At 37.1% G+C, this 49,676-nt stretch carries 44 protein-coding genes and 1 pseudogene; 10 read left to right on the top strand and 35 right to left on the bottom strand.

Going from position 1 to position 49,676, the window contains the following annotated elements:
• Positions 1–130 precede the first annotated feature (130 nt).
• On the bottom strand, positions 131–1,129 hold the full coding sequence (locus ABD814_RS00460) for an acrylyl-CoA reductase family protein (RefSeq protein ID WP_344909333.1): 999 nt from the start codon (positions 1,127–1,129) through the stop codon (positions 131–133).
• A 373-nt stretch (positions 1,130–1,502) separates the two neighbouring features.
• Here ABD814_RS00460 and ABD814_RS00455 point away from each other — a divergent pair, with 373 nt between their 5' ends.
• The gene (locus tag ABD814_RS00455) at positions 1,503–2,432 is read left to right on the top strand and encodes a DMT family transporter (protein ID WP_344909331.1); all 930 of its coding nucleotides are present in this window, start codon (positions 1,503–1,505) and stop codon (positions 2,430–2,432) included.
• A gap of 120 nt (positions 2,433–2,552) precedes the next feature.
• Here ABD814_RS00455 and argD read toward each other — a convergent pair whose 3' ends face one another.
• The 12 genes from argD to ABD814_RS00395 form a co-directional block, all read right to left on the bottom strand.
• Positions 2,553–3,725, bottom strand: coding sequence for an acetylornithine transaminase (gene argD / locus ABD814_RS00450; RefSeq protein ID WP_344909329.1), 1,173 nt, complete (start codon positions 3,723–3,725; stop codon positions 2,553–2,555).
• Positions 3,718–4,506 (bottom strand): acetylglutamate kinase, encoded by a 789-nt coding sequence (argB, locus tag ABD814_RS00445; protein WP_344909327.1) that lies wholly within the window; start codon positions 4,504–4,506, stop codon positions 3,718–3,720. The genes argD and argB overlap by 8 nt, the downstream gene beginning before the upstream one ends.
• A 13-nt stretch (positions 4,507–4,519) precedes the next feature.
• A complete protein-coding gene (argJ, locus tag ABD814_RS00440; protein WP_344909337.1) occupies positions 4,520–5,746 on the bottom strand; it encodes a bifunctional glutamate N-acetyltransferase/amino-acid acetyltransferase ArgJ in 1,227 nt (408 codons plus the stop codon).
• 10 nt (positions 5,747–5,756) lie between these two features.
• A complete protein-coding gene (argC, locus tag ABD814_RS00435) occupies positions 5,757–6,794 on the bottom strand; it encodes an N-acetyl-gamma-glutamyl-phosphate reductase (protein WP_344909325.1) in 1,038 nt (345 codons plus the stop codon).
• A 904-nt stretch (positions 6,795–7,698) separates the two neighbouring features.
• A complete protein-coding gene (locus ABD814_RS00430) occupies positions 7,699–8,088 on the bottom strand; it encodes an OsmC family protein (RefSeq protein WP_344909323.1) in 390 nt (129 codons plus the stop codon).
• An 82-nt stretch (positions 8,089–8,170) separates the two neighbouring features.
• Positions 8,171–8,656: a threonine/serine exporter family protein gene (locus ABD814_RS00425; protein ID WP_344909321.1), complete on the bottom strand. Its 486-nt coding sequence runs from the start codon at positions 8,654–8,656 to the stop codon at positions 8,171–8,173.
• Between the two features lie 21 nt (positions 8,657–8,677).
• Complete coding sequence (locus ABD814_RS00420) at positions 8,678–9,421, bottom strand: threonine/serine exporter family protein (RefSeq protein WP_344909319.1); 744 nt, start codon at positions 9,419–9,421, stop codon at positions 8,678–8,680.
• A gap of 34 nt (positions 9,422–9,455) precedes the next feature.
• Positions 9,456–10,616: an MFS transporter gene (locus ABD814_RS00415; protein ID WP_344909317.1), complete on the bottom strand. Its 1,161-nt coding sequence runs from the start codon at positions 10,614–10,616 to the stop codon at positions 9,456–9,458.
• A gap of 98 nt (positions 10,617–10,714) precedes the next feature.
• Positions 10,715–10,843 (bottom strand): hypothetical protein, encoded by a 129-nt coding sequence (locus ABD814_RS00410; protein WP_344909315.1) that lies wholly within the window; start codon positions 10,841–10,843, stop codon positions 10,715–10,717.
• A 122-nt stretch (positions 10,844–10,965) separates the two neighbouring features.
• The gene (locus ABD814_RS00405; RefSeq protein ID WP_344909313.1) at positions 10,966–11,598 is read right to left on the bottom strand and encodes a response regulator transcription factor; all 633 of its coding nucleotides are present in this window, start codon (positions 11,596–11,598) and stop codon (positions 10,966–10,968) included.
• 266 nt (positions 11,599–11,864) lie between these two features.
• Positions 11,865–13,004, bottom strand: a complete 1,140-nt coding sequence (locus ABD814_RS00400) for a family 43 glycosylhydrolase (protein ID WP_344909311.1) — start codon at positions 13,002–13,004, stop codon at positions 11,865–11,867.
• A gap of 203 nt (positions 13,005–13,207) precedes the next feature.
• Positions 13,208–14,878, bottom strand: a complete 1,671-nt coding sequence (locus tag ABD814_RS00395) for a formate--tetrahydrofolate ligase (RefSeq protein ID WP_344909309.1) — start codon at positions 14,876–14,878, stop codon at positions 13,208–13,210.
• A 270-nt stretch (positions 14,879–15,148) separates the two neighbouring features.
• Between ABD814_RS00395 and ABD814_RS00390 the strand changes: the two genes are divergently transcribed.
• From ABD814_RS00390 to ABD814_RS00375, 4 genes are all read left to right on the top strand, one after another.
• Positions 15,149–15,874 carry a class I SAM-dependent methyltransferase gene (locus ABD814_RS00390; RefSeq protein ID WP_344909307.1) on the top strand — a complete coding sequence of 242 codons (726 nt, stop codon included), beginning with the start codon at positions 15,149–15,151 and terminating at the stop codon, positions 15,872–15,874.
• Positions 15,861–16,655: a DUF2268 domain-containing putative Zn-dependent protease gene (locus tag ABD814_RS00385; RefSeq protein ID WP_344909305.1), complete on the top strand. Its 795-nt coding sequence runs from the start codon at positions 15,861–15,863 to the stop codon at positions 16,653–16,655. The genes ABD814_RS00390 and ABD814_RS00385 overlap by 14 nt, the downstream gene beginning before the upstream one ends.
• A 130-nt stretch (positions 16,656–16,785) precedes the next feature.
• Positions 16,786–17,061 carry a hypothetical protein gene (locus tag ABD814_RS00380; protein WP_344909303.1) on the top strand — a complete coding sequence of 92 codons (276 nt, stop codon included), beginning with the start codon at positions 16,786–16,788 and terminating at the stop codon, positions 17,059–17,061.
• 207 nt (positions 17,062–17,268) lie between these two features.
• Positions 17,269–19,824: a LamG-like jellyroll fold domain-containing protein gene (locus tag ABD814_RS00375; RefSeq protein ID WP_344909301.1), complete on the top strand. Its 2,556-nt coding sequence runs from the start codon at positions 17,269–17,271 to the stop codon at positions 19,822–19,824.
• A gap of 69 nt (positions 19,825–19,893) precedes the next feature.
• On the opposite strand, the gene ABD814_RS00370 is transcribed toward ABD814_RS00375, so the two are convergent.
• Positions 19,894–20,490 (bottom strand): DUF1836 domain-containing protein, encoded by a 597-nt coding sequence (locus ABD814_RS00370; RefSeq protein WP_344909299.1) that lies wholly within the window; start codon positions 20,488–20,490, stop codon positions 19,894–19,896.
• Between the two features lie 134 nt (positions 20,491–20,624).
• Between ABD814_RS00370 and trhA the strand changes: the two genes are divergently transcribed.
• Positions 20,625–21,272 (top strand): PAQR family membrane homeostasis protein TrhA, encoded by a 648-nt coding sequence (gene trhA, locus ABD814_RS00365; RefSeq protein ID WP_344909297.1) that lies wholly within the window; start codon positions 20,625–20,627, stop codon positions 21,270–21,272.
• Between the two features lie 45 nt (positions 21,273–21,317).
• Here the strand turns inward: trhA and ABD814_RS00360 are convergent, their stop codons facing one another.
• From ABD814_RS00360 to ABD814_RS00260, 21 genes and pseudogenes are all read right to left on the bottom strand, one after another.
• Positions 21,318–21,656: a hypothetical protein gene (locus ABD814_RS00360; protein WP_344909295.1), complete on the bottom strand. Its 339-nt coding sequence runs from the start codon at positions 21,654–21,656 to the stop codon at positions 21,318–21,320.
• Positions 21,657–21,765: 109 nt separating this feature from the next.
• A complete protein-coding gene (locus ABD814_RS00355; protein WP_344909293.1) occupies positions 21,766–22,374 on the bottom strand; it encodes a YpjP family protein in 609 nt (202 codons plus the stop codon).
• A gap of 180 nt (positions 22,375–22,554) precedes the next feature.
• The gene (locus ABD814_RS00350; RefSeq protein ID WP_344909291.1) at positions 22,555–23,325 is read right to left on the bottom strand and encodes a CPBP family intramembrane glutamic endopeptidase; all 771 of its coding nucleotides are present in this window, start codon (positions 23,323–23,325) and stop codon (positions 22,555–22,557) included.
• Between the two features lie 136 nt (positions 23,326–23,461).
• Positions 23,462–24,637 carry a TraB/GumN family protein gene (locus ABD814_RS00345; protein ID WP_344909289.1) on the bottom strand — a complete coding sequence of 392 codons (1,176 nt, stop codon included), beginning with the start codon at positions 24,635–24,637 and terminating at the stop codon, positions 23,462–23,464.
• Positions 24,638–24,791: 154 nt separating this feature from the next.
• Positions 24,792–25,643, bottom strand: coding sequence for a DegV family protein (locus tag ABD814_RS00340; RefSeq protein WP_344909287.1), 852 nt, complete (start codon positions 25,641–25,643; stop codon positions 24,792–24,794).
• 464 nt (positions 25,644–26,107) lie between these two features.
• Positions 26,108–26,548, bottom strand: a complete 441-nt coding sequence (locus ABD814_RS00335; protein WP_344909285.1) for a YtoQ family protein — start codon at positions 26,546–26,548, stop codon at positions 26,108–26,110.
• 133 nt (positions 26,549–26,681) lie between these two features.
• Positions 26,682–27,761 (bottom strand): 3-phosphoserine/phosphohydroxythreonine transaminase, encoded by a 1,080-nt coding sequence (gene serC, locus ABD814_RS00330; protein ID WP_344909283.1) that lies wholly within the window; start codon positions 27,759–27,761, stop codon positions 26,682–26,684.
• A 289-nt stretch (positions 27,762–28,050) separates the two neighbouring features.
• Positions 28,051–30,564, bottom strand: a complete 2,514-nt coding sequence (locus ABD814_RS00325) for a beta-mannosidase (RefSeq protein WP_344909280.1) — start codon at positions 30,562–30,564, stop codon at positions 28,051–28,053.
• A 26-nt stretch (positions 30,565–30,590) separates the two neighbouring features.
• Complete coding sequence (locus tag ABD814_RS00320; protein WP_344909278.1) at positions 30,591–32,384, bottom strand: ABC transporter ATP-binding protein; 1,794 nt, start codon at positions 32,382–32,384, stop codon at positions 30,591–30,593.
• Positions 32,385–32,826: 442 nt separating this feature from the next.
• A pseudogene (locus ABD814_RS00315) lies at positions 32,827–33,786 on the bottom strand (acetylxylan esterase).
• Positions 33,787–33,809: 23 nt separating this feature from the next.
• Entirely contained in the window at positions 33,810–34,823 is a 1,014-nt protein-coding gene (locus ABD814_RS00310; protein ID WP_344909276.1) for an aldo/keto reductase, read from the bottom strand.
• Positions 34,804–35,778: a glycoside hydrolase family 113 gene (locus ABD814_RS00305; RefSeq protein ID WP_344909275.1), complete on the bottom strand. Its 975-nt coding sequence runs from the start codon at positions 35,776–35,778 to the stop codon at positions 34,804–34,806. Before ABD814_RS00305 ends, ABD814_RS00310 begins: the two co-directional genes overlap by 20 nt.
• 24 nt (positions 35,779–35,802) lie before the next feature.
• On the bottom strand, positions 35,803–36,732 hold the full coding sequence (locus tag ABD814_RS00300) for a glycoside hydrolase family 113 (RefSeq protein WP_344909273.1): 930 nt from the start codon (positions 36,730–36,732) through the stop codon (positions 35,803–35,805).
• A gap of 75 nt (positions 36,733–36,807) precedes the next feature.
• Entirely contained in the window at positions 36,808–37,833 is a 1,026-nt protein-coding gene (locus tag ABD814_RS00295) for a glycoside hydrolase family 130 protein (RefSeq protein ID WP_344909271.1), read from the bottom strand.
• Positions 37,834–37,863: 30 nt separating this feature from the next.
• Positions 37,864–38,694 (bottom strand): carbohydrate ABC transporter permease, encoded by an 831-nt coding sequence (locus ABD814_RS00290; protein WP_344909269.1) that lies wholly within the window; start codon positions 38,692–38,694, stop codon positions 37,864–37,866.
• 3 nt (positions 38,695–38,697) lie between these two features.
• The gene (locus tag ABD814_RS00285) at positions 38,698–39,576 is read right to left on the bottom strand and encodes a carbohydrate ABC transporter permease (protein ID WP_344909267.1); all 879 of its coding nucleotides are present in this window, start codon (positions 39,574–39,576) and stop codon (positions 38,698–38,700) included.
• Between the two features lie 92 nt (positions 39,577–39,668).
• A complete protein-coding gene (locus ABD814_RS00280; protein ID WP_344909265.1) occupies positions 39,669–41,057 on the bottom strand; it encodes an ABC transporter substrate-binding protein in 1,389 nt (462 codons plus the stop codon).
• A gap of 396 nt (positions 41,058–41,453) precedes the next feature.
• On the bottom strand, positions 41,454–42,038 hold the full coding sequence (locus ABD814_RS00275; RefSeq protein WP_344909263.1) for a YesL family protein: 585 nt from the start codon (positions 42,036–42,038) through the stop codon (positions 41,454–41,456).
• Between the two features lie 57 nt (positions 42,039–42,095).
• Positions 42,096–43,106, bottom strand: a complete 1,011-nt coding sequence (locus tag ABD814_RS00270) for a substrate-binding domain-containing protein (RefSeq protein ID WP_425549031.1) — start codon at positions 43,104–43,106, stop codon at positions 42,096–42,098.
• A 280-nt stretch (positions 43,107–43,386) separates the two neighbouring features.
• On the bottom strand, positions 43,387–44,568 hold the full coding sequence (locus ABD814_RS00265) for a glycoside hydrolase family 130 protein (protein WP_344909262.1): 1,182 nt from the start codon (positions 44,566–44,568) through the stop codon (positions 43,387–43,389).
• Positions 44,555–45,733: an AGE family epimerase/isomerase gene (locus ABD814_RS00260; RefSeq protein WP_344909260.1), complete on the bottom strand. Its 1,179-nt coding sequence runs from the start codon at positions 45,731–45,733 to the stop codon at positions 44,555–44,557. The genes ABD814_RS00265 and ABD814_RS00260 overlap by 14 nt, the downstream gene beginning before the upstream one ends.
• Before the next feature lie 231 nt (positions 45,734–45,964).
• Between ABD814_RS00260 and ABD814_RS00255 the strand changes: the two genes are divergently transcribed.
• From ABD814_RS00255 to ABD814_RS00240, 4 genes are all read left to right on the top strand, one after another.
• Complete coding sequence (locus tag ABD814_RS00255; RefSeq protein ID WP_344909258.1) at positions 45,965–46,276, top strand: PTS sugar transporter subunit IIB; 312 nt, start codon at positions 45,965–45,967, stop codon at positions 46,274–46,276.
• A gap of 45 nt (positions 46,277–46,321) precedes the next feature.
• On the top strand, positions 46,322–47,617 hold the full coding sequence (celB, locus tag ABD814_RS00250; protein ID WP_344909256.1) for a PTS cellobiose transporter subunit IIC: 1,296 nt from the start codon (positions 46,322–46,324) through the stop codon (positions 47,615–47,617).
• Positions 47,618–47,836: 219 nt separating this feature from the next.
• A complete protein-coding gene (locus ABD814_RS00245; RefSeq protein ID WP_344909254.1) occupies positions 47,837–48,145 on the top strand; it encodes a PTS lactose/cellobiose transporter subunit IIA in 309 nt (102 codons plus the stop codon).
• A gap of 12 nt (positions 48,146–48,157) precedes the next feature.
• On the top strand, positions 48,158–49,543 hold the full coding sequence (locus ABD814_RS00240; RefSeq protein ID WP_344909252.1) for a glycoside hydrolase family 1 protein: 1,386 nt from the start codon (positions 48,158–48,160) through the stop codon (positions 49,541–49,543).
• Positions 49,544–49,676: the final 133 nt, after the last annotated feature.

The raw sequence follows: 49,676 nt of genomic DNA, 5'->3' as shown, positions 1-49,676 counted from the left end.
AAACAAACCCTCTAAACCCTTTTACATCAAGGATTTAGAGGGTTTTTCATTTAATTAAGTGTCAAACTCGGGATATTAATACAATTCGTACGTACATTCAATAAGAAAACATTGAAATATTAAGAGAAAATTAAATTTGAACAATTATTCGACCTAATGATTGTTCGGATAAGAGTTTAGGTAACGTTTCTTCTAATTGCTCTAAACGAATGACCTGATTGGTAATGTGATCGAATTGTTGATCAGTTAGCTTTAGGTCAGTTGCCATCCGATCCCAGATTGCTTGTCTTTTTTCCATTGGGCAATAGACGGAGTCAATCCCAATTAACCGAACACCACGTAAAATAAATGGATATACGGACGTCGGCACTTTAATTCCACCTGTTAAACCACTCACTGCGACTACCCCGTTATAGTTTAATTTACTAAGAATCGCGGCTAAGGTGTCTCCACCAACTGGATCGACGGCACCCGCCCAAGTTTGTTTATCAATCACTTTAATTTTTTCACCAGTAACTGTCGTTCGATCAATGATCGACTTAGCACCAAGTTGCTTTAAAAATGGATGGGCTGATTGTTTTCCTGTACTCACTTCGACTTGATAGCCGAGGTTAGCAAGCATTGCAGTCGTAATACTCCCAACACCACCAGAAGCACCCGTTACTAAAACAGTCCCACTCTCAGGCAAAACTTGTTGAGCTTGCAATTGGTCAATTGAAAGTGCTGCCGTTAAACCGGCTGTTCCGTAAATCATCGCTTGCTTTAAAGTCATTCCTTCTGGTAGTGGTATAACCCATTCCGCTTTAACGCGTGCATATTCACTATAGCCACCGTCATGACTGACACCGAGATCATAGCTAGTCACAATCACTGGATCTCCTTCAGTAAAACGATCATCTGCTGATTCAACTACTTGTCCGGCGAGATCAATTCCCGGAGTTGCTGGATAGTTTTTAATAATTGGACTATCCGACATATTAGCCATTGCATCTTTATAATTCACACTAGAATAGCGAACACGAATTAACACTTCACCCTCTGGTAAATCAAGTTCAGTCAGTTGTCGGACACCACGCACCAGTTCTCCGTTATTGTTTTCTAATCGATAAGCTTTAAATGTCTCATTCATTGTTAACACTCCTCGTATTGTAATCTTTAAAATTAAATGTACTCATTAAAATTAATTATTCCTGAATTATTCATATGACAGGTTGTCATATGAATAATTCACTTTTTAAGTGAGTGCGTACATATAAATAGAACTAATCTAGTAAAGCATTGCCACTTACTTTGCGATAAAATACGAATCATTCAAATTGATTATTGTTTTTTAACTTTCATTTAGGTGTTGCGTGATGTATTTGATTAAATTGTATCAAAACTTACTCCTACTTTACACCTTTCACGTGATCAAGATTTAAACGATCAAAACTTGACAGTACTACACCAATGTCTATACACTACTAGCAGATTCAATATACATAAGACTGGGTGTGGCAATAATGAAAGGAAAATCAATTTATTATCTTGGACTTATTTTTGTTTCAATTGTATGGGGCGTGAATTTTGGCGTCTCACGACTAGGGATGGACATATTCCCTGCGGAGATTTTCGTCTTGATCCGTTTCGGGCTAGCAGTACCAATCTTATTTCTCGTGTTAAAATTCAAAGAAGGTAGCGTTAAAGTTGATAAAAAAGATTTACTTATGCTAGCAATTATCGGCTTATTCGGGATAACAATTTTAGAAATTGTCGTGATGTACTCGATTAAGTTTACGACACTTGCTAATGCATCATTGTTAAATGTTGCACCATGGCCAATCTTTGTTGCCTTGTTTGCACCATTATTTACTCGTGAAAAAATGACGATGAGACTTGTTATTGGTGGTGGAATTGCTTTTATCGGGGTGACATTAATCATTCTAGGTGGGGAAGATAGCTTTAGTTTAAGTTCCGATTATATGATTGGAAATATTCTCGCCTTTTCAATCAGTATTCTCGGTGCTTTATTTAACTTATCTTATATGCCTCTGATGAAAAAATACTCTCCATTGAGAGTAACAACTTGGTATATCTTATTTGGATCAATCTTTATGATTCCATTTACAGTTAACAAATGGGATGCTGTACTCTGGTCCAATATCAATGGCGTCACATGGTTAATCATCTTTTATAATGTTGTCGTTTGTTCAGTATTAGCTTTTATTATTTGGAATCTTTCAATGAAACAAGTTGGTGCGACGAAATCAAACTTCTTCCGTTATTTTGTACCAGCTGCAGCATCAATTGCTGGTGTGTTTTTATTTAATGAAATGATTTCAATTGCTCAAATAACGGGTGGGGTCATTATTGTCTTTGGTTTAGCATGGATTGTTTCTGAGGACAAACGAAAGCCATTGGCAAAACCACCTGTTCATGAACAAACTAGTTAATGACTTATTTAAATTGAGCTCAATCCAAGTGCAACGATCACTCAGCCCATCAATTTAACAAAAAATAAATTATTAATAAAAAAGCAGCGATCCTTTTCATAAAGGAAGCTGCCTTTTTTGTTAATCTGCTAATACTTTTTCAAGTCGGATAATAAATTGAGCGATTTCTTGTTTTGTTGTTGTTAGGGGTGGTAGTAGTCGGACGACTTGTGGGCCGGCGACGAGGATTAATAGTTGTTGTTCCTCTCTTGCTCGATTAACATAATCGATCGCTTGTCCTTCAAGCTCAATCCCAATTAAATAGCCTTTACCACGCAACCCTTTAACTTGATTCATTTGACCGCATAGCGTCTGTAACTTCCCCCATAAATAATCACTATTCTCTTTTACCATTGGTAAAAATTCAGCTGAGGTCATTTGCTCGATCGTTGCTAAACCGGCAGCTGTCGCCAAAGGATTACCGCCAAATGTTGATCCATGTGCACCCGCAGTAAAAGCTCGAGCAACTTCTTTTTTAGCTAAAACTGCACCGACAGGAAATCCAGAACCTAAACCTTTGGCAAGTGTAATCACATCTGGCTCAATCCCGTATTGCTGATAGGCAAAAAGTGTGCCGGTACGACCCATTCCTGTTTGCACCTCATCAATAATCAAGAGCAGGTCATTTGTCTTACAGAGAGAGACAAGTTGATCTAACCATACTTGGTCAGCTGGATGCACACCACCCTCACCTTGAATTAGCTCAAGCATAACGGCACATGTTTCTGGGCGCACCAGTTGTTCCAATGCTGCTAAATCATTATAAGGTAAGTAGCGAAAGCCTGGCATTTTCGGCTCAAATCCAGCTTGAATTTTAGCCTGACCCGTTGCAGCTAGAGTCGCAAGCGTACGCCCGTGAAACGATTGCTTAAAAGTGACAATTTCATATTGATCGGTCTGTTTTACCTTCTGTGCATAACGCCGTGCTAATTTAATTGCTGCTTCATTTGCTTCAGCACCACTGTTACTGAAAAAGACTTGATCAAAAACACTATGCTTCACGAGTTGTTCAGCAAGTAGTTCTTGATTTGGAATTGTATATAAATTAGAACAATGCCACAGCTCACCTAACTGCCGTGCTAAAGCAATTTCTACTGACTTCGGTCGGTGCCCCAAGTTACACGTACCAATTCCAGCCGTGTAATCTAAAAATTTTACTCCGTCTTGATCCCAAACATAGCTCCCATCACCTTTCGTTAGTGTGATTGGAAACCGATTATATGTCGGCATAACTGCACTAAAATCCTTAAGCATAACTAATCTCCTTCAATTGAATTCGCGTGCCAATTTTCTCGCCTTGAATAAAATCAAACAGTGCATGCTCATCCATTCCGTTCACAATTGACACTTCTGAAGCACCAGCAGTTAAGGCGTCAAGAGCAGCTTGAACTTTTGGAATCATGCCACCATTGATCGTCTGATCCTCAATTAATTGCTCAATCTTTACTTGGTCTGCATAATGAAGCACTTCATCATTGACGAGGACACCAGGAATATCACTAATAAAACAAAGTGGTGCCTGTAATGATGAGGCAATTGCTGAGGCCGCTACATCGGCATTAATATTGTAATGTTGATGATCTTGCCCAATCGCAATCGGAGAGATGACTGGAATATAATCTTGATCAAGTAACGAATCAATGAGTTCTAGATTCACCTTTTTGATTTGACCAACAAAACCATACTTAGCCACATCTTGAATCGGCGTTGCTTCGAGCAATTGACCATCTATCCCACTCATCCCAATTGCTTTAGCATCTTGGTCAATCATACGGCGGACAATTTTTTTATTCACTGATCCACTTAAAACCATTTCAACAACATCCAAAACTTCTTTCGTCGTTACACGCAAACCATTAACAAAAGTTGTTTTTACATTCATTAGTTTCAATTGGCTCGTAATCATCGGACCACCGCCATGGACTATAATTGGCTTGATTTTCTTCGTTTCTTGAAGATTCACTAAATCTTGAAAAAACGATTCTGGAAGCTGATCAACAATACTTCCCCCACATTTAATAACTAAATATGACATCTCTACACCTCATTTATGTTCGATATAAAGCATTGATTCTAATATATTCATATGATAAATCACAACCCCAACCTCGGGCGATTTGATTCGATGAGCCAACCTTAACGAATATTTTTACTTCATCTTGCTCTAAGTCATGTTTTAGCTCAGCTTCGTCAAATCTTTTTGGTAATCCATTTTCAACTACCGTCTTGTCACCAATTTTGACAATGACCTGATCGGGATCAAACTGGACACCGCTATAGCCAATTGCAGTAATAATTCGACCCCAATTCGCATCAGCACCGTGAATGGCTGTTTTAACTAAGTTTGAGCTAATTACCGCTTTAGCCATTTTACGCGCATCCGCTTCAGTTTCAGTTCCTTCAACTTCAACTTCAACCAACTTTGTCGCACCTTCACCATCACGGGCAATTTCTTTTGCTAAAAATTGAAAAACCTCGCTTAGCGCTTCAGTGAAAATCAGCCATTCTGGATGATCTCGATTGAGCAATTGGTTATTTGCTAGACCATTAGCCATGACAACAACCGTATCATTCGTTGATGTATCACCATCGACTGTGATCATATTAAAACTCTGATTTGTTTGATCCTTCAACTCTTGCTCAAGCACAATTGGGTCAATAACGGCATCAGTTGTAATGAAACCCAACATTGTTGCCATGTTCGGATGAATCATTCCTGATCCTTTGGCAGCACCACCAATTGTAACAACTTGATCATCGATCTTCATCTGCAAGGCAATCTTTTTCTCTCTCGTATCTGTCGTTAAAATTGCCGATTCAAATGATTCAGGAGACTGTTGATCGAAATTGATTGCTTTGATTCCTTTCGTTACCTTATCCATAGGTAAAAACTCACCAATTAAGCCTGTAGAGGCAACCGCTATATAGTGACTTTCTGTTGTAAGCTTTTCTGCCATCTGCTCCCTCATTTGATAGGCATCATTTAAGCCACGATCACCAGTACAAGCATTGGCAATCCCTGAGTTAACGATGATTCCACGTAGTTTTTGCTTAACCGCAAGACTCGCTTGGGTCACTTTTAACGGAGCAGCTTGAAAAAGATTTTTCGTATAAACAGCAAATGCATCTGCTGGTGTTTCAGAAATAAGCCAGCCTAGATCGAGTTTTTCTTTTCGAATCCCACAACGAAGCCCACCTGACTGATAGCCGATTGGCGCCGACACGCCACCTGCGACTTTTTTTATCTTCACTTTATCTATTGTTGTACGCATTATAATTACCCCCCTATGGATAAATTGGGATTTGGTGTAAGCCTGTTCGTTGATCCCAACCAGCCATTATATTTAAGTTTTGAATCGCTTGACCAGAAGCCCCTTTTACTAAGTTATCGATCACAGACACGACGATTAATTTATTTGTTCTTGAGTCAACTTGAAATCCGATATCACAATAATTACTCCCATAAACTTCTTTTGTACTTGGAATTTGACCATTTTCTCTAATTCGGACAAAAGGTTGGTCTTGGTAATATGACTGATAAAGTTCAGTAATTTGCTCATTTGTTTGTTCAATCATTAAATTCGTATAACTCGTCATTAAGATCCCACGAGTCATCGGTATAATATGAGGTGTGAAATTCACCATGATTGAATCATTTGATTTTTCAGATAGTTCTTGTTCGATTTCAGGAATATGTTTATGATTGCCGAGTTGATAAGCTTTTGTATTTTCATTCATCTCAGAAAAGTGTACATTTAATGATAAGCCGCGCCCAGCACCTGATACACCTGTTTTTCCATCAATAATAATTGATTCGGTTGAAATGATCTGGTTTTCAATCAATGGGATTAAAGCAAGTAAGCCGGCTGTTGGAAAACAACCCGGATTGGCAATAAGGTTTGCTTCTGAAATCTGGTCTTGGTAAATTTCACTTAATCCATAAACAGCTTGATCTAAGTATGCTTCGGCTGTAGTTTCAAAGTTGTACCACGATTTATATAATGCTGGATCTTTCAGTCGCAAGTCACCAGAAAGGTCGATGCATTTTAAGTTTGCTTCAAGTATGTCTGAAACGAATCGGTGGCTGACGTTTGATGGTGTTGCTAAAAATACTAGGTCAATGTCGTCAGCTAGTTTTTCTAAGTTTAAGTCTTTCATTGGTTCATCAATAATTGTTGTCATTTGCGGATAAATTTCTGAAAAATTTGCTCCTGCTTGTGAATGTGAAATGATTTGAGTCAGGTTTACGTTTGGATGTTGTTGTAATAATCGTGCTAGTTCAACGCCACCATAGCCTGATCCCCCAACGATTGCTACTTTCATTTAAATCAACACTCCTTATTACCATTGTGATTAATTATTATACTCGATGATGTATTTTTATGCAATATTTATGTATAATTAATTTATATTTATTTTATTATTGAATAAATATTCATTTAATTGAATTAACTGATAAACTCTCATGACAAATAAAAAACACCTAAAAACATTGAGATTCAAGAATTTTAGGTGTTTTTTCAGTAGCGCAGCATAAAAAAGTTAAGATAAAATCAAGTGATATGATCAGTTCTAAGTGAGAGGATCACACCCGCAGCTGAGAGATGTTTCGCTTTCCTCGAAAATAAAGATCAATTTTCTTCGTGCGATGCGTTTTCGAAGAAGCTTTCCTTATCCTACGGGCAGGTGTTTATGGTGGGACGAGTAATCGCAAATGTCTTCGGTGGGACGAGTAACCGCAGTCCCAGTCCCAAGGCTTGAGCTAACTTAGCCAAGCAAAGACCGCTTGTCAAAGTGGATCTCAAGCTCTTGCTTTTCCCGTGGGAGTCTACACATCTCTCATCTGCTAAATTGTATCTTTCCTGCGTTGAATTGCAAAAGCTCTTTTTTATTCTGTAGGAAAGCAGACATGAGCGTAGGGAAAATATGAAGACACCAGCGGGAAAAGCGTGAGCCGAAGATCCACTTGGGGGAATGTTAGACTAAGATCGCCACGTCGTGTGGCAGATCTTTTGGTGGGACGAGTAACCGCAGTCCCAACGTCTAACTGACCCACATCCTGTGCGCCCGAGGCACGCCCGCGGTAAGCGAAATATTTTCCCGTAGCGGTTGTATTGATCGATCAATATCCGTTATCTCAAACCACAACGATAAAAATTGACATAGGAAAGAAAAGTTTATGCAATGCTACTGGTGTTTTTGTTTAATTTTGTAAAATTTACTTGATTTATTCTGATGTGACGTTGATTGGGACACCGTGTTCAATTGTGTTACCCATTGTACAGCCACGTTTAGCAGATTTGACGAGACGATTTCTTAACTTTTCATCAACCTCTGCATCAAAGATAACTTTAACATCGAACTTTTCCATTCGTGATGGGCGAGCTTCTTGGTCTTTCGTTCCATCAACTTCAATTGTATAACCTGGAATATCTAACCCGTCTCTTTCAATTAAGGCATCTAAAGTTAGACCCATACAAATAGCAATTGAACTATTAATGAAATCACCTGGTGTAAAAGCATCTATATCACTTCTACCTGACTTTGCAATTTGAACCGTACCACCATCATTTGTTATTCTATGTGCTTCCCCTGTTGATTTTTTCAATTTAATCATAGAGAGCCACCTCCTACATTTACATGATACCTTTATTTTAACGAACCCATTCCATTAATGCACTTATTCGGCTTAGAGCGATTTAATCTGAGTCCAAGCTGGCAACCCCTTTTCGATCATATTCGCTATGATATTTTCTCCAATTCATATTTCGAATCAGTTGATTAATGATTTCAGAAACAATCAATCCGAGTGCAATCGCACCTGATATCATCGCAACTGTCGCTCCTGCTGCGATCGCGGCATCGTACTCATTAACAACAAAAAAACGCATCGCATCATAAGACATCCCTCCAGGAACGAGCGGAATAATCCCAGCCAAATTAAAAATGATAATTGGCGTCCGGAAACGTTTTGCGAGGATTTGACTTGCGATTCCAACTACAACCGAAGCAAGTAATGTTGCGATTACAATATTCAGATCATAGATTCGTGATAATCCTATAAAGACAAACCACCCGACCATACCGACCGTGCCGGATTGCCATAATACGTTTACTGGTGCATTAAAGATAATTGCAAAGCCTACAGCAGAAAAAAAACTTACAATTAACTGTTCAAATAGCATCTAACCACCTCATCAAAATGATTAATAAAAGACTAATAAGACAACAGCAACTCCCGCTCCAATTGCAAGAGCTGTTAGAATTGCTTCCACACCTTTAGTAATCCCTGATACCAAATGCCCTGCCATTAAGTCACGAACTGCATTAGTAATTAAGAGCCCGGGAACAAGTGGCATCACTGAACCAATGATTATTTTATCAATATCTAATCCTGAGTGAATCATAATCACTAAAAACGCGGATAAAGCTAAGAAAACAGATGCTAAAAATTCAGCAAAAAAGCGAATTTTAAGGACTTCATGAAAACTGAGCATCGAATAATAACCGATCATGCCGACAATAATTGCCGGTAAAAATTCAAGCCAACTCCCTTGAAACATAATCGTAAAACAGCCACTAGCAAAACTAGCTGCAGCTATTTGCAACCACTTTGGATATGTTTCACTATTCGCTTCAACTTCGAGGAGTTTTTCACGTGCCTCTTTGACAGTTAATTTACCAGCAGAAATGTGTCTGGATATACTATTCACCTTTGATACTTTGTCTAGATCGGTCGCCCTTACATTAATTCGCACAAAATTAGTTGGTGAAGTCATGTCTTCAGCAAACATAATTGCGGTTGGCGTCGCATGAATCTGAGCATCTTCCACCCCGTATGCTTGAGCAATTCGAGTCATTGTGTCCTCAATTCGATACGTCTCGGCACCATTTTTCAACATGATTTCCCCCGCTAATAAACAAACCTTAGTGATTCTCTCCTGCTTCATATTAGCCCCCCTTAACACGATAACCGGAATTCATTCATACGACTCTTGTTGTTTTTCTAATAATTATATGATATAGCAAAATGAAGCAAGATCCAAGCAGAGCTAAAATTGCCATCACAAAATACAAAGTAGCCCCACCAAATTGTTCAAACAAGTAGCCACCACCCAGCGAAGCAACGATCCCCGATATCCCAAAGATGACTGTTGAATACAATAAATGTCCACTTGTTTGCAGTTGGACGGGGATCAATCTCGTCACATATTGAAATGACATTACAAAAAAAACACCATATGATAAACCATTTAGTACTTGAAAGATGATAATCAAGCTTGGGGTTGTAATTAAACTATACAACATCCACCTTAAAGAAAAAATTAGTCCAGAAGCAACAATAAAAATAAGTGGGTGTAATTTTTTTAACCACTTACCCGCAAATGCAATGACTAATGCCTCGCTAACGACTCCGACAAACCAGGCAATTCCAACGAGATTGTCGCCTCCACCTAACTGATTAATGAATAAGCTCATATATGAATCGTTCATTCGATGGGTTACAGCGACTAAAAATAATGCAGCCAAAAATAAAATTAACGGTGGATTTTTAAATAATTTTTGTAAGTCCTTAATTTGAATTGATGTTCTTTCAATTGTCACATCTTTTACACGTGTACTAATAAATAATGTCACAGAGGCCATCATAAAATAAGGAATAATTAAATATTGAATGCCTGTCCAGTCGACAATTTCTCCAATTAAAATTGAAAAAGTAGCAAATCCGATTGAGCCCCACGTTCGGATCGATCCAAATGGAACACCGAGTTGTTCTGCTCTTCGTTGAGCGAGACTATCGGATAAGGGAGCAATTGATGATTGAAAAAAGTAAAAAACAATCGATAATCCCAAGATGATGATTAAGTTTTTGGCTTGAAAGTAGAAAAATCCACTGATCAATAGACCTATTAAAGTCATGATCAATACTTTTCTGACCGTTTGAAATTTATCACTTATAAATCCCCAAAATGGTTGGGCAACAATTGATACTGCCGGGCCAATTGCCAGCACCCATCCAATCTCTTGACCACTTAAACCGCGGTAAGTTAATAGTAATGGCAAAAAACTAACGACCATTGTATTAGCCCCATAAAAACAAAATAATAACATCTTTAGTGGCCAAAGCGAATCTTTATTTGTCAACAAACTTTCCCCTCTCAAACTGTTATTCTATCTAAAATCATCGCTTAAAAGGGAAATAAACTCAAGTTTTAAGAGAACTCGAATCACAGCTTAGATAATTAAAACAAGTTTTGCTCTCTACCTGGAATAAATGGGCGTTTAATTTCTTCTTCGTCCAGATCCATTCCAATTGTAGTAGTAGTCACTAATAGAAATACAATTAGTGAGAGTGTAAAAAGTTTTCTCATGTTTTGTAGCTCCTCATTCAGATTTAATGCTACTTAATATGAGCGTTAATCATTTATTTATCCAAAAAAAATAGACAATCTATAATTTGAAAAGTAACTTCCTTTTCAAAAGATTGTCTATTTCACAAGTTAACCCATCGTTTGCGTAAAGCATAAAGCACTGCACCTGTTCGGTCTGGTACGTCTAACTTATGTAAAATAGAACTGACATAATTTTTTACTGTTTTGTCTGATAAAAATAATTCATTAGCAATTTTAATATTACTGTAGCCTTTAGACAATAATTGTAATACTTCCCACTCCCGTTCCGACATTAAATCTCTTGGAGGGTCAACTTGATCGGATTGTGACTGAATATAAATATCTAATAATCGATTTGATAGTTGGGAATGAAAAAACCGCTGATCAGCATAAACCTGATTAATCGCTTTTATCAATGTTTCTTCGTCAATCTCATAATAAATGTAACCGGACAAATCCATTTTAAAGATCTCTGGAAGTTGTCGATCACGTAAATCTTCAACCCAAGCAACCACTCGCTTATCTTTAACTTGAAAATGGTCAATTACTTCCTGAACATCGATATTCATTTTAATATCGATAATGATCACGTTGGCTTCTTCTCCATGTTGATAGATTTCTGTCAGATCATTTGTGTTACACAGTGTTAATTTACTATTTGGAAAATGACGTTTTAACAGCCCGAAAATTCCATCACAAACTAATGATGATTGTTTAATTAGTAGTATGTTCATTTAAAAAACCAGCACTTCCTTTTTCTTGATTTCATCTAGACTAACCGAACAAGATAGCAGACAATACTTATGTTAACTACTTACTTATGTTACTTTTTAATGAATCAGACGTCAATAGTATGCTGAAAATTGATACTTATATCACTTTTCCCCAATTCAGGAGATGCAATTGGTATTATATTGATTTAATAAGGATTATTATAACTTGACAACAATTATAAAGCAAATAAAAAAGGATCGAGTGAGCTACTCAATCCCTTTTATTGTTATAGATAATTAATTTTTGCAATGACTCGTTCGTCAGTTGGTTCAACTTGATCACCTGGTATACCAAAGTATGGTGTACCATCTTCATTCCAAAACAGTCGCTTAATCCGCGCATGACGGTTGTGGTCAAATAGTGAATTTCCTTCAATTTTCTTATAAGGTCGAGCGTGGTAAACAAGTAGATCATATCCATCTTCATCTACACTAAAACTATTATGACCTGGACCATATTCTTTTGTTTCTTCACTCGTTACGAAAACTGGTTCAGGCGTTTTATACCAAGACTTAGGATCTAGCAAGTCTGCTGTAGCATCAGCAGATAAATAGCCAACAGCATAAGTATGGTCTGTCGCATTACCTGAAAATGCAATGAAAATTTTATTGTCTCGTTTAACAACTGCTGCACCCTCATTCACCGCAAAGACACTTTTCTCCCAATCATATTCAGGTGTTGATAAAAGCACTTGATTTTTAATCGTCCACGGATTTTCCATTTCACCAATATATAAATTTGAAATTGTATCATTATCGACTTTTTGTGCCCAAACTAAATACTGTTTGCCATTATTTTCGAAGGTTGTTGCATCTAACGAGAAGCTTTGGAATTCAGTGTTTACTTGTCCTTTTTCTACCCACGTACCAGTCAATGGATTGTCATCCGCACATTCTAAAACATATGGCCTAATTGCCCATACATCTTCTTTTTCCCCAGCAGCAAAATGAATATACCATTTTCCATCAATAAAGTGGATCTCTGGCGCCCAAATATGCTCAGACATAATTCCAGTTTCATGCGCCTCCCAAATAACAACTTCTTCTGCTTCTGGTAATTCCGTGATCGTTTTTGCTCGTCTTAAAACAATCCGATCATATAATGGATAAGACCCGGTAAAGTAATAATATCCGTCTGTATGTTTATATAAATAGGGATCCGCTCGTTGTTCGATAATTGGATTTGGATAAGTTGTTACTCTAAGCTTCCCATGAACTTCAGTCGATTCAGGAGTGATATTTTCCCATTCAACAGGAAACTTCGCTTTTAAGCCATTTTCTAGCCCTACTTCAACCTCGTTAGGTAATTCTGGGTTCGCTCCCTTTTTTATAGTTAATTCTAGCGTTGGTATCTCTGTAATTCTCATAACGTTCTCCCTCTCATATGTATGTTTGCACTTATTATATCAAATATGTACATATAAGCAATAGTAATTTGACTCATTTCACCAACTTATACGTATGATTATCAATCATAATGAGGATCGAGTTAAATAAAAAGAGCTGAACCCTAAATGACATCATTAACATTTTAGAATTCAGCTCTAGATTAAATTATACGATTGAAAACTTAAAATAAACCGGTAATTTCACCTGTTGCATCAATATCCATTTTTAGGGCTGCTGGTTGTTTTGGTAAACCAGGCATTGTTAACATCTCTCCAGTTAAAGCAACGATAAATCCCGCACCGATCGATGGTCTGAGTTCACGGATGGTAATTGTGAAATCTGTCGGTCGACCTAATTGATCAGGTTGATCTGATAGTGAGTACTGTGTTTTTGCCATACAGATCGGTAAGTCTCCCCAACCATGTTGACTAAATTCATTAATCTGTTGTTCGGCTAATGCAGAATATTTCACAGTAGATGCACCGTAAACACGCTTTGCAATGGTATCGATTTTTTCTTTAATCGATGCAGTTAACGGATAAAGTGGTTGGAAATTGACTTTTTGTTCGGCTATTTTCTGAATCACTTGGTTAGCCAATTCAATACCACCCTTACCTCCATCTGCCCAAACTGTTGTTAAGGCTAAAGAAATATTACGCGCTTGACACCAATCTTCAATAACTTTAATTTCTGCAGCTGTATCAGTTGTGAAATGATTAAGTGCGACAACATATGGTAAACCAAATGATTCAATTGTCTCAATATGTTTAGCTAAATTCGATAAACCTTCATTCAATGCAGCTAAATTTTCTTCAGTTAACTTATCTTGCTCAACACCACCGTGCATCTTTAAGGCACGAGTCGTCGCAACAATAACAACCGCTTTTGGATCAAGATTACCAGCTCTTGATTTAATGTTTAAAAACTTCTCGGCACCAAGGTCAGCACCGAATCCCGCTTCAGTTACTACGTAATCAGCTAATTTACCTGCCATCCTTGTTGCTAACAAACTATTACAGCCATGAGCAATATTTGCAAATGGTCCCCCATGAATAAAGGCAGGCACACCCTCAATTGTCTGGACAAGGTTCGGTTTGAGTGCGTCTCGTAGTAACATCGCCAATACACCCTCTACTCCTAAATCAGCAACAGTTACAGGACTGGAATCAACGCGATAACCAACGACAATTTTTGATAGTCGTGCTTTTAAATCTTGATAACTATTTGCTAAACATAAAATCGCCATAATTTCAGAAGCAACAGTAATATTAAAGCCATCTTCCCTAGGCACGCCTTGTTTAACACCACCAAGACCAACAACGACTTGACGTAAAGCCCGGTCATTTAGATCAACAACACGCTTCCATGTTATTTGGCGCGGATCAATTTGTGCCTGATTCCCTTGGAAAATATGGTTATCAATTAAAGCTGCTAATGCATTGTTTGTCGCTGTGATCGCATGAATATCACCAGTAAAGTGTAAGTTGATCTCCTCCATCGGAACAACTTGAGAATAACCTCCACCGGTTGCTCCGCCTTTTAACCCCATTACTGGACCAAGCGACGGCTCTCTCAATGCAATCGCTGTTTTTTTACCGAGTTGCTTTAAGGCTTGACCTAAGCCTACTGTGACTGTTGACTTACCTTCACCTGCAGGCGTTGGATTGATTGAAGTGACTAAGATCAAATTGCCATCTTTTTCATTGTTCAATCGATCTAATAATCCCAAAGATAGTTTTGCTTTGTATTTCCCATACGGCTCCCATTCCTCGTCAAGTATGTCTAGCCCATTAATAATTGACTGAATCGGTTTAAGTTTAGCCGCTGTCGCAATCTCTAAATCTGTTTTCATTTGATTATCCACTCCTTAAACACGTACATTTTCTATTTTTAAAATATAATCATTCGTATTATATCATTATTTCTTAACAAAAAATGCTCATTCAACAAATAGACCCTATTTTGTGAGGAATCGAGCATACTTAACCTCACCAATCTAACGTCAGACTATTTAGAATTATTTAATATCTTACTATACTTTGAGAAGAAGGTAAATATGTAATCGAAAAGAAATTCAATCATAGAATATACAAAGTTTAAAAGATACTGAGGAGTGGTTCATATGGAATTTAATTATACATCGATGCTCGCTCATTTAAATATTGCGAGTGCACATCCAGGTGGGCTTTCAGCAACGAAGAAGGCTTGGGAGCAATTAAAAAAATATCAACATCATTGCATTTTAGATGCAGGTTGTGGGACGGGAAAGACTTTAGAATTTTTGACTGAAGTAACGAATAGCCGTTTAATCGGAATCGATCAAGATCAAGCGATGATTAAGCTAGCTAAACAGCGATTAAAAGGCAAACCTGTTGAGCTAATCCAAGGAAAGCTTCAAAAACTCCCCTTTGAATCAGGATCAATCGATTGCATCATTTCAGAATCAGTTGTCTCATTTAATCACGTTGAGCCAATCCTTAGTGAGTATAACCGAGTGCTTCGCCCAGGTGGCATCCTTCTGTTAATTGAAATGACGGGCGATCAAACTTTAACACAGGAAATGATCAAAGAGGTTGAACAATTTTATCAAATTAAATCGATCTTATCACTTGATGAATGGATTGAATCGCTTGAAAAAGGACAATTTGACTTAATTGATTATTTCCCTTTATCCGCAACTACTGATGGCGACGCTGAGCTTAAAATTACACCTGACACAAATCAAATCTTCTTAGACTATTTAAATCATCACTATCATCGTATTGAGTCGTTCCAAAAAGAATTAATCGGTTACCAGTTCTTTTGTCAAAAGAAAATGACGGAACAAACTAACGATGACTCTATTTAAAACAGATCAATTAATTCATAACTACTTAAAAGCTGAACAGTTGAATTTAAGTACGCAACAAAAAGAATTAATTGAACCTATCCGAGCTTATTTTCCCGATTGGACTTGTCGAGATATCCAGACAACTCTACTAAAACACGGTTTATTTAATCCAGCTAATTCTACCCAGATTATCCTAAAAAAATGGTTAGATCAAGATTACCGAACAATAGTGGAATCACATTTTAATGACTTACAAAAAGAGTGGTCGGGTCCTGATCTTAGTATCTTTCTCTTTCCAATCGACGTTCTCAAGCAAAACACTCATGAATTCGATCAACATATTTCTGGTTTAGGTTTTTCTGATAAAATTTTTCTCTTCTGTGATTGGCAAACAAGCAAAAAGTGGCTGTATGCAACATTAGCCCATGAATATAGCCATTCAATTCGTCTCCAAAAACTACATGGTAATGATCCCAATATCCGCTTAAAAGATACTTTGATCTTAGAAGGGATTGCTGAATGCATCACAAGAAAGCTTTATGATATTTCACTATTACCTAAATCAGTCCAAGTAAACGACGAATTAAAAGGTGCTTTTGAAAAATGGATCAAACCTCATTTAGACATTTCGATCAATCACCCACTTCATCACCATCTTATTTATGGCATCGATCCAATTCCTAAATACTTAGGTTATTCTATTGGGGCTTATTTAGTTGGTCAATGGTTTGCTACACAGCAAATAAAAGTCAATGAGCTAATTTATATTCCAACTGATGATTTTTTCGAACAAAGTTGAAGAGTATATTTCCAATAACTAAACGAATACCCTCTACAATTACACGATTCACACATACAGTATGATAAGTGCTTTATCACTATGCATTTAAGTAACTAAACGACTTCTACAAGTAGAAAGGAGATTCTCTATGCCTAACTATTACAAGTTGTGTTGTGATAATATCGGCAAACCTGTCGCGATTCGGACAGTTGATGGCCAAGAACATCGAGGCGTAATTCGCCAAGTAACACCGACACATGTTTACATTGAACCACTAGCTAACCAAACTCAAGGCTTTGGAACACCATATTACCAATATGGCCAACCAGTTCAACCTTATGATCCATATCGACCCGGGTTCGGTCTTGGCATCGCACTTGGGGTAATCGGAACACTTGCTATTCTCCCTTGGTTCTTTATTTAATAACCTTGTTTAAGTAAATGACATGCTATAGCGCAATCGCCCTCACAAATTCAGCTTAGGGAGATTGCGCTATCTAATTAAGACTTCTGATTTAATCATCCAAACAAAAGCTTCTTAAAAACAATGGGAAAGTCATTGACAAGTAACCTCTCGATACATAGAATGTAAGTACAAGTTAATATAAACGCTTACAAAGGAGAACACTTTATGTCAAAAAAACATCTAAGTATTATAGGTATAATAATCATTGCTGTTATCGCATTTATCCTACTTATTAATCGGGATCTGACAAATAATTTATCTGAACCAGAGTCAAAAGCTCCTCAAATAAATGATGTCACACGAGAATCAAATTTAACAAAACCTAATTTTAAAAACGTGTCCGTACATGATCCTTCTATCATTAAGGTAGATGATCTCTACTATGTATTTGGGACACATATTGAAGCAGCAAAATCTGATGATTTAATCGATTGGACTTTATTCACTAATGGCTATAAAACGCCTGATAATATCTTATATGAGAATTTATCTGAAAATCTAGCACAATCATTTGAATGGGCAGGAGAAAATGATGCAGACAGCTATGGCGGTTTTTCTGTTTGGGTTCCTGAGGTTTTCTGGAATGAATATTATGTAAATGAAGATGGATCAACAGGCGCTTATATGATCTATTACAGTGCATCTTCAACTTATATTCGGTCAGCAATTGGTTTTGCGGTATCACAAAATATTGAAGGACCTTATCAACACGTGGATACACTCGTTTATTCAGGATTTACAAACTATGAAGCTTATGATAAGAACAGTGAAGTAAATAAATACTGGGAAAATACACACATTCCAAACTTGATTGAACAAGGGATCTTAACTAGCGAAAATAATAATTGGTTTGACCACAACGGTGAGTATAACAATCGGGATTTCCCAAATGCAATTGATGCAAATTTATTTTTTGATGCAGATGATCGGTTATGGATGTCATACGGGTCATGGTCAGGCGGTATTTTCCTGTTAGAGTTAGATGCAGAAACAGGAACTGCGATTTATCCTGGTGAAGATAGTGAAACTAGTGACGGGCGTATGATCGATCGCTACTTTGGAACTAAAATATCTGGCGGTTACACTAAGTCAGGAGAAGGTCCTTATATTCAATATAATCCTAATACTAATTACTTTTATTTATATGTTACTTATGGTTGGTTAGGTGCTGACGGTGGATATCATGTCAGGCAATTTCGATCAGAAAATCCTGATGGTCCCTATCTCGACGCAGATAATCAACCAGCTGTATTACCTGGTGATGTAAATCATGCACAATACGGTAATAAATTGTTTGGAAATTTTATGTTTAAACGTGAGTTAGGTGAACCTGGAATGGGGCCTGGCGTAGGTTATTTATCACCAGGTCATAATTCAGTTTTCTTAGATGAAGAAACAGGTGAGGAATTCTTAGTTTTCCATACACGCTTTCCTAATCGTGGCGAAGCTCATGAACTTCGGATCCATCAGATGTTCTTAAATAAACATGATTGGCCAGTTGTCGCTCCTAAACGTTATGCTGGCGAACAACTCGATCAAGAACTATCAATCGGTGATTTAATTGGTGATTATAAATATATTAATCACGGCAAAGATAACAGCGCAGAACTAAAAGAAACACAAATCATCCGTTTACATGAAGATGGAACAATTACAGGCGCAATCGACGGAACTTGGTCACATGATGGTTATTACGCAACAATTACGATAAATAACATTGATTATGATGGTGTTTTTGTAGAGGTATGGGATGAAGTGCAAGATGAAGCGGTTATGTCTTTTACAGCATTATCGAATAAAGGGGTAACTGTTTGGGGTGTGCAGTCAGCTGGATCGACTCTAACCGCTGAACAGATTGTTAGTAATGTTGAGCGAGACTTATCAGTAGGCAATCCAAATAATATAACAGATGATCTCAATTTAATTGAATCAGGCTTTTTAGGGACAACAATTACTTGGGAATCATCAAACACATCAGTTCTTTCAAACGATGGAAAAGTAACTAGACCAACAGGTAATGATGAAACGGTAACTTTAGTAGCAACAATTGAAAATGGTGATGTAATCGAAAGAAAAGAATTTAATTTAACAGTCTCAGGTACACGTGAGGTCTCATTAAGTGCTCATTATGCTTTCGATCGTGATTTATCTGATTCAGTTGGTCAATTTGCAGATGGAGAAGCGACTGGTGAGCGCATCGATCAACTTGACGGTGAAATCACTTTTACAGACGGTATTGTTGGTCAAGCTGCTGTATTTGATGGGTCATCAGGAATAAGATTACCTGAGCGATTAATTGAGGGGGATGCGTATTCGGTTTCATTTTGGCTCTATCCTGAAGCACTAACGCAACATACGACTACTTTCTTCGCTGCAGCTAATCAAAATGAATGGATCAGTGTCGTACCATTTGGTCATAACGGTGAGACAATCGTATGGGCGGGGAGCAATGAATGGTATGATGCTTCAACCGACATACTCATTAGTGAAGATGAATGGACTCATATCGTTTTAACCGCAGAATCTGGAAACTTGATGATTTATTTAAATGGCGAGCGCTATTTTGAAGGTAATGATTTTCCGAGATTGTTTAACAACAAAGCGTACTTTGGTTTAGGTGTCAATCATTGGGATCCACCTTTCCAAGGCCTAATCGACGAATTAATGATCTACGATGGTGTGATCTCTTCCACTGAAGTAATGGAGTTATACCTCCAATAAAGAGTTGATCCTATTAAGTCTCTCAAATCATTAATAGACAATTAAAAACTAGCTGGAATTTAGATCCGGCTAGTTTTTTTGTTGGTCATTTTCAACAACTGTTTCGGTTAATTGATCTGTCAAACGTTCAGCAAGCTTCCGGTACATATTACTTTTATGGACGAAAGAAAAGATTAAGAATAAATTTCTTAAGTAGTCTTGATCCTCAAAGTTAATTGCTTCGATAACTTGTTCAGCTTCTTGATTGATTTCCGGCAAAAATTGCGTTAAATCTTCTACTTGCTTGCCCATCAATTCAACATACTGATCATACAGCTTATCAAGATCAACCCCACCTGCTACAACTGAATCGTTTAAGTTCTGTAATGCCGTTTTGGTATCACTAATTGATAAGGACGCTTTTAATTGGTAAATAAATTGAATAAACATAATATGCTCTTTCGAATAGCGTTTATTTTTAATCGGAAACAATAAATCTCCTTTAGCATAATTGTTAATCATTGTTTTCGTTAAAATTTTTTCTTTCTCGTCACGCTTTCCTGGAGCATAAATGCCTTCGAACAATTGAGTCACTTGATCGACGTATAAATCAATTTTAGGGATTTCTTCTCGTATAATAATATCATCAAGATGGAGTGACGCGACTAATTTTTCTAGCTGATCCACTGTAACACCCTCATTTATTAGTTTTTATTTATTATAGCGTATTTTTCTCCAAAGGTAAATATTGACGACTCAACACGTATGTAGTATCATTTCATTACATAGTATTGAAAACTAGATGATGGAGGTATAGTGTTATGGAACGTTATATGAGAGAACCCATTAATGGGTTAACCCATTTGTTTGGGGCAGTTTTAGCGATTATTGGTACGATTTTTTTAATGATTAAAGGGAGTCAAACATTAAATTCTACGCTTGAGTTAAGTTCATTAGTTATTTTTGGTATTAGCATGTTTTTACTTTATAGTGCATCAGCTACTTACCATATGGTGATTGCATCAGACAATGTCATCGCTTGGTTGCGAAAACTAGATCATTCGATGATTTACCTGCTAATCGCTGGTACATACACTCCATTTTGCCTCATTACATTACAAGGGACGATTGGCATGGTTGTCCTAAGTATTATTTGGTTAGCAGCAATTAGCGGGGTTGTATTTAAATTAATTTGGTTCCATAGCCCAAGGTGGTTATCAACAGGACTGTATATTTTAATGGGCTGGCTAATCATTTTTGCCATCGTGCCACTTGCTGCTAATTTAGCTTTATCTGGGCTTATTTTATTAATTACTGGCGGAGTTATTTACACACTCGGGGGAATAATTTATGCACTTAAACCTAGATGGCTAGAGAGCAAATATTTAGGTTTTCATGAAATTTTCCATTTGTTTATTTTAGCAGGTTCATTGGCACACTTTTTCAGTATCTATCTTTATGTTATTTAAGCCAAGTCTAAAACTAAACACCCAGCAAATGCTGAGTGTTTAGTTTTAGTCAAATAGTGAGCGATCAACGTGACCGTCTAATTTTTGAATCTCGACAAGTATATCATAGAGATCATCTTGACCGATCTCAAATGAAAGTATAATGTTTCTTTGTTCTTGATCATCCTCAACATCTTGGAAGCCCATTACCTGTGAACCAACCTGCGTATTTCCAGCAGTTGTCCCTGAAGCACTATATGGCACATACGGCACAACTAATCGGCCTTGATTGTTTTCTTCCAATTGATCAAGCATGACATTACTTGTCGTAAATTTACTTAGTGTTGCTCTTAATTGCTCGGCTTCGTCTTCTGTTCGAAAATATACTTGTACATATTTAGTCATTATGTTTGTCCTCTCTTAACAGAATTTGTGTTAGTTTATTTTTCCCCAGTCAAGAAAAGATAAACATGCGCATAAAAAAACTAGATTAAGGTGTTTACCTCATCTAGTTTTAGCTCATCCATTTTGGCGGTGTATCTTTGCTCCAATAGATGTCTGCAAATTCATAATGTGTTTCGAACTGATCTTGGGCTAGGTGATAATGGAAATTGAACCAATAGCCATCTAGTGGACGATTTTCCCTACGTACGTGAAACTTAGCAATGATTTTTTCAGATTCTTCATCATATAAATCAAAGATTTTCTCCCCATAACCAGAGACTCGATTTTCAATAATTGAAAGATTAAATTGTTGATCTGAACAGTTCGTATCGATCAAGTTAGAGACGACTAATTCTAGATTAGGTAAGACTTGTTCTGATATTTCATCGCGTAGCTGTGTATGAATTTTAGGTCCTAATTTACCAATCATGTGATCCTTAGCTTCCTCAATTAGTTCTGCTGCAGGATCTTGGTCGGTTGTCTCGTAGTCATCTAGATCATCTAAGTAAATCGGAGGATCGTAAATAAATGTATTCGGATTTTCCGCAGTATTTTTATTTGACTCGGTTTCTTTACCATTTGTGTCTGCATTAATTTCTAAATCAAGAGGAGGAACATAAAAGCCCAAAGTCATGATCGCCACGATTAAGACAAACAATTTTTTAAACCATAATTTCATTTGGATGTTCCTCCTTTTAGTTAAAGTTTTATTACTTATATTTTATCATACAAATGCCCTGAATAGAGGGACAATTTCAAATTGTAACCTTATTGATATTTTTTCTTTACTTTTTACATAATTAAGTTTAAAGTCGCGCCGATTCTGACGGTGAATCGCACTGGATTGGCGCCATTCAAATCATCCACTTGAAATAACCAAGGACAATAATCCATAAGTTGCTAGGGCATTCCAAATCATATGAAAGACGATTGGAACTACGAGCGATTTTGTTCGGTAGTATAGTAGGGCAAAAACAAGTCCAATCACTGCTGTTGATAAATGATGACCCAGATGTAACATACCAAAAATAATAGCTGAAACGATCAGGGCAACTGCTAATCCCAGCTTATCTTTGATAAAACCGAAGATTAGTCCACGAAAAATGATTTCTTCTGTAATTGGTGCGATTACAACAAAGGCGATCACAAGTAAACTAATATTTATAAAGTTGAGTTCAATTTGATCCAAGCCAAACAAGCCAACCTGACTTCCTGCTTGCTCCCATTCTAAAACATAATTAAATAAGTACTGTGCATAGTAAACAACAAAATAGGCACCAATTATGAAAAGGTATGTTTGCCATTGCTTAAACACTTGAAACTGAAATTTTCCCTGTAAATAGTTACGGGCACTTTTAAAGATCAGCATCGTGATCAGAAAAGCGACTAATTCTAACAGTGAGAGATATTGGATTTGATCAAGTAAGTTGACCATATTTGTTTGAAAAATAAGATCAATCAAAGTCGCTATCACTGCTGCAACAAAAATAACCGCAATCGGGATCACAAAATACGCAACTAAAAATAAGAATAATTTCCCTGGCGTTAATTCAGCCTCAACAAGATTGATTTGCCTTCCACGCATATAATGTTGACGTTCATTTTCGTTAAAATCTTCATGTTCTTCCATCCGTTTAACCCCTCCGCTTGATCATTTTTATATAATTGTCAACCGATTCAATTATAATTGAAATCTGTTATGATTAAAACCCTTATTTTAAAAAAATAACCTTTAAATACAAGTTTGGATTTAAAGGTTAGCTTCGTTACATGATATTTTCAATAAATAAACGAGCAATATCTGTTCCTGCCACAATCGTTCCTAAAGTACTCCCTAAATTCGTGATAATAACGACAAGTAACACTCTTGTGACTTTGTTTTTCCAAAAACCTTTAATGGAATAGACATCTTCGTTAAGTTTTTCAAAATCACTTACTTGTGGTTTATTAAAATAAGCTTGGACTAATCCTGCCAATATTCCAGCAGCTATAAACGGGTTTAACGATGTGATTGGTGAAGAAATAATCGCCGTTAAAATGGCTAATGGATGGCCAAATGCGATTAAGGCACCGAGACCAGCTAATGAACCATTCCAGATTAACCAACTTTGCATTTGTTGCCAACCTGCATCTGGGTTTAAGAAAAATGTTGATAGAATTAATGAAATAACCAAAATCGGTATAATCCAACCTAATCCTTTTTTCCAATTTGTTTTTTTCGGAACAGTTGTTAATGCTTTTAAATCATGATCGTGATTCATTTCTTTGGTCACACCAGGTATATGAGCTGCACCAAGGACAGCAACAATTTTCTTGCCTGGTGCTCGTTTAATTTTTTCAGCTAAATACTGATCCCTTTCATCAACTAATGGTTTTTTCAAACTTGGGAAATATTCAGTAAACTCACTTAAAATCGCATCAATTGAATCCTTTTCCTTCAATTGCTCAAGCTCTTCCTCAGTGATTGTTTCATTTGAAAATATACCGGCAATAATTTGCGTCAGCAGCATCATCTTTCCTTTAAAGCCTACACCGCCCCAAATTCTTGCAAAAGTAACTTGGATATTCCGGTCTGCAAGCACAAGCTTTGCGCCAACCGCTTCAGCTGATTCAATCCCTTGAATCATTTCTTGTCCAGCTTCAATGCCAAACTGCTTCGCCATTCGCTTTTGAAAAGAAGAGATCGCTAAGTTCATAATCAATAATGTTGCCTTCTTCTCTTTAATGACCTTAAAAATGTCCATATCCTTCCACTTGTTGCCGTCTCTTATCGATTGATAGCGTTGTTGGTCAAGTTCAATACAAACAGCATCAGGTAGTTCTGCTTCGATCACTTGCTTAACTTGTTCAGCACTTTCCTTTGATACGTGAGCCGTACCAATTAAAATATATTCTTTACCATCTTGCTCAATTCTCGTTATATGGTTTTCTTGCTCTGACATCAAATGACCTTCTTTCACGAATTGCTTTCTTGTTATTATATCGTACTTATAGCTTAAAGAGAATCATAACGGCTAACAATATCAGTTTTTTCAAGCTCATTAAAACCCCCTTAAATCGTTAAGAGGGTTTGAGTAACTGAGATTATTAAATTTCTTAGTTTTCCATAAATAATACACCGAGAGTATTTGGCCCACAGTGTGAGGAAATTGTACAGCCCGCTCGAGTAATTAGAATTTCTTCAAAACGATAATTTTGTTCAATCAATTCTTTAACAGTATTAATGTTTTTTTGATCTGTACCAGAATGCGTAATAAAAATACGTTTCTTATTAATTGTCGCCTCGTCCTGTAGTTGATCGTCAGTATAATGTTTTAATACTCTGGGTAAGCTTCCGCGATACTTTTTCCCTACCGTCATCTTACCACTCTCATTATCAACTTTAATGCTTGGCTTTATATTTAATAGATTTGCACTAATATTCGCAAGCGCCGAGCACCTGCCACCTTCGTAGAGATAGGTGAGTTTATCGATCACAAAACTAGCCCGAACTTTATCCCTCAGCTGATTAATTTCTTGATAGATTTGCGCTGCTTCCATACCTCGTTCAATTCGCTCGGCCGCCTCAATGACAAGCAAGCCCATCCCTGTGGAAAGATTTCCAGAATCGATTACGTAGACATCTGGTAATTCTTCCGCCGCAAGTAAACTATTTTGATGTGAGGAAGATATGCCTGAACCGAGACTAATATGAACCACAGCAAAACCTTGATCTGTCCACTGTTTAAAGTGGTCAATATATTCAATTGGATTTGGTGCGGACGTTTTAGGTAGAATTCCTTTTGCTTGGTATGTTGCATAAATATCATCCGGTGAAATATCAACACCATCTCGATAATATTGCTCATCTAAATTAATATGTAGGGGCTGGATATTTACGTTATAGCGTTTAATTAAATCATCGGTCAGATCACATGTACTATCTGCACTAAGAATTACCCTTTTCAATTGATTGTGCCTCCTATTTTAAATTAAAGTAACAAAGTATTGGTGAAGTTAACTTAGCTAACTCCTTATTATAATTGTAACGTGATTTTTAATTTTTTCAATCTAAAGCGCGAGAGTTTTTAACTGATTATAGTTGATTAACTCATTGGTTAGAATTGACTTAATCTAACTAAAGTCAAACTGATCAATTGTTGTTGCTTTTCTTTTCATTAAAATTAACTGCTCTGAGTAACTAATCATCGAGGGTATTTATCGATTGATTATGATCACTTTAATTTTTATTTAATTCCTATTAATTTTATCTGAATTATATGTTATAATATAATTAAATGACGAAAAGGACTGATCGACATGAAAAATATCCCGATTATTGATCTCCGCAGTTGCCTTTTAATCGTAGCAATCATTCTCGGCATTATTTTTTTATAATAAGAAAAAGCCATGCATCAGCATAGCTTTTAACTTTACTCATAAATATAGGCAAGAACATCTAGCGCTTGCTCAATTGTTTCAACCGTCACATTCACCTTATTAGATAATTCTTTTAACGGATGAATCAGTGAGTCCGGCCGAATGATAATTGTTGGCTTGTTTAGCGTGATTGCTGTAGAAACATCCATTGCTGTATTCCACTGTTTATACTTCTCACCGAATAAACCAATCACGACATCCGCCTTGCGCATTAAAACTTCCGTTCTAAAGTTATTCACTGCTGAAGCAGCATCATCGCGATAATAATGACCAGGCTGCTCTCCTAAAATTGCTTCACCGATTTGATCAGAGCGATCGTGATCTGTCTGGGGTCCAACAAAAGTAAGTGGTAAATTCCTTTTTTGTGCTTCTACCTTTAATTCTTCACGCCAATTGTCGTGGATTTGCCCCGCTAAATAAACAGTTAATTCCATTGTATCCTCCTCGATTGAACTTTAGTTTATTAAATAAGCTTACGATGTACTCTTCCCAATCCTGAACTGACTAAAACTTAACCGACATGAAAAGAGAGTTGGAATGATGTATTCCTACTCTCTTCATTATAATTTAACGATTATTTTCTTCAAATTTTTTAATAAAGTCAACGAGCTTTTCAACGCCTGCTAACGGCATCGCATTGTAAATACTTGCACGCATTCCACCTACTGAACGGTGACCTTTCAACGTTTCAAGTCCTTCTTGCTTCGCTTCCGCAATAAACTTAGCCTCAAGCTCTTGATCACCATTAACTGAAACAAAAGGCACATTCATTAATGAGCGATATTCAGCTTTGATCGGAGCAGTGAATATTTGCGATTGATCGAGTGCTTGGTATAATAAGTCTGCCTTAGTTCGGTTAAGTTTTTCCATTTCTTCTAACCCACCAAGTTCTAGCAACCAATCAAAGACAAGCTTAGCAATATAGATTGAGTATGTTGGTGGCGTATTAAAGCTTGATTTATTTTTTACATGTGTCTGATAATTTAACATCGTTGGCACAGAGTCTGGTGCTTGCCCAACTAAATCATCACGAATAATGACAATCGTCAATCCTGCAGGGCCAATATTTTTTTGTGCGCCAGCATAGATCAGACCAAACTTAGTGACATCAATTGGTGTTGATAAAATGTTTGATGACATATCTGCAACGATCGGTACATCACCGGTGTCTGGTAGTTCCGAAAATGCAGTACCTTCAATTGTGTTATTTGTTGTGATGTGAACATAATCTGCATTTGGGTCAAACATGTCTTTTGTTAATGTTGGGATCTGGTTATTTGTATCTTCACCAACAATTCGGACTTCACCAAAGTTTTGTGCTTCTTTGTAGGCTTTTTTCGACCATGAGCCTGTCATCACGTAATCTGCTTTTTTATTTTTGACCATTAAGTTCATTGGTGCCATTGCAAATTGCTGTGATGCACCGCCTTGTAAAAATAAGACGTGATAATGATCAGGAATTGCCATTAAGTTTCTTAAGTTTGCTTCGGCTGCTTCTATTACATCAATAAACCACTTCGAGCGGTGGCTTAATTCCATGACAGACATACCTGAGCCGTTGAAATCGAGTAATTCTGCTTGGGCTTTTTCTAAAACACTTTTCGGTAACATAGCTGGTCCTGCTGAAAAATTATAAACTTGTTTCATCTCTTTTTCACACCTATCCGCTTTTTTATTCTTGCAGACTCATTGATTGGCGAGTCTTATAATCATCAAGTTTACCAACTAAGGTAGTAGATTACAAGTGAATTTTTTAAAAATTGAAACAATTGAGTAAATTTTATAATTCCATGATTAATTCAATTCTGGGAAAACATTTGTGGCATCTAACTACCCCACATCAAGGTTTACTAGCAGATTTTGATTTGCGAAAGTTGAGTTAATAAAAATGACCCGAACTTGTTAATCTATCGGGTCATTTTATAATGATTTTTACTTAGATCATATCAGCCATTGATTTTGCATCAATCGTCATTGAATCATTGATTTCTTTATTCCTTGGGATGAATTGGACGACTTTTGTTTCGCCTGGTAGAAGGTCGAAGTAGTTGTCGCAGAAGTAGCCAGCTTCTTCAGTATCTAACCAAATGCTTTTTGCAAATTGATTTGTCGAAATTTCAAATTGTCCCACTTCTTTTAATTGTTTAATTTCAATCTGAGTACGCTCAAGTTTTAGGTCTTTTGTGTGAACAAAGTAATGTTTCTGTTGATCAACAAGCTCTTCACCAATCAACAATTGACCTGTCAGAATAATCTCTTCTCGTTGGTAATCTTTGATTAGATCACTAAGCTTGAACGAGGCTACCTGTGTGCTTTGATTTGGCTTGACCTCAATCTCAATTACCTCTTCACTTAATTCTTCACCTGACAGTGATTGAACGGTCAATTTTAACTGCGCTTGTTTTGCTTCGAGCTTATCGCTGACGACAAAAACATTCAATTGTTCTTCTGCTTGGTCAAAGATTAATGCTTCATCTTTAAATGATGCTTTTGCAAAATAATGAAGCGCCTTCCAACGACCGTAATAATCAATACTTGACCATGATGCTACTGGCCAGCAATCATTAATTTGCCAGTATAGCGTTCCCATGCAATAAGGCATTTGTTGACGGTGTGATTCAATCGCCTGCCTGATACCTTCTGCTTGCAGTACTTGACTCATATAGAGGAAAGCTGGAAAATCCTTAGGTTCTGGTAAGTAGTTTTCCATATATGTTCGGATTAATTGATTTCCGGCTCCATTTTTCTGATGATGAAGCATCACTTCTGATTCAATCGCATAATCAGACTTTTTAGCAAACGTATTTACCGTTCTAAGCTCCGGAAACGATTGAAAACCGTATTCACTCATAAACCGACCAACATTCGTCTTATAATCTTCAAAAGGCTTTTTGCCATGCCACACTTCCCAATAATGAACATCACCGCTACCAGTTACTTTCGATGCGTGCTGATTAATATCATCCGTTAAACTAGCCATTGGTGATGATGGCCAATACGGCTCGTTCGGCGCATATTGTTCTGTAACATCTGCTAAAATATCATGGAAAATCTTTTTATAATCAGACCAGATTTTTTCCCGTGTAGCCTGATCATAGTCATTTTTCCAACCCCAGCCTGCATGTTCATTAAAGTGTGCCCACGCCATATCGATTTCATTGTTCCCACACCATAACACAATCGACGGATGATGGCGAAGTCGCTTCACATTATCAATTGCTTCCTGCTTAACGTTGTCTAAGAAAACTTGATCACCAGGGTACATGCTACAGGCAAACATAAAATCTTGCCAAACGAGGATACCGTGTTCATCACATAGGCGGTAAAACGTGTCTGACTCATAAACACCACCACCCCAAATCCGAAGCATATTCATATTCGCTGCGACTGCACTTTCGATTTCATAGCGATAACGCTCTTCAGTCACTTCAGTGATAAAGCTATCGTTTGGAATATGGTTAGCACCCTTTGCAAAGACTGGTACACCGTTTAGTTCAAAATAAAACGAATGACCTGCTTGGTCTTGATCCCGAACTAAACGAACTGACCTCAATCCTGTTGTGACAGTTTCTTCAGCGATCGGTTGAGCGTCATTGATAAGCTTAGCAACAAAAGTATATTGATTCGGATCACCTAAACCTCTACTCCACCACAATTTAGGCTGATCAATGCTCAGATCTAATTTAACTTTATTTTTCCCTGGAACAAGCTCAACATTTTTTTCCCAAACTATAGCTTCTGTTGATACTTCTAGCTTACCTGACCAATTCGAAACACTCTCTACTTCAAGTTCCGCTACAAGCTCAGCTTTTTCTTGCGAAACATTGTGTTGGTTTAGATAAAAATCATCAATGTTAATTTTAGACCAAGCAACAAGCTCAATGTCTTTCCAAATTCCACTTGTAACAAATCGCGGTCCCCAATCCCACCCGTAGTGGTAAGGTGCCTTTCTTGCAAATACACTAATCTTCTGATCGCCTAGGCCACCCATTTCGGAATCGTCATTAGCAGCCGGCAAACCATAACCTAGCGCTGCTAACTTTGGTAAATCTGTATTAATCGGTGATTTGAAATGAATTCTCAGTCCATGATTTCCTTCAGTTAAATACTCCTTAATATCTTTACGGTAAGTGCGAAACATATTGTCAGTTGTTAAGATTTTTTGTTCATTTAAATAGACATCCGCATAAGTGTCTAATCCGTGAAAAACAAGTTCAATTCGATCTTGCTCAAGTAATTTGTGATCGACTGAAATAACTGCTTGGTATTCCCAATCTTTTTTATCAACCCACTGAAGATCACGTTCATTCGTTCCATAAAAGGGATCTTCTATTAAACCTTGAGCCCTTAGATCAGTATGAACCGTGCCAGGGACAGTTGCATCCAACCAATCTCCTTCATCAAATTGCCTAAATTTCCATCCTTGAATAACCTGCTTTATTTGCTCCATTTATGTCACCTCATGTTAGTTTTAGATCATTTATTAATTTCATTAGACGCTTGTTGCATCTGATAAAATTCCCCTTTTAAATGAATTAATTCTTGATAATTACCCATTTCGACACAGCGCCCTTTTCTCATCACAACGATCCGATCAACATCCCGAATTGTTGACAATCGGTGGGCAACGATAAACGTTGTTTTACCTTTAATTAAATCTTTCATTGACTGTTGAATCATTCGTTCTGATTGATTATCTAGTGCAGATGTTGCCTCATCTAAAATAATTAAATCAGGATTCCGGATAAACGCTCGGGCTATCGCAATACGCTGTCTCTGACCACCTGACAGTCGATCTCCATGTTCACCAACCTTAGTCTCTATACCATCAGGTAAACTTACAATCACATCTGTTAAATTCGCCAGCTTAACTGCTTCTGCAATTTGTTCATCAGTGACTTCTGCGAGGCCGTAAGTGATATTTTCTCGGATTGTTCCGGAAAACAGAATGGTATGTTGCGGTACCACCGCGAGTCGATGGCGATATTTCCGCATATTTAATTCATCCATCGGGATACCGTCAATCAAAATTTGCCCTTTAGTTGGTCGATAAAAACCAGTAACTAAATTAAGGATTGTTGATTTTCCAGCACCTGATTCACCTACAAACGCTATTGACTCACCTGGTTTTACATCTAAGTTAAAATTAGTCAATACATGTTGATCAGTATCTCGATAGTGAAAATCGATCGCGTCAAAAGTGAGTCGCCCATCAATTTTATTAATTTTGTGTTTTCCTTGATATTCTTGAACATCTTGGGCAAATAAAATTTCAGAAACAGAATGAATCGATTCAAATCCTCTTGCTAATTGAGGATATATATTGATTACGGAAGAAATTGACATCAAGATCGATGTAAAATAACTTTGATACAAAATAACATCCCCAACAGGAATTAATCCTTTAAAAGCAAGATACACTGTGAACAACAAACAAATAACCTGAAACATTTGAAAACTGACCCAGTTTGTCGCTCCAAAGAAAGCTTCAAGAATATCTAATCTATAGCCCTTACCTCTTACTCTTTGTACAAGTGTATCAATTTTATTAATTTCAACATGCTCCAAGCCGTGCGCTCGTGTCATCGGAATCATCTCTACTGTTTCGGCAACCTGACCAGACATTTCCTCTATTTCTTGTCTAAATTCACGGTTCTTGCCACTTAATTTACCTCGGAATAAATAGACCAAAATGACTGAAATCGGAATTGCGATTAAATAGAAAGAAACAACCGTCAAACTTCTCGCCCCTGTAACTGCGATTGCAACAATAATATTCATTACAGCTGGCAACACACCTAACATAATTTGTTTCGACATCATTTCAATCATCTCGACATCTCGAAGAACTTTTGCCTGCAGACGCCCTGATTGCAGTTCATTATGGTAAGAAATCGATAAATGTTGTAATTTCCTAATCAACGTACTTCTTAGCCCCGCTTCAACATGGCGAATTGCCTTTGACATAAAACTAATATGCAACATTTGTGAAGGTAAGTTTTGCAAGATGACAATGACTAAAACAATGACATTAATCCAAACATAACGGGAATCATATTGATTCGGTTCCGTTACAAAGTTAATTAAATTGGCTGTCACAATTGGTAATATCCAGACAGGTGAATGTTTAAGAACGAAAAATATAAATGAGATAAATAATTTCAAATAATGACCCGAATACAATATATTTAAAACTTTAAATGAACGCCCTTTAATCGTATCACTTGCTTGAAAGCGTTCTTCGAAATCTAGCGAGACACCTTTTTCCATGCTCTAACCCCTTTCTATAAGTAACTAATAATAAGCTCGTTCAGGTTTTAGAGTATCCTCAACAAAATCAAGCTCAATTATTCAAATAAGACTGAGTTTAACTTAATTCGACGGCAGATTATTAACTTAATTAATTAATTAAACTATCATCAACATCTACTATAAAGGGTCTGCTTTAAAAAGTCTATCCATTTTGATAAATTAGGATAAACTATTGATAGTGATGATTTGATCGAATATGTAGCGTTTTCAAAATAAATGTGTTATGATTTATTTATAGTAACTTATCGATAACCTAATTTAAAAGGAAATACTGTTATGTATCTTTATTAAATTAAATCAGGTGTTGATATTACAAAATGAATCTGTTACCCCTTTCATAATAATATAGATCAGAAAAGACCTCCTTTAATTGCCAATCGGGCAACTAGGAGGTCTTTTCTTACAATTGTTTAAACCACTGAAGCGCTTGATCACCATGTCTCGGCAAAAATTCATGACCATGCTCAGGATAAAGGGTCATTTCCTTATTTGCAGTTATTTTATTATAAGCAGCAAATTGTGTTGACGGCGGACAAATCTGATCTCTTAACCCCGTCACCCATTGAACTTCAGCCTTGATCCTTGGCGATAAATTTTGAATATCAATATAACCGAGCCGATTAAAGACTTGATCGGCTGTCTGATGTGTTGGATCAACTGCTCGGAAATAGTACGACAGCTCCTCATAAGCAGAGTTATTAACGTCCATTTCCCAAGCACGTTTATAATCAGCCAAAAATGGATGAACCGCAAAAAGCTGCTTAATCCTCGGTTCAAGACTCGCACACGCAACTGCTAATGCCCCGCCTTGAGATTGACCATACGCACCAACACGTCCTTGATCTATATGTTCCATATTCATCAAAATCCAACTTGCTTGCACCGTATCAAGATAAACCTGTCGATAATAAAGTTGGTCGGAATTATCATCGTGCAAACCACGAATGATATGCCCTTTAATTGTCGGTCCATCAACAGCTACTGAATCGACAGATTAACCCGCTTGCCCACGACAATCCAGAGCCATAACAGTGATTCCTTCAGCAGCATAAGCAATTTTATCTAACCAATCACCACTGTCACCATAATAACCATGAAACATGACAACACCTTGACCCGTCGAAAGATTTTCTTTTGGACGAACATACTTGGCATGAACTTTCGCTCCACCAACTCCAGTAAAATAAAGATGATAGCAATCTGCAACCTGACTCTTAAAATCACTTTCAACTAATTGATAATCTAACGACTGCTGCTTTAATTCTTGAAGTGCTCTGTCCCAATATTGATCAAAATCAACAGGCAAAGGGCTTTTTCCTTCATATTTGTATAATTCAACTATCGGCATATCAACATGCATACATGTTCCTCCACTCTTACTCGTTAATTCGACAAAATCAGTTCAATTTGGTCCATTTCATCTTTGGTAAAAGTTAAGTTTTGAATCGAGGCGATATTTTCGATTAATTGCTGCTTTGAACTGACACCAATTAAGCTTGATCCAACACTTTTTTGTCTTAATGTCCAAGCAATTGCTAATTGCGCCATTGTCTGATCTCTTTCTTTAGCGATGCGAGCTAATTGTTGCACTTTTTTAATCCGCTCCTGTGTTAATTGATCCCTCGATAAAGAATCAACATTCTGCGCCATTCTAGAGTCGCCAGGAATATCATTTAAGTACTTTTCAGTCAGCAAGCCTTGGTAAAGTGGTTGATAGACAACCGCACCTTTGATTAATTTTTCCAGAACTGGAAATACATCCACCTCTGGCTGACGCAAAAACATCGAGTAGTTCAACTGGTTGCCGACAAAAGGCGTGCCTAATGCATCAAAAAATGAGTCGATCTCCTTGATTGCTTCAGCAGGGAAATTAGAAACTCCAACGTAGAGTGCCTTCCCTTGCTTAACAACCTGATCAAGTGCATATGCCGTTTCCTCAATCGGTGTCTTCGGGTCATAGCGATGAGCATAATAAATATCAACATAATCTAAACCGAGACGACACAAACTTTGATCTAAACTAGCAATTAAATGCTTACGAGATAACCATTCACCATACGGCCCTGGCCACATGTTATAACCAGATTTAGTTGAGATTAACAGTTCATCTCGATAACCAGCTAAGTCATGGCGTAAAACTTGGCCGAAAAATTCTTCCGCACTTCCATTGGGCTCACCATAATTATTCGCGAGATCGAAATGGGTAATCCCTAGATCAAATGCAGTTAAAATCGTTTCAGCCGCTTGATCAAAACGACTAGATTCACCAAAGTTGCGATATAGACCTAAAGAAATCACCGGAACTTTAAGACCTGAATGGCCTAACCGACGATAGATCATCTCTTGATATCTACTAGGATTCGCTAGATGTGACAAACTATCTCCCTCGTTTCCCATTTAAATAAAACTCACGGACCACTTGTTCAGCTTTTTTACCGTAAATATCAAACCAATTATTCGTTGCTGCTTCTTCTAGAGGATATAGCTTTGTTGACCAATCCCACCAAAAGAACCCAGCAAACCAAGGCACATCCCAGAAAACCTCAAGAACAGACTGATAAAAATTCGCTTGTTCATCTTGATCAACCGGTAAATCGACATGTTCAAAATCCCAAGGCATCGTCGCACACCCTTGTGCACTTCGACAACCAATTTCAACAAAGACGATTGGTTTATTGAACTTCTCATGTAGTTTAGCAAGCTTCTCTTTAACTGGCAACCAGTTTTTCTTCATGACTTCCACACTTTCACCAGGTTGATCAGCAACAGGATAATAAGCACTTGTTCCAATCAAATCGACAAGATTAAACCACTCAACGCCCTCTTCCTTACCGTGGTTTGCGTTGTAAATAATCGGTCCACTATAATGTTGACGAACTTCTTCAATTACTTTAGTCCAATCAGATACACGATGTTCCGTTGCAACCATTTCACAACCAATCGTAAACATCTCACACGCTAACTCTTCGGCTAACTCAGCATAGTGGTTGAGAAAATGACGATAGGACTGAAACCACGCTTGCCATTTATCTTCTGCTTCTTCTGGAAACCCAATCCGAGCACGCCAAATTTGATCACGTGAATTAACAACAGGTTTTAAACAGACTTTTAGACCTAACTCTTTAGCCTGTTCAACCGCAAAAATAATATCGCGATCTGTCATTGTATGATTATAGTCAAATGTAATTTCAGTCGAACAATAGGTTTCTTGATAAGTAAAAAAGGATAAAGCAATCCATTCACTACCTGTTTCCTTTAATTTTTTTAATGAATCGACTGCTTCTTCTGTACGATAATCTCCCCGTTTACTTTCCCAACCATAAGTCATTCCTTTAATGAAAACTTCCTGCATGTATAAACCCTTCTTTCACCTATATTAACGTGATTGGTAATAAGCTTTAATAACCCGCTCCGCCGGCTTACCAAACACCCCGTAATCATCATTTTCAGTTGCATCTTTCTCGTCGTATAAATACGTTTGCCAATCCCACAAACCAAAGCCACCAACCCACGATCTCGCAGCTGTTTTTTCAAACATGACTTGGTAATAATCGGCTTGCTCTTGTAAATTAATCGCACCTTCTAAATCCCATTTATTCGGAAGTAAAGCAGATCCCGATCGACTTGGGCAACCTGCCTCGACAAAGAAAAATGGTTTATCATATTGTTTTATGACCGCTTCAATCCGATCTAATTGTCGATCCCAGTCATTAATCGGGTAATATCCACTAGACGAAATGACATCAAGTGCATCCCAAAACTTCACATTATCCTCTTGATACTTATCCGTATTATAAGTCACAAGACCTTGATAATCTTTACGCACTTCTGCGATGAGTTCACGCCAATTATTTTCTCTTCTTTCCGCCTGTACCATTTCACAACCAACGACAAACATTTCACAGTTCGTTTTTTCAGCAATTTTCGCATAATGTTTCTGATAATTAATATAACTTTCAAACCACTCAGACCACGTCGGTTCACCTGGGATATCCAGATCAAAAAAGTTAATATGTGCGCGCCACGTACCATTTCGACAATTAACTGTTGGCTTTAAAATCACTTTCAAGCCTAATGTTTTCGCATAGTTAATCATCTCAATCAGCTCATCATCATCAACCATGTGCGACCCTTGAAAATCAACTTCAGTCGAGTGAGCAGTGTCTTGCAGCGCCGCTAAAGCAACAATTACATATTCACTCGCCGTTCTTTCTTGCATTAAGCGTAAACTCTCTTTCGCTCGCTCAGTTTTAAAGTAGCCTTTTTGGCTGTCCCAACCAAATGTAAAACCCTTAATAAATTCCATCACAATCCCCCTAAAAGATTCTTTATATTAATAAAGCTAGGAAAGTTTTTTATTCTTTCCTAGCCGTTTATTCTTTTACATTTTTCCGATTTCACTATCTCCTGGTACTGCTTCATGAGTCGCTTTTGTATACTCAACAATTTCATCAACTGTTGTGTACGCTAAACCAACTCTTGTATCAGCAGAACCATAATAAATCGCAATCTTTCCTGTTTCTGCATCATGCAATGTCGCACATGGGAAAATCACATTATCGACAAAACCTGTCGTTTCATAACTTTCTTCAGGTGTTAGGACAAAGTTTTTCGAACGGTATTTCACCTTCGAAGGCTCATCAATATCTAAAATAGCTACACCCATACTGTAAACAAGACCGTTACACGTACCTGTTACACCATGGTAGAAAACTAACCAACCTTCGCTCGTTTCAATCGGTGCAGGACCACCACCAATTTTAACGTTTTGCCACCAACCTTCAGCACCCTCTCCTGTCATGACATGGCGGTGTTTGCCCCAGTAAACAAGATCCGGACTTTCACTTAAGAAAATATCACCAAACGGCGTATGCCCGCTATCACTTGGTCGGGACATCATCACATAATTTCCATTGATTTTACGCGGGAATAATACCCCGTTCCGGTTAAACGGTAAAAATGGATTCTCTAAACGAGTAAATGTTTTAAAATCTTTCGTTTCTGCTAAACCAATTGCAGCACCATAAAAATCTGTACACCAAATAATATAGTACGTGTCTTCAACTTTTAGTAAACGAGGATCATAAGCATAATTTGGCTGGAATGGTTCACCAGCTTCATTAACAAATTCAATCCGCTCTTCTTCGATCGTCCAATCTAAAGCGTCATCACTGTAACCTAAATGCAAGTGCGGTCGACCATTTGTTGTTTCCGCACGAAAGACACCAATGAATTTTCCTTCGTATGGGATCACTGCACTGTTAAAAATACGCGAAATATCTTTAGCAGGGTTACGATCAATGACTGGATTTTGACTATGACGCCATACAGGCGCATGATAACCCTCAGGCTTATCTTCCCAAGGAATATTCGGTAAATTATCTGCAATCATTTTTACTTTTGACATAATAACATCCCTTCCTCAATAAATGTTTGTTTATTTTACTGAACCACTTGTTAAACCATTATAAATATATTTTTGTAAGAAAATAAATGCGATTAACGTTGGTATAATCGCGATCATAACACCCGCTGTAATCACTTCCCACTGTGCTCCAAATGGTCCTTGGAATTTAAATAGGGATGTCGAAATAACCTGCAAACTTGATTTTGGCATGTAAAGAAATGGTGTATAGAAATCATTATAGACGTTAACACCTTTAATAATAAAAACGGTTACGACTGCTGGTTTCAATAACGGGAGAATAATTCTACGATAAATCGTAAAATAAGATGCCCCATCAAGCATTGCCGACTCATCTAACGATACAGAAATCGAGTCCATAAATTGCAAGAAGATATATACAGCGATAATGTCCGTCCCTAAGTAAAGGATAACCGCTGCCCAAATCGTGTTAAATAAACCTAACGTATGAACGATTTGAAATGTCGCAACTTGCGTTGTTACCGCAGGAATTAAAGTAGCCAGTAAAAAAGCACCTAAAATGTATTGACTTCCTTTAAATTTAAATCGGTGCAATACAAACGCAACCATCGAACCGATAATCGTTGTACCAATGACCGAAATAATTAAGATAATGACGGTATTTTTAAAACCAGTCAACATATTTCCATCAACAAAAGCTCTCATATAGTTATCAAAATTCGTCCAATCACTCGGTGGCGTTAACGGTCCTGTTGTCGTATATTCCGTACCTGTTTTAAATGACGCAAAGAAAACGGCAACAATAGGAATAATCGCGACAAAGGCGCCTAACAACAGGGAGCTATACTTACCAACTGAAGCTAATGTTCTTTTCAATTTCATTTTTTACTCCCCCTCACCGAAAAACTTTTTCTGAATACTTGATACGATGACTACAATAATCAACAGAATCACTGCCATGGCAGATCCCAATCCGATCTTACCGTACTTAAAGGCTGTATTGACAGTTTGGATAACGAAGGTCGAACTACCATTCGCGCCTCCAGTCATAATATATGGAATCTCAAAGGCACTTAACGCACCACTTATTGCCAAAATTAAATTTAACGAAATAATAATTCTGATACTTGGAAAAATAATGTATCTAAATTGTTGCCAACGATTGGCACCATCCATCTCTGCAGCTTCATAGATTTCACCAGAGATTGAAGAAATCGCTCCTAAGAAAATAATGAAGTTAAAGCCCATGTAACGCCAAACAGATACACCCGCTAAAGAATAATTAATTACATTCGGATTTCCTAACCACTGTGTAATTAATCCCTCTAAACCAATTGCAGTTAGAACAGTATCAAGTGTTCCATCTGGTCTGAAGAAGAATAAGAACATAAAACCAATTGCTACACCATTCAATAAATAGGGGAAGAATAGAACCCCTTTAAAGAAGTTTTTAAATTTAACTTTAAACGATAATATTGTCGCAAAGTATAACGCAATCGCCAATTGAATAAATGTTGCAAAAAAGTAATACAAACTCACTCTAAAAACTCTAAAGTATTCTGGATCGGTAAAAATTGTTTTATAATTTTCAAAACCGAGAAATTCTTTTGCACTATAGCCATTCCAATCAGTAAAACTATACCAAATCATATTAAGTACCGGTAAGTAAGCAAATAATGCTAATAGCCCCAACGGAACAATGAGAAAAGAAACGATGATAATCTTTTTCTGAGCTTCATAAGATAATCGAGATAACCCAAACAAGCGCCGCACCTCCCTGTATTTCTGCAAATCCTAAAGTAATTTGAGGAAAGCACGTTAAGTGTGCTCTCCTCAAGTGTATTTTTTATAAAAAATTATTCAACAATTTTGTTGTATGCTTCTTCCCAAGCGTCATTCCATCGATTCATAACATCATCAAATGACATGTCACGGTTTCCAATGGCAGCTTCGATTAGAATTTGTTTCTCATCTTCCATCCATAGACCTACTTCAGCTTCCTTATCAATTTCATCAAGTAAGCCAAGTTTGTCTTCTGGTGAAGGTGTTAACATAACAAACTCTGCACCAGCTTCTTCAGCTTCTGCTAATGCATCTGGAAGAGGTACATCTACTGAAGCACTGATACCACCAGCTTGCTCAACAGAATAACCTGACTTGTGGATGAAGTAATCAACCCACGCAAAAGCAGCATCTTTGTTATCACTAAATTTACTTACTGAGATATTCATGTCAGCACCCATTGAGAACAGTGTACGTTCTGCATCTGATGGGAATGCCATAATCGCAATATCATCACCATTTGGTCCAGCATCTTGGATTTGCTCTAAAGCCCATGAACCTAAGACCATTGTTGCAATTTCACCATTGTTCATCATCACTTTCGATGACTCCCAATCCGTCGTTAATGGATCTGCTTCAATTAAACCTCGCTCAGCTACTTCATACATTAATTTGTAATGCTCATAGTGTGGATCTCCTGCCTCAAACGGACGTGGATCATCTAAAATATCAACGTTGTAATAGTCTTCGCTACCCGCCGTTGACGTTACAGCACCTTCCCACTGCGCTAATGGCCATGCATCACCATAGTTTGTATACATTGGAATAGCATCTGTGTTATCTTTAACTAACTGTAACGCTGCCAGGAATTCTTCTTGTGTTGTAGGTAATTCCTCAACACCCGCTTCTTCAAAAACAGCTTGATTATAAATAACCCCTGTATAAGTTAAGGCAATCGGAATACCGTAGACAGTACCACCTGTCGCACGCTCCTCTACACCTAAATATCTTTCATTCATTTCTTCAATCGGCCCAAATGGCTCAAAGAAGTTCGGAATATCTTCAATTGGTACTTGAATTGGCAAGTACTGAACATCACCGAAGTCTTCAGTATTAATTCGCGGCATAATTTCACCACCATAATCAGCTAAAGCTTCAAATTCAACAGTTACATTTGGATAGAGAGCCTCGAATTCTGCTTTGTAGTCTTGATAAACGCTATCTACAATATCTGTTCGGTGTGTAATAACAACTAGATCTCCCTCTATCTCTTCTGGATCTAACTCTTTCCACTGCTCGTAAGGAAGAAGACCACTATCTGTTTCATCAACCGTTTCTTCCGTTCCGTTTGAATCATCTTTATTAGCATCTGTATCAGCTGCAGAATCATCACCCGAGCCACAAGCTGCTAAAAACAAAACCATCAGAACACTGAGTAATAAAGTAATCAGTTTTTTATTCATTTCCTTAACACCCATCCTTTTTTATTTTTGTTTAGCTTATAATTAGGTTATCGCTAAGCTAATAAGTCCATTTTATATTGAAAACGTTTACTAGTCAACAGTTTATTTGAAAAAACTTTATTATACATGACTAATTACTTATAGATAATCTATCTAATCGCACCTATATCAAGCGTTAATAACACTTAAATAATTTATATTTAATGAGATATAATAAAGTCACTTTAGTTGTTATTAAGTTATCACCTCTTCGATTATCTACTTTATCTAAACTTTCTCTAAATTATTCTGGAAATAAATTGGACTCAAAGAAAACGCCCACTAATTGATAAATTAAGGACAACAAAAAGCCTAGAGCATCGTTTCACGCTCTAGGTAAGTATTTGCATTCGCTATTTAATTATGCAGTTTTTTAGGAAAGACATAAACGACAATGAGCCCATATAGGATCGGGGCTAAAACAACAAATAAAACTATGTTATAAAAGGCTAACCATGCCATTATGACAAATAAAACAACAATTGATAGTGTTATGCTTAAATTTTTAATTACACTGACAAAACCTAACGCAAATGATGTCTTAATTGCCATTGTCCTAAACGCTAAATAATATGTTGCATAACTCACTGTCGCATAGAGCAACAAAGTGAAGTAACTCGCAATCCCAAGCCAAACCCAACTCGCTTCATCCTTATACAAAAAGAAAATTGACGTTGCTAATAAAATAAATGAAAAGCTTATTAAGAATGAAGAAACTTTCTGGCTTTGATATTGTTTATAGCTCTCTTGATAGACCTCTTTCAGTTCTGACTCAGTATATTCTGGGTTTCGCTTCATATGGTCAAGTGTTAAATACAAAGCAACTAATGATGGAATAAGCGAATAAATAAATACCCCCTTCAATAGACCAAGCCAAAAATAAAAACTAACTAACACATAGTGGTATAACTTAGTAACTAACCCTGCTATTTTATTATTCAAACAATCACCTTCATTCGAATCAAATGAAAACTAAAAAGGATGAATGAATCATTCATCTCATCCTAGCTTTTTAACGGAATTCCGTTTAATAATATTTCCCTTTACCGACGTGCGACCATAACGCTTATTTTTCCCTTGAATTTTCCGGACAATTAACCGAACAGCTTGTTTTACCATTTCATCAACATCTACATCTACTGTCGTCAATTGTGGATTGGTAATTGTCGCATAGATATCATTATCAAAACCTACAACGGAAAAATCTTCTGGAACACGGTAACCAATATCATTTAGTTTATTAACTAATTCATGAGCTACCTGATCACAATTACAAACAAAAGCTGTCGGTAATTTCTCTGGTAAATTAAACTCAATAAATTTCCCCTTCTCATCACGATCGTTAATAATAAATTCATCATTTAATTTTATCTGGTGCTCCAATAATGATTTATAATAGCCTAAAAATCGATCTTGAATACTACTTGTCGAATAAAGATTTCCAACATAGCCAATTTCCTGATGTCCTTGAGCTATTAAATAATTGGTAATATCATAGGCTCCATAAAAATTATCTGTAATAACAGAATCAATTTCGTCATGTTCATCGTAAAAGTCGAGAAAAACAATTGGCATATCAATTTCTTTGACAACTTTAATGTACTCACTCGTTAATTGTCCGAGAAAGATAAAACCATCAACTTTTTTCTCTTGGTATATTTTTGGCAAATTCAATGCTTCTTCATCTTCATTTGACAAAATATTCATAATACCATAATAACCATAGTCTTCTAGGGCAGTTGTTATTCTTTGGTATGCTCTAAAATAAACAGATTGAGAAATCCCGCCTGAAAAACGCTCGGGGATTATAATACCAATGTTATATGACATGCCATTTTTCATTGACTTAGCCATTGTGTTATAGCGATAACCCATTTCATCTGCTAAGCGCTTAATCTTATCTTTTAACTTATCACTAACGCCATCTTTATCATTTAGAGCTTTCGATACTGTCACACTACTGACCCCGATTTGATCAGCGATATCTTTCATTGTTACATTTTTCTTCACGACACACCACTTCCTATCTCTCCACATCTATAATAAACGTGCTTTTTATTAAAAAGCCGAACGATTAATAAACTTAACTTAGTCGCTCGGCTAAACTAACTGAACTTTTAACTTAATTCTACCAAAAGAAGCTTATGTTAGCAATGATGATAGCAAAATTAGTTGTATTTTGTCAGTGGTTTTATCGTAATTTTCTGAGAGATCAGGTTTATTTAAGTCGTGATCTGTAAATTACCATTTTAAACAAAAGTTTGTTCGTTAATACACTGCAATTCAACTGTTATTTTGTTTGCTCTAGTAATGCTTCGTTTTTCTCAATCAGTTGTTTTCTTTGTTCTGCATTTTCAATTGATCGATACGGATCTGCTGGAGTATTGAATGTATAGTCAACTAATTTATCAATTGTCGTTGTCGCAACATGTGTCCGTGTATCACTTGAAGCATAATAAATAAACACTTCATCGTTATCGTTCACAATTGCACCATTACAGAAGATCACGTTCGATACGTCTCCTACTCGTTCATCATCATAAGGTGCAATAAAATGTCCACCTGGTGTAGCGATCACTTTTTTCGGATCAGCCAAGTCAGTAGCAATTGTATAAAGCACATAACGTAGACCGTCTGCCGTATTTCTTACACCATGAGCAATATGAATCCAACCTCTGTCCGTTTTAATCGGAGCAGGACCTTGACCATTTTTTGCTTCATAAACAGTATGATATTTTCTCTCATGCAAGACAATTTCTTCATCAATTACTGGATTTTCAATATCATCGCAGACCCCAAATGCAATCCCTCCACCAGTACCCGTTGAAATAAAACCATCTTGTGGGCGAGTATAGAAAGCATACTTTCCATCAACAAATTCTGGATGTAAAACAACATTACGTTGTTGTGGAGAAGGTGTTTTAATATTCGGTAGTCGTTCCCATGTTTTTAAGTCTTTTGTTCTTACTAGAGCCGCTTGAGCAACTGCACTAGATGTATCTGATGCTGGAACATCTGGGTCTTTACTTTCAGAACAATAAATACCATAAATATTGCCATCCTCATGCTTAACAAGACGCATATCGTACGTATTCGTTTCTTCTTTATCGATATCTTCCCAAGTCAACGGTGTGCCGATAAATCTAAAATTATCAATGCCGTTATCACTCACAGCAAGGGTGAAAATTGACTTACGATCTAAACCTTCCGTACGAACAACTAGATAGTATTTGCCTTCAAAATAAATTGCACCCGCATTAAACGTCGAGTTAACACCAAGTCGCTCTTGGAAATTAGGGTTAGTTTCTTTATTTAAATCAAAACGCCAGTGAATTGGCACATGGTGACGAGTCACAACAGGATATTGATAACGGTCATAAACCCCATTATAAAACTGCTCATCTTTTTTATTTGCTCTCGTAATTAATTTTTCTTGTTCTTCCAAAAGTTGATAATATTTATTGTGAATCATTTTTATCCATCCTCTCAATTAATTCTAATGCCATCCGTGCATTGTGATATGATGCTTTCCATGGTTCAACTAAATCTCGTTCAGTCGGTGTTCCATCCGGCTCAATTGACCAATACCACTCACCACCTGGACGCGGATCATGAATGGATTGTTTAATATATTCCCATAATCCATTAATCCGATCCAAAAACACTTGATCTCCCGTACGCTGATAAGCATTATAAAAACCAACAATCGCTTCTGCCTGAACCCACCAAACACGCGTATAGTCTAGTTCCCCATTTTCTTCCTCATTAATTAATGAACCATCTGGTTGGATCGCATAATCAGAGATATTGTAGGAAATATCAATGATCATCTGACGATACGGTTCATTTTCAATCCCTAAGGTTCGAATCGTATCATCCATGAGCCAAGCTGCTTCAATATCATGACCAAATGATTTCAAATCAATGATACTATTCCATTGCTTATCAAAAAATACACCTAAAAAATGCGTATCATTTTGATAAACTTTTTCATAATGAACTTGTAACAACGCTTCTAATCGCGCCTTAAGTTCTGGAGTTGGATAAGCTTTATATAAATTCGTATAAGCCTCCAAAATATGAATATGTGTGTTCATCGTAATTTCAGCAATCACACCGTTTTCACTTAACATCTCATTTGGAACCTCTTCCCACTCACGATTAAACTCTTCTTTATAAGCTTGGCTAGCTTGATCAAATCCAACTGTTTCCATTAACTCGTATATTTCTAATGCTAAATCAATCACTTCTTGTTTCTTCGTCACACGATAATATTCACTCAATGCATAAACAGCAAATGATTGAGCGTAAATATGCTTACGTGTATCTTTTGGTTGACCTTGATAATCTAACAACCAATAGATTCCTTTATGATCGTGATCAATTAGCTTGTCAATTAAAAATTGATACATATGATCGGCCATTTCCAGATATTGCTTATCCTTAGTCACACGATAAGCAGCTGAAAATGTCCATAAAAATCGTGTTGTTACGATGCCACCCTTATCAGCATTTTGATCAACATTTAAGTCGAAATCAACTCTCCCGTATAGACCACCATGCTTTTCATCCTTAAGTTTCATCCAAAAGGGTAAGATTCGTTCCGTTAATTCTCGTTCCATTTCTTCTCTAAGCACGAAACCCCTCCTAACTTTTATTAGTTAATCGATAACCTAATAATTTAATTCTAAGTAAATTAAGTTAAACTGTCAACAGTAAGCGCATTCCTATTATTAATAATTTTTCTTTTATTAGTATGTTAAGTATTTCCGTTATTATAACGGAAATATAACATGTGGTAATGTAAGCGCTTATTCCATAAAATCAAAAGTGAGATGAATACAACTAATAAAAACGGAGGTCATTCAATGAAAAGAATTTTATTAGCCTGCTCTTCAGGCATGTCAACAAGTCTATTAGTATCGAAGATGGAAGCAGAAGCAAAAGCACGTGATCTTGATGTGAAGATTTGGGCAGTCGCGCAAGACAAAGCGCCCGAAGATATGAAACAAGCAGACGTCCTGTTAATTGGACCTCAAATGCGCTTTATGAAGAAAAAGTTTTCTAAAGTCGCCGAGGAAGTCGGGATCCCATTAGATGTGATTGATCCTGTTTCTTACGGAAGAATTGACGGAAAAGCAGTTTTAGATGCGGCGTTAAATTTAATTGAGCAAGGATAATTTTAATGAACACTAATGTTTCAATAAAAAAAGGAGGATTCTATCATGAACAATGCTTTTATGGATAAGCTCGAGAACGTGCTTATGCCTGTTGCTGACAAGTTAAATAATAACCGTTATTTGACTGCCTTACGGAATGGCTTTATGGTTGCTCTACCGTTAATCATCTTCGGTTCTATATTTGTTGTTATTGCAAATCTGCCCTTTATTGATGAGTGGATCGGAGAAGAAGCTTATACTACTTTTCAAAATGCCTTAGGACCTGCGTCCGCTGCTACGTTAAGTATTATGGGGCTGTTTGTTATTTTAGGTATTGGATATAAAATGGTCGAACAAAGAGGTGGAGAATCAATTTATGGTGCCGTTGTTGCCCTAGGAGCTTTCTTAGTCTTGACTCCACAAGTACTAGACGAAACTTCTGGCGTTATTCCGACTTCCGCACTTGGAGCGCAAGGGTTATTTTTAGGCATTTTTACCGCATTTATTGCCGCTGAGCTGTATCAATTTTTTGTAAGCAAAAAATTAACAATCAAAATGCCGGCAGGTGTGCCTAGTTCAGTATCTCGTTCTTTCAGTGCACTAGTACCGATTACACTGACTCTAACGATATTTTTAGCTATTCGAATTATATTCAGTTTTACAGGATTTGAAACTGTACAAAATTTTATTTATACAGTTATTCAAGAACCATTAACCGACTTAGGAAGCAGTCTCCCAGCTACTCTTGTTGCGATTTTATTAATTCAAATTTTTTGGTTTTTCGGTTTACATGGGCAAATTATCATCAACTCTGTCCTAGATCCAATCTGGTTTAGTTTAAATGATCAAAACTTCCAAGCCTTTCAAGCAGGTGAAACAGAATTACCAAATATCGTGACTAAGCAATTTATTGATACATTTATTGTTGGTATTGGTGGTTCTGGAATGACTTTAGCCGTTTTACTCGCAATTTTCATTATTGCAAAAAGTAGACAAATGCGTGAAATTGGTAAGCTAAGTATCGGCTCAGGTATTTTTAACGTTAACGAACCAGTCATCTTCGGTTTGCCGATTATTATGAATCCTTTGGCGATTATACCTTGGCTTCTAGCTCCTGTAGTCGTTGGAGCCGTCACTTACTTTTGTATGGCGATAGGATTCGTACCAAGACCATCAGGAGTAATTGTTACATGGACGACACCAACGCTTATCAGCGGTTATCTCGCAACCGGAAATAATATTATGGGATCGGTCATGCAGCTGATCAACATGGCAATTGTCTTCACAATTTGGTTCCCATTCCTTAAAATAATGGATAAACAGTATTATGAAAATGAACGAAGCGAGAAAATAGCAAGCTAATAAAGTGAAACTTCAATCAGTGCGGGCTTCACTGATTGTTAGTTGAACCAATCGGGCAGCTACTGTCAGTTGATCTCCCACTTATGCCCCTTAGCTTCCATAGAATGCTTGAAGTGGGAGTCTTACTGACAGTTGCACTGCGATAAAAATGAAGGTGGGCTGGTTCCTTACCTCCCACCTTTCACTTGAATTAACAAGAGATATTTTAGGAGGACAACTATGGAATCGACGATAACTGAAACAGCATTTCAAATCATCCTACATGCCGGAAATGGGAAATCAAATGCGATGGAAGCCATCCAAGAGGCAAAATCAGGTGATTTTGAAGCTGCCGATAATAAACTGAACGAAGCAAATATCGACTTAAGAAAAGCACATCAATTTCAAACAAAGTTACTTCAAGATGAAGCAAACGGCTCAAATAAAGAGATTAGCATCATCCTAATTCACGCTCAAGATCATTTAATGACGTCAATGACTGTTCGGGATTTGGCAATTGAAATGATCGATCTATACCGAAGATTATAGGGAGGATCAATCATGACTTTAAACTACTCGTTTCCTGAAAATTTTTGGTGGGGTAGCGCATCGTCCGCTCCACAGTCCGAGGGATCAAATAACGGAATAAAAGGAAGAGACATCTGGGATCACTGGTATCAAAAAGAGCCTAACCGTTTTTTCGACCAGATTGGACCTAGTCAAACATCTGACTTTTTTATTCATTATCGACAAGATATCGAACGAATGAAGCGCATCGGCCATAACAGCTTTAGGTTATCGATCTCATGGGCACGTCTGATACCAGGAGGTACTGGTGAGGTCAATCAAGAAGCTGTTCAGTTTTACAATGATGTGATTAATCAGTTACTCGCTCATAAAATTGAACCATTTGTTAACTTATTTCACTTCGATATGCCACTTGAATTACAAAACATTGGCGGTTGGGAAAATCGAAAAGTAATTGACGCCTATACTAAGTACGCTGAGATTGCTTTTAATCTCTTTGGCGATCGGGTTAAAAAATGGTTTACCTTTAACGAACCTATCGTTCCTGTTGAGGGTGGATACTTATACGATTTTCACTATCCTAATATCATTGATTTCAAAAAGGCAATTCAAGTCGCTTATCATACGATGATCGCCCATAAACAGGCAGTGCAAATCTATCATAAAAATCAGGATGGAGAGATTGGGATTATTTTAAATTTAACTCCCTCCTATCCACGAAGTCAACACCCTGCAGACTTGAAAGCAGCTAACATTTGCGATTTGATTTTTAATCGAAGTTTTCTTGATCCCGCTGTTAAAGGGACATATCCACATGAATTGATTGAGCTTTTAGCTGACTATGATTTGTTGCCAGAAACAGAATTTGGCGATAATCAACTAATTGAAAGTAATAAAATCGATCTTTTGGGCGTTAATTATTATCAGCCGAGGCGAGTAAAGGCCAAAGAGGACTTACCAAATCCCGATAGTCCAATTATGCCCGAATGGTTCTTTAGTTATTATCAGATGCCTGGTCGAAAAATGAACATTTATCGCGGCTGGGAAATCTACGAAAAAGGAATCTATGATATTATGATTAACCTGAGGGATAACTATGACAACATCCGCTCATTCATTTCTGAAAATGGGATGGGCGTTCAAGATGAAGATCGTTTTATAGAAGGAGATCGCATTGAGGATGATTATCGGATTGAGTTTATTAAAGAACATTTAAAATGGTTGCATAAAGCAATCAAAGCAGGTTGCAATATTAGAGGTTATCATCTATGGACATTCATCGACAATTGGTCTTGGATGAACGCCTATAAAAATCGTTACGGTTTTTACTCTGTCAATCTCGATACACAGAAGCGAACAGCGAAGAAAAGTGCTTACTGGTTTGCAGAAGTCGCCAAACAAAATGGATTTAACGATTAATTCTATCCGCAATCGGCGTAGTGAAGATTTTGCTACGCTTTTTCGCCTATCTTGCAATAGTTAACCCTGCATTATTCATAACTTGATTTTTTATAGGTGATTTGCCCATTAAATTGCCAAAAGTGAATGCCAG

Origin of the sequence: Amphibacillus indicireducens (genome assembly GCF_039539605.1) — a bacterium.
GTDB lineage: Bacteria > Bacillota > Bacilli > Bacillales > Amphibacillaceae > Amphibacillus > Amphibacillus indicireducens.
Note: the sequence above shows the minus strand (reverse complement) of the source record. Positions and strands in the feature narration are given on the sequence as shown.

Coding starts and splice junctions, on each gene's coding strand:
- ABD814_RS00350 (WP_344909291.1), bottom strand. CDS start 23,325: ATGGAAGAACATGAAGATTTTAACGAAAATGAACGTCAACATTATATG.
- ABD814_RS00295 (WP_344909271.1), bottom strand. CDS start 37,833: ATGTCAAAAGTAAAAATGATTGCAGATAATTTACCGAATATTCCTTGG.
- ABD814_RS00325 (WP_344909280.1), bottom strand. CDS start 30,564: ATGGAGCAAATAAAGCAGGTTATTCAAGGATGGAAATTTAGGCAATTT.
- ABD814_RS00400 (WP_344909311.1), bottom strand. CDS start 13,004: ATGAGAATTACAGAGATACCAACGCTAGAATTAACTATAAAAAAGGGA.
- ABD814_RS00360 (WP_344909295.1), bottom strand. CDS start 21,656: ATGACTAAATATGTACAAGTATATTTTCGAACAGAAGACGAAGCCGAG.
- ABD814_RS00310 (WP_344909276.1), bottom strand. CDS start 34,823: ATGGGAAACGAGGGAGATAGTTTGTCACATCTAGCGAATCCTAGTAGA.
- ABD814_RS00300 (WP_344909273.1), bottom strand. CDS start 36,732: ATGGAATTTATTAAGGGTTTTACATTTGGTTGGGACAGCCAAAAAGGC.
- ABD814_RS00385 (WP_344909305.1), top strand. CDS start 15,861: ATGACTCTATTTAAAACAGATCAATTAATTCATAACTACTTAAAAGCT.
- ABD814_RS00280 (WP_344909265.1), bottom strand. CDS start 41,057: ATGAATAAAAAACTGATTACTTTATTACTCAGTGTTCTGATGGTTTTG.
- ABD814_RS00395 (WP_344909309.1), bottom strand. CDS start 14,878: ATGAAAACAGATTTAGAGATTGCGACAGCGGCTAAACTTAAACCGATT.
- ABD814_RS00320 (WP_344909278.1), bottom strand. CDS start 32,384: ATGGAAAAAGGTGTCTCGCTAGATTTCGAAGAACGCTTTCAAGCAAGT.
- celB (WP_344909256.1), top strand. CDS start 46,322: ATGAACAATGCTTTTATGGATAAGCTCGAGAACGTGCTTATGCCTGTT.
- serC (WP_344909283.1), bottom strand. CDS start 27,761: ATGAAACAAGTTTATAATTTTTCAGCAGGACCAGCTATGTTACCGAAA.
- ABD814_RS00240 (WP_344909252.1), top strand. CDS start 48,158: ATGACTTTAAACTACTCGTTTCCTGAAAATTTTTGGTGGGGTAGCGCA.
- ABD814_RS00430 (WP_344909323.1), bottom strand. CDS start 8,088: ATGATTAAATTGAAAAAATCAACAGGGGAAGCACATAGAATAACAAAT.
- ABD814_RS00255 (WP_344909258.1), top strand. CDS start 45,965: ATGAAAAGAATTTTATTAGCCTGCTCTTCAGGCATGTCAACAAGTCTA.
- ABD814_RS00405 (WP_344909313.1), bottom strand. CDS start 11,598: ATGAACATACTACTAATTAAACAATCATCATTAGTTTGTGATGGAATT.
- ABD814_RS00420 (WP_344909319.1), bottom strand. CDS start 9,421: ATGAAGCAGGAGAGAATCACTAAGGTTTGTTTATTAGCGGGGGAAATC.
- ABD814_RS00305 (WP_344909275.1), bottom strand. CDS start 35,778: ATGCAGGAAGTTTTCATTAAAGGAATGACTTATGGTTGGGAAAGTAAA.
- ABD814_RS00455 (WP_344909331.1), top strand. CDS start 1,503: ATGAAAGGAAAATCAATTTATTATCTTGGACTTATTTTTGTTTCAATT.
- ABD814_RS00460 (WP_344909333.1), bottom strand. CDS start 1,129: ATGAATGAGACATTTAAAGCTTATCGATTAGAAAACAATAACGGAGAA.
- argC (WP_344909325.1), bottom strand. CDS start 6,794: ATGAAAGTAGCAATCGTTGGGGGATCAGGCTATGGTGGCGTTGAACTA.
- ABD814_RS00390 (WP_344909307.1), top strand. CDS start 15,149: ATGGAATTTAATTATACATCGATGCTCGCTCATTTAAATATTGCGAGT.
- ABD814_RS00265 (WP_344909262.1), bottom strand. CDS start 44,568: ATGATTCACAATAAATATTATCAACTTTTGGAAGAACAAGAAAAATTA.
- ABD814_RS00245 (WP_344909254.1), top strand. CDS start 47,837: ATGGAATCGACGATAACTGAAACAGCATTTCAAATCATCCTACATGCC.
- ABD814_RS00425 (WP_344909321.1), bottom strand. CDS start 8,656: ATGCTATTTGAACAGTTAATTGTAAGTTTTTTTTCTGCTGTAGGCTTT.
- ABD814_RS00355 (WP_344909293.1), bottom strand. CDS start 22,374: ATGAAATTATGGTTTAAAAAATTGTTTGTCTTAATCGTGGCGATCATG.
- ABD814_RS00410 (WP_344909315.1), bottom strand. CDS start 10,843: ATGAGAAAACTTTTTACACTCTCACTAATTGTATTTCTATTAGTGACT.
- argB (WP_344909327.1), bottom strand. CDS start 4,506: ATGTCATATTTAGTTATTAAATGTGGGGGAAGTATTGTTGATCAGCTT.
- ABD814_RS00290 (WP_344909269.1), bottom strand. CDS start 38,694: ATGAAATTGAAAAGAACATTAGCTTCAGTTGGTAAGTATAGCTCCCTG.
- ABD814_RS00335 (WP_344909285.1), bottom strand. CDS start 26,548: ATGGAATTAACTGTTTATTTAGCGGGGCAAATCCACGACAATTGGCGT.
- trhA (WP_344909297.1), top strand. CDS start 20,625: ATGGAACGTTATATGAGAGAACCCATTAATGGGTTAACCCATTTGTTT.
- ABD814_RS00345 (WP_344909289.1), bottom strand. CDS start 24,637: ATGTCAGAGCAAGAAAACCATATAACGAGAATTGAGCAAGATGGTAAA.
- argD (WP_344909329.1), bottom strand. CDS start 3,725: ATGCTTAAGGATTTTAGTGCAGTTATGCCGACATATAATCGGTTTCCA.
- ABD814_RS00375 (WP_344909301.1), top strand. CDS start 17,269: ATGTCAAAAAAACATCTAAGTATTATAGGTATAATAATCATTGCTGTT.
- ABD814_RS00380 (WP_344909303.1), top strand. CDS start 16,786: ATGCCTAACTATTACAAGTTGTGTTGTGATAATATCGGCAAACCTGTC.